Source organism: Candidatus Dedyshia acidiphila (assembly GCF_051025295.1).
In the GTDB taxonomy this organism is placed as follows: Bacteria; Acidobacteriota; Terriglobia; order Terriglobales; family Acidobacteriaceae; genus KBS-83.
This window is the reverse complement of record NZ_JBMGJV010000017.1, coordinates 1-57,671: the sequence shown is the minus strand read 5'-3', so window position 1 is coordinate 57,671 and position 57,671 is coordinate 1. Positions and strand designations below refer to the sequence as shown.

General features: G+C 64.7%; 48 protein-coding genes, 1 tRNA gene and 1 pseudogene (1 of these 50 running past the window's edge). 23 read left to right on the top strand and 27 right to left on the bottom strand.

The window, feature by feature from the left end; all coding sequences use genetic code 11:
- Nucleotides 1–1,398, top strand: the end of a protein-coding gene (locus AC5IJH_RS09165) for a diguanylate cyclase (protein WP_491902510.1). Its footprint begins 1,473 nt before the window's first position; only the last 1,398 of its 2,871 coding nucleotides appear in the window; its start codon lies off the left edge, out of view; it ends in the stop codon at nt 1,396–1,398.
- A gap of 116 nt (nt 1,399–1,514) precedes the next feature.
- Here AC5IJH_RS09165 and AC5IJH_RS09160 read toward each other — a convergent pair.
- Nucleotides 1,515–1,591 (bottom strand) — tRNA-Val (locus AC5IJH_RS09160).
- 153 nt (nt 1,592–1,744) lie between these two features.
- On the opposite strand from AC5IJH_RS09160, the gene AC5IJH_RS09155 reads away from it, so the two are divergent.
- Entirely contained in the window at nt 1,745–2,314 is a 570-nt protein-coding gene (locus tag AC5IJH_RS09155; RefSeq protein WP_491902509.1) for a CDP-alcohol phosphatidyltransferase family protein, read from the top strand.
- Between the two features lie 6 nt (nt 2,315–2,320).
- Here the strand turns inward: AC5IJH_RS09155 and AC5IJH_RS09150 are convergent, their stop codons facing one another.
- Nucleotides 2,321–2,497: a hypothetical protein gene (locus AC5IJH_RS09150; protein ID WP_491902508.1), complete on the bottom strand. Its 177-nt coding sequence runs from the start codon at nt 2,495–2,497 to the stop codon at nt 2,321–2,323.
- Nucleotides 2,498–2,670: 173 nt separating this feature from the next.
- Between AC5IJH_RS09150 and AC5IJH_RS09145 the strand changes: the two genes are divergently transcribed.
- From AC5IJH_RS09145 to AC5IJH_RS09135, 3 genes and pseudogenes are all read left to right on the top strand, one after another.
- Entirely contained in the window at nt 2,671–4,509 is a 1,839-nt protein-coding gene (locus AC5IJH_RS09145; protein ID WP_491902507.1) for a mechanosensitive ion channel family protein, read from the top strand.
- A gap of 351 nt (nt 4,510–4,860) precedes the next feature.
- Nucleotides 4,861–5,673 (top strand): annotated as a pseudogene (locus AC5IJH_RS09140) (glycosyltransferase family 87 protein); the annotation flags it as partial.
- 77 nt (nt 5,674–5,750) lie between these two features.
- Nucleotides 5,751–6,224: a hypothetical protein gene (locus AC5IJH_RS09135; protein ID WP_491902529.1), complete on the top strand. Its 474-nt coding sequence runs from the start codon at nt 5,751–5,753 to the stop codon at nt 6,222–6,224.
- A 117-nt stretch (nt 6,225–6,341) separates the two neighbouring features.
- On the opposite strand, the gene AC5IJH_RS09130 is transcribed toward AC5IJH_RS09135, so the two are convergent.
- Complete coding sequence (locus tag AC5IJH_RS09130) at nt 6,342–8,435, bottom strand: radical SAM protein (protein WP_491902506.1); 2,094 nt, start codon at nt 8,433–8,435, stop codon at nt 6,342–6,344.
- 403 nt (nt 8,436–8,838) lie between these two features.
- On the opposite strand from AC5IJH_RS09130, the gene AC5IJH_RS09125 reads away from it, so the two are divergent.
- The 3 genes from AC5IJH_RS09125 (at nt 8,839) to AC5IJH_RS09115 (ending at nt 10,597) form a co-directional block, all read left to right on the top strand.
- A complete protein-coding gene (locus AC5IJH_RS09125; RefSeq protein ID WP_491902505.1) occupies nt 8,839–9,183 on the top strand; it encodes a TetR/AcrR family transcriptional regulator in 345 nt (114 codons plus the stop codon).
- Nucleotides 9,184–9,425: 242 nt separating this feature from the next.
- Entirely contained in the window at nt 9,426–9,764 is a 339-nt protein-coding gene (locus AC5IJH_RS09120; protein WP_491902504.1) for a hypothetical protein, read from the top strand.
- Nucleotides 9,765–9,934: 170 nt separating this feature from the next.
- A complete protein-coding gene (locus AC5IJH_RS09115) occupies nt 9,935–10,597 on the top strand; it encodes a hypothetical protein (protein WP_491902503.1) in 663 nt (220 codons plus the stop codon).
- A 25-nt stretch (nt 10,598–10,622) separates the two neighbouring features.
- On the opposite strand, the gene frr is transcribed toward AC5IJH_RS09115, so the two are convergent.
- From frr to dacB, 7 genes are all read right to left on the bottom strand, one after another.
- Nucleotides 10,623–11,210 carry a ribosome recycling factor gene (gene frr / locus AC5IJH_RS09110; protein ID WP_491902502.1) on the bottom strand — a complete coding sequence of 196 codons (588 nt, stop codon included), beginning with the start codon at nt 11,208–11,210 and terminating at the stop codon, nt 10,623–10,625.
- Between the two features lie 117 nt (nt 11,211–11,327).
- Nucleotides 11,328–13,919 (bottom strand): beta-glucosidase, encoded by a 2,592-nt coding sequence (locus AC5IJH_RS09105; protein WP_491902501.1) that lies wholly within the window; start codon nt 13,917–13,919, stop codon nt 11,328–11,330.
- A gap of 76 nt (nt 13,920–13,995) precedes the next feature.
- Nucleotides 13,996–14,904, bottom strand: coding sequence for a lipoyl synthase (gene lipA / locus AC5IJH_RS09100; RefSeq protein ID WP_491902527.1), 909 nt, complete (start codon nt 14,902–14,904; stop codon nt 13,996–13,998).
- A 197-nt stretch (nt 14,905–15,101) separates the two neighbouring features.
- Nucleotides 15,102–17,549 (bottom strand): ABC transporter permease, encoded by a 2,448-nt coding sequence (locus tag AC5IJH_RS09095; RefSeq protein ID WP_491902500.1) that lies wholly within the window; start codon nt 17,547–17,549, stop codon nt 15,102–15,104.
- A gap of 208 nt (nt 17,550–17,757) precedes the next feature.
- The gene (locus tag AC5IJH_RS09090; RefSeq protein WP_491902499.1) at nt 17,758–18,165 is read right to left on the bottom strand and encodes a hypothetical protein; all 408 of its coding nucleotides are present in this window, start codon (nt 18,163–18,165) and stop codon (nt 17,758–17,760) included.
- Nucleotides 18,162–18,518 (bottom strand): c-type cytochrome, encoded by a 357-nt coding sequence (locus AC5IJH_RS09085; protein ID WP_491902498.1) that lies wholly within the window; start codon nt 18,516–18,518, stop codon nt 18,162–18,164. The genes AC5IJH_RS09090 and AC5IJH_RS09085 overlap by 4 nt, the downstream gene beginning before the upstream one ends.
- A gap of 30 nt (nt 18,519–18,548) precedes the next feature.
- Nucleotides 18,549–20,114, bottom strand: coding sequence for a D-alanyl-D-alanine carboxypeptidase/D-alanyl-D-alanine endopeptidase (gene dacB / locus AC5IJH_RS09080; RefSeq protein ID WP_491902497.1), 1,566 nt, complete (start codon nt 20,112–20,114; stop codon nt 18,549–18,551).
- 92 nt (nt 20,115–20,206) lie between these two features.
- Here dacB and folP point away from each other — a divergent pair, with 92 nt between their 5' ends.
- Together folP and AC5IJH_RS09070 are read left to right on the top strand one after the other, a co-directional pair.
- On the top strand, nt 20,207–21,094 hold the full coding sequence (gene folP / locus AC5IJH_RS09075; RefSeq protein ID WP_491902496.1) for a dihydropteroate synthase: 888 nt from the start codon (nt 20,207–20,209) through the stop codon (nt 21,092–21,094).
- 78 nt (nt 21,095–21,172) lie between these two features.
- Complete coding sequence (locus AC5IJH_RS09070; protein ID WP_491902495.1) at nt 21,173–22,252, top strand: glycosyltransferase 61 family protein; 1,080 nt, start codon at nt 21,173–21,175, stop codon at nt 22,250–22,252.
- Between the two features lie 10 nt (nt 22,253–22,262).
- On the opposite strand, the gene AC5IJH_RS09065 is transcribed toward AC5IJH_RS09070, so the two are convergent.
- From AC5IJH_RS09065 to AC5IJH_RS09050, 4 genes are all read right to left on the bottom strand, one after another.
- On the bottom strand, nt 22,263–22,727 hold the full coding sequence (locus AC5IJH_RS09065; protein WP_491902494.1) for a nuclear transport factor 2 family protein: 465 nt from the start codon (nt 22,725–22,727) through the stop codon (nt 22,263–22,265).
- A 231-nt stretch (nt 22,728–22,958) separates the two neighbouring features.
- Nucleotides 22,959–23,246: a putative quinol monooxygenase gene (locus tag AC5IJH_RS09060; protein ID WP_491902493.1), complete on the bottom strand. Its 288-nt coding sequence runs from the start codon at nt 23,244–23,246 to the stop codon at nt 22,959–22,961.
- Nucleotides 23,247–23,278: 32 nt separating this feature from the next.
- Complete coding sequence (locus AC5IJH_RS09055) at nt 23,279–24,595, bottom strand: adenylosuccinate synthase (protein ID WP_491902492.1); 1,317 nt, start codon at nt 24,593–24,595, stop codon at nt 23,279–23,281.
- A 53-nt stretch (nt 24,596–24,648) separates the two neighbouring features.
- The gene (locus AC5IJH_RS09050; protein ID WP_491902491.1) at nt 24,649–25,848 is read right to left on the bottom strand and encodes a DUF8462 domain-containing protein; all 1,200 of its coding nucleotides are present in this window, start codon (nt 25,846–25,848) and stop codon (nt 24,649–24,651) included.
- Nucleotides 25,849–25,963: 115 nt separating this feature from the next.
- Here AC5IJH_RS09050 and mutM point away from each other — a divergent pair, with 115 nt between their 5' ends.
- Together mutM and AC5IJH_RS09040 are read left to right on the top strand one after the other, a co-directional pair.
- A complete protein-coding gene (gene mutM / locus AC5IJH_RS09045; RefSeq protein WP_491902490.1) occupies nt 25,964–26,872 on the top strand; it encodes a bifunctional DNA-formamidopyrimidine glycosylase/DNA-(apurinic or apyrimidinic site) lyase in 909 nt (302 codons plus the stop codon).
- Between the two features lie 969 nt (nt 26,873–27,841).
- Nucleotides 27,842–28,915, top strand: a complete 1,074-nt coding sequence (locus tag AC5IJH_RS09040) for a response regulator (protein WP_491902489.1) — start codon at nt 27,842–27,844, stop codon at nt 28,913–28,915.
- A gap of 69 nt (nt 28,916–28,984) precedes the next feature.
- On the opposite strand, the gene AC5IJH_RS09035 is transcribed toward AC5IJH_RS09040, so the two are convergent.
- The 5 genes from AC5IJH_RS09035 to AC5IJH_RS09015 form a co-directional block, all read right to left on the bottom strand.
- A complete protein-coding gene (locus AC5IJH_RS09035; protein WP_491902488.1) occupies nt 28,985–29,320 on the bottom strand; it encodes a histidine triad nucleotide-binding protein in 336 nt (111 codons plus the stop codon).
- A gap of 22 nt (nt 29,321–29,342) precedes the next feature.
- A complete protein-coding gene (locus AC5IJH_RS09030; protein ID WP_491902487.1) occupies nt 29,343–30,671 on the bottom strand; it encodes a M48 family metalloprotease in 1,329 nt (442 codons plus the stop codon).
- 126 nt (nt 30,672–30,797) lie between these two features.
- Nucleotides 30,798–31,088: a hypothetical protein gene (locus tag AC5IJH_RS09025; protein WP_491902486.1), complete on the bottom strand. Its 291-nt coding sequence runs from the start codon at nt 31,086–31,088 to the stop codon at nt 30,798–30,800.
- Between the two features lie 157 nt (nt 31,089–31,245).
- Nucleotides 31,246–32,022: a septal ring lytic transglycosylase RlpA family protein gene (locus tag AC5IJH_RS09020; protein WP_491902485.1), complete on the bottom strand. Its 777-nt coding sequence runs from the start codon at nt 32,020–32,022 to the stop codon at nt 31,246–31,248.
- Entirely contained in the window at nt 32,015–32,290 is a 276-nt protein-coding gene (locus AC5IJH_RS09015) for a hypothetical protein (protein WP_491902484.1), read from the bottom strand. Before AC5IJH_RS09015 ends, AC5IJH_RS09020 begins: the two co-directional genes overlap by 8 nt.
- A gap of 448 nt (nt 32,291–32,738) precedes the next feature.
- On the opposite strand from AC5IJH_RS09015, the gene AC5IJH_RS09010 reads away from it, so the two are divergent.
- Complete coding sequence (locus AC5IJH_RS09010; protein ID WP_491902483.1) at nt 32,739–33,767, top strand: hypothetical protein; 1,029 nt, start codon at nt 32,739–32,741, stop codon at nt 33,765–33,767.
- Between the two features lie 60 nt (nt 33,768–33,827).
- Nucleotides 33,828–35,036, top strand: coding sequence for a hypothetical protein (locus tag AC5IJH_RS09005; RefSeq protein ID WP_491902482.1), 1,209 nt, complete (start codon nt 33,828–33,830; stop codon nt 35,034–35,036).
- Nucleotides 35,037–35,054: 18 nt separating this feature from the next.
- Here the strand turns inward: AC5IJH_RS09005 and AC5IJH_RS09000 are convergent, their stop codons facing one another.
- Nucleotides 35,055–35,762: an SDR family oxidoreductase gene (locus AC5IJH_RS09000; RefSeq protein ID WP_491902481.1), complete on the bottom strand. Its 708-nt coding sequence runs from the start codon at nt 35,760–35,762 to the stop codon at nt 35,055–35,057.
- Nucleotides 35,762–36,904, bottom strand: coding sequence for an LLM class flavin-dependent oxidoreductase (locus AC5IJH_RS08995; RefSeq protein ID WP_491902480.1), 1,143 nt, complete (start codon nt 36,902–36,904; stop codon nt 35,762–35,764). Before AC5IJH_RS08995 ends, AC5IJH_RS09000 begins: the two co-directional genes overlap by 1 nt.
- 74 nt (nt 36,905–36,978) lie before the next feature.
- Here AC5IJH_RS08995 and AC5IJH_RS08990 point away from each other — a divergent pair, with 74 nt between their 5' ends.
- The gene (locus AC5IJH_RS08990; protein WP_491902479.1) at nt 36,979–38,412 is read left to right on the top strand and encodes a nicotinate phosphoribosyltransferase; all 1,434 of its coding nucleotides are present in this window, start codon (nt 36,979–36,981) and stop codon (nt 38,410–38,412) included.
- Between the two features lie 16 nt (nt 38,413–38,428).
- On the opposite strand, the gene thiL is transcribed toward AC5IJH_RS08990, so the two are convergent.
- Together thiL and AC5IJH_RS08980 are read right to left on the bottom strand one after the other, a co-directional pair.
- Nucleotides 38,429–39,406, bottom strand: a complete 978-nt coding sequence (thiL, locus tag AC5IJH_RS08985) for a thiamine-phosphate kinase (RefSeq protein WP_491902478.1) — start codon at nt 39,404–39,406, stop codon at nt 38,429–38,431.
- Nucleotides 39,407–39,548: 142 nt separating this feature from the next.
- Complete coding sequence (locus AC5IJH_RS08980; protein WP_491902526.1) at nt 39,549–41,054, bottom strand: catalase; 1,506 nt, start codon at nt 41,052–41,054, stop codon at nt 39,549–39,551.
- Between the two features lie 379 nt (nt 41,055–41,433).
- Here AC5IJH_RS08980 and AC5IJH_RS08975 point away from each other — a divergent pair, with 379 nt between their 5' ends.
- A complete protein-coding gene (locus AC5IJH_RS08975; protein WP_491902477.1) occupies nt 41,434–42,396 on the top strand; it encodes a M23 family metallopeptidase in 963 nt (320 codons plus the stop codon).
- Between the two features lie 263 nt (nt 42,397–42,659).
- Nucleotides 42,660–43,100 (top strand): hypothetical protein, encoded by a 441-nt coding sequence (locus AC5IJH_RS08970; protein ID WP_491902476.1) that lies wholly within the window; start codon nt 42,660–42,662, stop codon nt 43,098–43,100.
- 67 nt (nt 43,101–43,167) lie between these two features.
- Here the strand turns inward: AC5IJH_RS08970 and AC5IJH_RS08965 are convergent, their stop codons facing one another.
- The 3 genes from AC5IJH_RS08965 to gatB all read right to left on the bottom strand — a co-directional run bounded on the left by AC5IJH_RS08965 (nt 43,168) and on the right by gatB (nt 49,098).
- Nucleotides 43,168–46,368: an outer membrane beta-barrel protein gene (locus AC5IJH_RS08965; RefSeq protein ID WP_491902475.1), complete on the bottom strand. Its 3,201-nt coding sequence runs from the start codon at nt 46,366–46,368 to the stop codon at nt 43,168–43,170.
- 315 nt (nt 46,369–46,683) lie between these two features.
- The gene (locus AC5IJH_RS08960) at nt 46,684–47,604 is read right to left on the bottom strand and encodes a D-hexose-6-phosphate mutarotase (RefSeq protein ID WP_491902474.1); all 921 of its coding nucleotides are present in this window, start codon (nt 47,602–47,604) and stop codon (nt 46,684–46,686) included.
- A gap of 3 nt (nt 47,605–47,607) precedes the next feature.
- Nucleotides 47,608–49,098: an Asp-tRNA(Asn)/Glu-tRNA(Gln) amidotransferase subunit GatB gene (gene gatB / locus AC5IJH_RS08955; protein ID WP_491902473.1), complete on the bottom strand. Its 1,491-nt coding sequence runs from the start codon at nt 49,096–49,098 to the stop codon at nt 47,608–47,610.
- Nucleotides 49,099–49,355: 257 nt separating this feature from the next.
- Here gatB and AC5IJH_RS08950 point away from each other — a divergent pair, with 257 nt between their 5' ends.
- Nucleotides 49,356–50,453, top strand: a complete 1,098-nt coding sequence (locus tag AC5IJH_RS08950) for a GNAT family N-acetyltransferase (protein ID WP_491902472.1) — start codon at nt 49,356–49,358, stop codon at nt 50,451–50,453.
- A 187-nt stretch (nt 50,454–50,640) separates the two neighbouring features.
- Nucleotides 50,641–51,108 (top strand): MarR family winged helix-turn-helix transcriptional regulator, encoded by a 468-nt coding sequence (locus AC5IJH_RS08945; protein WP_491902471.1) that lies wholly within the window; start codon nt 50,641–50,643, stop codon nt 51,106–51,108.
- Here the strand turns inward: AC5IJH_RS08945 and AC5IJH_RS08940 are convergent.
- Nucleotides 51,044–51,310 (bottom strand): hypothetical protein, encoded by a 267-nt coding sequence (locus AC5IJH_RS08940; RefSeq protein WP_491902470.1) that lies wholly within the window; start codon nt 51,308–51,310, stop codon nt 51,044–51,046. The two genes, AC5IJH_RS08945 and AC5IJH_RS08940, sit on opposite strands and share 65 nt — an antisense overlap.
- A 239-nt stretch (nt 51,311–51,549) precedes the next feature.
- Between AC5IJH_RS08940 and mfd the strand changes: the two genes are divergently transcribed.
- The 4 genes from mfd to AC5IJH_RS08920 all read left to right on the top strand — a co-directional run.
- Nucleotides 51,550–55,122, top strand: a complete 3,573-nt coding sequence (gene mfd / locus AC5IJH_RS08935; protein WP_491902469.1) for a transcription-repair coupling factor — start codon at nt 51,550–51,552, stop codon at nt 55,120–55,122.
- Nucleotides 55,123–55,193: 71 nt separating this feature from the next.
- Nucleotides 55,194–55,823: a DUF885 family protein gene (locus AC5IJH_RS08930; RefSeq protein ID WP_491902468.1), complete on the top strand. Its 630-nt coding sequence runs from the start codon at nt 55,194–55,196 to the stop codon at nt 55,821–55,823.
- Entirely contained in the window at nt 55,759–56,922 is a 1,164-nt protein-coding gene (locus AC5IJH_RS08925) for a DUF885 domain-containing protein (protein ID WP_491902467.1), read from the top strand. Before AC5IJH_RS08930 ends, AC5IJH_RS08925 begins: the two co-directional genes overlap by 65 nt.
- 135 nt (nt 56,923–57,057) lie before the next feature.
- A partial coding sequence (locus AC5IJH_RS08920; RefSeq protein WP_491902466.1) for a UTP--glucose-1-phosphate uridylyltransferase occupies nt 57,058–57,671 on the top strand: 614 nt, incomplete at its 3' end.

Genomic DNA, 57,671 nt, shown 5'->3' with positions numbered 1-57,671 from the left:
CACCAGGGCGTCTGGACGCAAGTGCAGGCAAACGAGCATGAGCTCTTCAGCCGCACCATGGAGCTTGTCTTCGATGGCGGCGGTGATCTGTGGATCAACGGCGTATTTAAGGGACTCGCCCACCTGAAGCTGCAGGGTGATCAGGTTGTCGCGGTCCAGCATGTCGAACGCTCACCGCTGGCGTCGAACTCGGTCACCCTGCTTGCCTCCGACAGCCGCGGCTGGATCTGGGCAGGCAGCGATCACGGCATCGACGTCTTCAACGGGCGGCACTGGTCGCGCTTCACGCAGGAGGACGGGCTCATCTGGAACGACCTCGACCAGTACAGCTTCCTATCCGCGCAGGACGGCAGCGTCTACATCGGCACAAGTAACGGCTTGACGCACATTAACGATCCCGAGAGAGTGCTTCTCCATCCCGCGCCGGGATTGCGTGTCACCTCAATGGCGCTCGGCAGAGAGAACCTCCCCGTTGATCAGGCGCTCTCGTACCCATGGACGCGTGCCCCGCTGACCTTGCACTTCGCCACCAATTCGTATCTGCATGAAGGCGCGATCTGCTATCGCTACCGCCTCAGCGGGCAGGACCAGGACTGGGTCTACACCACCTCCGGTCAGGCGCGCTACCCGCAACTGCCCGCGGGCGCGTACACGTTCCAGGTCGTCGCCCACGATCGGTACACCCACAAGGATTCAAGCCCGATTACGCTCCAATTCACCATGACGCCACCGTGGTGGCAGACCTGGTGGTTCTATAGCGCCGGCACTTTCGCTCTCGCCGGCATGGCGGGATCCTTGTGGAGGTGGCGGCATCAATCGCTGCTCAAACGACAGCGCGAACTCGAAGCTCTGGTCGCGGAGCGCACCAGGGAGCTGCATGACCGTGCCACGCACGACGGCCTCACCGGGCTGTGGAACCGCTCCTCGCTCGTCGAGACGCTGGGCCGCGAACTCGAGCGAGCCCGGCGTGCGCAGTCACCGCTCTCGCTCATCCTGCTCGACTTCGACCACTTCAAGGCAATCAACGACACACACGGCCACCTGGCCGGCGACCAGGTGCTCCGCGAGGCGGCGCAGCGGCTAGCCCAGGAACTGCGCCCCTATGACACGATCGGCCGCTACGGCGGCGAAGAGTTCGTCATCGTGCTGCCAAACTGCGAAGCAATGGACGCCCGCGCCCGTGCCGAGCAACTGCGCCGTGTCATTCGCAGTGAGACGTTCCTCGTGGGCACCACCGAGTTGCGCGTTACCTGCAGCTTTGGACTGGTGAACTACAGCTCACCTGCTGAGACGATCGAGACGCTCCTGAGCAAGGCCGACGCGGCCCTCTACGAAGCCAAGCATGCCGGCCGCGACCGCGTGCAGACCGCCTTTGCCATGACTCCGCTCCCCGCCTAACGCCGGAGCGCCTCATTTCCGAATGGAGACGCGAGTACGCGCCCGCGCGCAAGGCAACAGATGACACAGCCACGTCACCGTCATGTGAAGGAAAGAGGTGCTATTGCAGAAAGAAATGGTAGGCACGAGGAGACTCGAACTCCTGACCTCTACCGTGTCAAGGTAGCGCTCTAACCAACTGAGCTACGCGCCTGCACCTGATGTTGCAGCGCTTCCAGTATAGCAAGGCGGCCCGCCTCCGGCAGGCGCATCCGTTGGTCCCGGGGCGCGCCATACGGTAGATTGATTCACAGCAGGTTGCGCGTTGCCGCCGCACCCCGCCCCGCATGCCCGTGACCACCGACCCGTGCTGAAAGACCTTCGCGCCGCGCCCAACCAGCTGACCTTCCTGCGGCTCTGCATCATTCCGTTTCTGGTCACCGCGGTGCTGGATGCACGCTACCGCACGGCCTTCGCCCTGTTCATCCTGGCCGGCATCAGTGACGGGCTGGACGGCCTGCTCGCCCGGCTGCTGCAGCAGCGCACGCGTCTCGGCGAATACCTGGACCCGGTCGCCGACAAGCTGCTGCTGAGCACGCTATTCCTCGTCCTCATGCACCAGGGACTGATTCCGCGCCGCGTGACCATCCTGGTGTTCAGCCGCGATGTCGGCATCCTGGTCGTGGCGGCGCTGCTCTACGCCAGCACAGGGCTGCGTGAGTTCCGTCCCAGCCTCTGGGGCAAGGCAAACACGATCGCGCAGATCCTCGCTGTGGCCATGACTCTCTGGGTAGCGTGCTACCCAGCCCCGCTGCTGCAGGAGGCGCGGCGGTTCGCGCTCATCGCTACCTTTGTGCTGACCTTGGTTTCGTGGTTCCACTACACATGGCGGGAGGCGAGCCGGCTCGGTTCAGACGAGTCGACCCACGCGCTTTGATCCGGCTCAGGCCTCTTCGTCGGTGACTTGGTCGACGATGAGCTCGTCCTCGTTCGCGTCTTGTGTCATTTCCTTGTATTCGTCGGCGTCAAATACCTCGCCGCACTCTTCGCACTCGACATATTCCACGTCGTCCTCGCGGGCGACAACGCGAACCTTGGGATGCTTGCAGATCTCTGGCATGTTCTTGGAAGTTGGCTGAATGTGCCGACGGCCACAGCTCTGCGGGTGCGGCCCGGTATGCGCTGATTGTACCCGCGGTTCCTAAAGAGTCAATGCACCTCGCGCGGAGTGGCACCGGCTGCCAGATTCCGTACACTCGAGCGGAGCGTGCTGCGCCCGATCCCGGAACTGCTATGAATCGACTCCCCCTGATCCGCCGACCCTTGAGCCGGATGCGTCGCTTCGGTGCGCTCGGCACCCTGCTCCTGCTGTTCCTCGCCCTGTTCGTCAGCGAACAGTTGATCTCGAGCGGAGACCCTTCGCTTGAGTCGCACGTCGCCTTCTCGCCAGCCACCCCCGGCATGGTCGACCAGTCGCCCCTGCGAACAGCGCGGGACCTGGCCACCCAGGCAGCGGTCGAGCAGGAGCACCGGTTCGCCGACCAGGCACTGCGCCTGGCCGACAATGAGGTGGACCAGGCCTTTGCCACGGCGCTGCGCAACGCCACCGTCCAGCCCCTCCCGCTCAAAGGTGAGGCTCTTCCCGTGGCGCAGCGCGTCCGCGCACTCGAGGAGCGCATCCGTGGCGAGCAGGCCAATGTCGCCACCCTGAAGCAGAAATCCGCCCCGGACGACGCCACCCTGCAGCTCGCGGAGGCACAACTCGCGCTCGATATCGACGAGGCGGACGAGCTCCATCAGACCCTGATCCGGCTCGGCGCAGATCGTCATGCGCTGATCCAGCAGGCGCTCGATGAGCACGAGTCCGCGCACAAGGAGGAGACGGCCGCCTCCGCGTCCGAAACCGAAGCGCTCGAAACGCCGCAGGCCCTGCGTTCGCTCGTCGGCAAGCTGCGCGCCCTGTCGTCCCTGCGCAGCCGTCATCGCCAGCTGGTCACCGCCCAGACGGCTGCTCAGCACATGGCACAGTCTCTGTTGCAACAGAGGAATCAGATCGCCGCCCAGGTCGATACGGCAGCACCGCCGGTGGTCACCGGCCAACCCGTCACCACCGGTTCCGATGTGAGCCAGCTGCACGCTATGGCCGCCAGCCGCCAGGCCATCACCGAATCCGAGCGCCGCATCCGCGACCTGAATGCGCTCGGCGATACCTACGCGAAGTGGGACGCGCTGGTGCTCGCGCAGCAGCGCACGGTTGTCCACCGCATCCTGCGCGCGTGCCTGTTTCTTGTCGGCATCATCGTCGTCACCATGCTCACCGGCCGGCTGCTGCGCCGCTTCCTCACCAGCCGCACGTTGCTCGACCACCGCCGCCAGCAGACGCTGCAGTTTGTGCTCTCGTTTAGCGTGCAGCTCGTCGGCATCGCCCTCATTCTCATCCTGCTGTTCGGCACGCCCACGCAGACGCCCACCATCATCGGCCTCGCCACGGCCGGCCTCACCGTTGTGCTCAAGGACTTCATCGTCGCCTTCTGCGGCTGGTTCATCCTGATGGGCCGCAATGGCGTCCGCGTCGGCGACTGGGTCGAGATCAATGGCGTCGGCGGCGAGGTGGTCGAGGTCGGCCTGCTGCGCACCACGCTACTCGAAACCGGCAACTGGACAGAGAGTGGCCGGCCCACCGGACGGCGCGTCGCCTTCATGAACAGCTACGCCATCGAAGGCCACTACTTCAACTTCTCCACCGCCGGACAGTGGCTGTGGGAGGAGCTGCACTTCCCATTGCCTGCCGGCGAAGACATCTATGCGGTGACCGATGCGATCCGCGAGGCAGTCGACGAGATCACGCGCGAAGATCGCGAACTCGCCACGCGGGAATGGCGTCGGCTGCGGCAGGCCAGCGGCAACCTGGGCACACTCAGCGCCGACCCCATCGTCGAGCTGCGGCCCAGCGGCAGCCTCGAGGTCGTGATCCGCTACATCACACGCGCGCAGGACCGCCACGCGATGCGCTCCCGCTTGTATCAGCGGCTGCTCGCGATCCTTCATGCGCCACCTGCCTTCACGGACGCGAGTCTCGCCGCCCTCCAAACCCACGTAGACACACAGATCGAGCAGGAGGCTTCACGCTAGCCGACCGCGATACGGTCTCTGCACAGCCGGGACCGCGTCATCGCTGACGGCGTTGTATTCTCATCCCAAGTCACACATCTGGATAGCAACAGTCCTGCGCAGCCTCAGAAGCAATCATGCTGAAGACCCGAGTGCTCACCATCCTGCTGATTGCGACTTCGCTCCTCTGTGCGGAGGAGTATCTCCACTTCTTTCGCAGTCACCCCAACGAGGTTGACTGGCAGCGAACGTCGCTGCATCACCCAGGGTGCACAGACGTGCGTCCCAATGGACTCCTGATCCAGTGCCCAGTCAAGGGATACGGCAGTGCTCTATTCGTTTGCATGCAGCAGGGCTGCACTGTCCAGGACGATGCAAATGGCACTTACATATCGCCCGCTCAGTTGGAGATCCTCTCGCGGGCACGATGAAGCAAACACCATGACCGACACATCGATGATGGCCACGTCTCTGCCAGGCCACAAAGAGCGGTCCCGTACCCCTGAACGCGAACTACCGCTGCCCATGAGCCTGCGCGTGTTCGTTCTGGCCTCCACCCTCTTCACGTTCCTGTCGTTTCTTGGGTCCGCCATCGCCCGCATGGCTGGGCGCTCGCTTCCGTACACATTCCCCTACATCTTTTATCCCGGGGGGTTTTACGGGGATTACCGCAATCTGCTTGCCACTATCAGCCATTACGGGAGCCCCGAGTTCCTGCACATGAAGACCTACTTTATGTATCCCCCTGCCATGCTGCTGGTCTTCGTTGGCCTCTTCAAGTCACACACGAGTGGCAGAACGTTCAGCCTGCTCATTCTGCTGGCAGGCGTCGGGTTGGCCTTGGCCTTCTACCGGGTCCTGCGGAATCGTTCAGTGGCGCGAGCCCACGCACTGCTTCTTGTCTTAGCGACAACGATTACGTCCTACCCCTTCATGTTTCTGTTGCAGCGCTCGAACATTGAGGTGCTGCCCTGGATTCTGATCACAGGCGGACTATGGGCCTTCTCTCGCCGGAGTTACAAAGTCGCCGCCGTCTGCTTCGGCATTGCAACAGCCCTCAAGCTTTATCCGTTTGTCTTGTTCGGTCTCTTCCTGCCGCGCCGCAGATATATCGATATGGTCGTCGGTGCAGCAACAGCGCTCGCGCTCACATTGTGCGGCTTGCGAGCGATCAGTTCGGATCTCGTATTCGCATTTCGATGGAGCAGTGCGCAGCTTCAGGCATTCGGAAAACTCTACGCCGGAGACAGGTGGGGCTTACCGTGGACCACTCGATCTTCGCCCTGGTCAAATTCGCGACCATCGCCTCTCACCCGGATCTGTCGCCATTCGTGCCTATCTACATGCGCTCGATGGCCGTCCTCTGCCTTCTGGTCTACTTTCTCCGCATCTGGCGTCTGCCAACCCTCAACCAGATCGTGATCCTGTCGACCCTCAGCATCGTGATCCCTCCGGTGTCTTTCGAGTACACGCTGCTGTCACTCTATGGATCGTTCGCCATCCTTTGCGTCGCCTCACTCAGAGCGCCGGCAGCAGAGCAGCGAACACTCTTGCCCTACTTCCTGCTATACGCAATGATCTTCACGCCCGAAAGTTACATATACCTGCACGGGATTCGCTGGGCCGGCCCATTCCACGGTCTGTGCCTGCTCGCCCTTGTCTTCCTTGCACTTGCTAAGCCTCTACCGGCATCGCTAGGACAGGACGCGGAGTTGGCGATTGCGGCGCGGCCCTGAACCCAAACCTCTGACGCAGCGGTTCCATGCTGGACGGTGCAAACCGAACATGAGGGGCAGACGCAGAAAGGCCGCCATTGCTGGCGGCCTCTTTACTGTCTCGTTCAGTCTTCCGACTTAGTCGCCCATGACCGGCTCTTCACGATCGACTGCCGCCGGCGGCGCCGGCTTGATCGCATCGAGAGAAACCAGGCCTTCGACCGGCTTCTGTCCCAGCACGTGCTCCTTGTAGAGGCGTGCCATCTTTGCGGCCTCCGCATCGGTCTTGATCTTGGCATCGCGTGCCCGGATCTTTTCCTCGCGGCTGTTCTTCGCAATGCCCAGCTTGTCCAGAGTGTCGTTGGCTGCCGCGTCCACGTGCTCGCGGTTCAACACCAGCGTGTGCTCCGCCTCGCCGAGGCCGACCTTCTTGCCGCCCGCGAAGATCTCATGCCGGCCGTGCTCGTCGTACCACTTCGTGAGCGTTGCCGTCATGTGCATCTTCTCGATGATGTTCCGCCAGCCCACGCCCGTGTTGTACGCGCAGAAGCTGATCTCGCCTTCCTGCGTCGCGTACGGAATGATGCACTGCTCGGTGCGCCGGAAGTCGTAGTTGAACAGGTCCTGGAACCACATGCCTGCGATGAACAGGAAGTTCCAGCGATCCGCGCGGCGCTTTTCGATGTCCGCCATCGTGCGATCGCTCGTCACCTTGCCGTAGTTGCGGCCAGTGGCGCCAAAGCACTTATCGAACTTCGCCAGCAGGTCCATGATGCGGAAGTGCGTCGGCGACATCGTCGGGTCGTAGTTGCGCAGCAGCGCAAGCGAGACGCCCACGATCGAGAGGAACTTGCCGCGCGCGGCGTCGTTCACCTTGGCCACGTCCTTCGCGAGGCGATCGGCGTTGAGGAATGCGGTCACCGGAACGGCTTCCTTCGTTTCCTTGTCGATCATCAGCGCCATGCCGATACCGCAGTTCGGGTGGCATCCGCAGGAGAGCTGACCCCAATCCGCGTTCGGCCCGTGCACCAGGTCGGCCCAGTCGGAGAAGGTGCTCATGAAGCTGATCGGGAACCAGTCGCGCTCGGGGATCCCCATGCCGGTCTGGTTCTTGACATCATGCGCGAGGTGGCTCAGCGTGTAGCGCTGCGCGGCGCGGCGCTCGTCGCTGACCTCTTCGTCGCGGCCCGTAAAGCTGACCGGCTGGAACGAGAGGAAGTTGATGCGCTTCGGATTATCCAGCGCGAACTGGATGATGCGGCCCACCTGCTCGTTGTTGATGCCGTTCACGATCGTGGTCACTGGCACGATGTCCACGCCTGCTTCGTGCAGGTTGTGGATGGCCTGGAGCTTCACGTCGAATGCATTGCCGACCTTGCGGTGCGAGTTGGCAGCGTTGCCGATGCCATCGAACTGCAGGTACGCATAGCGCAGACCCGCTTCAGCAGCAGCGCGGCAGAACTCCTTGGACTTCGCGAACTCGATGCCGTTGGTCGCAGCCTGTACCGAGTTGTAGCCCACCTTGCGCGAGTAAGCGACAGCGTCCAGGAAGTACGGCGACAGCGTCGGCTCGCCACCCGAGAACTGGACCGACATCTGACGACGCGGCTTGATCTCGATCGCGTTGTCCAGCATGGTCTTGATCTCGTTCCACGTCAGCTCGTGGACGAAGCCCACCTGGTTCGCGTCCATGAAGCACGGATCGCACATCATATTGCAGCGGTTGGTCAGATCGATCGTCAGCACCGAGCCGCGGCCATGTGTCACCGTCGAGGTGCCGTGATTATGCAGTTTCTCGTCGTTGTGCGCGCGGATGTCGCGGCCGGGGAACACGTCTTCGAGGTGCTTGAAGAACTTGGTGTCCATCGACATCAAGTCTTCAAAGTGGCCGTGCTTCGGGCAGTCCTTCACCATCAGGATCTGGCCGTCACGCTCGATGATCTGCGCCTTGATCTCGCCGACCTTCTCGTTGAGCAGGATCTCGTGCGGCAGCTTGCCGTCGATGATCTGCTGGCGGATCTCCGGCACGCACTTCGGGCAGAGCGAATCCGTCGTGCGCGGCCAGCCCAGCGGAGGCTTTTCCTTCTGGTAGCTCTTCAGCAGTGGCTTTTCTGACCACTTGGGCGTAAACGACGCATTTGGACGGATGCTGTTCAGCTTTTCAAAGACCGTCCACGCGCCCTTGGCTGCGAAGGTAACGGCCCGCTCCGCGTACTTGACTGCTTTCGACATTCAGATCTCCTGGTATGAGCCGTTGAGGCTCCGTTAAGACCGCACTCCCGTTCGCAACAGGAGATGTCAGTCTATGCAACGAGATGCAACTACGGCAGTACGACGCCAGAGTCTCCCGGGAATTACCGAGGGGTACTCATTCATCATCAGGCTACGTGGTTCAGCAGGCGGGGCGAACCCAAGTGGGTCGAATGGTCGTAAAAGCCCCCCGAATGGCGGATGAGGCTCCCCAACGGAACCGCTTGTGCCACTCAAGTCCATGACTCTCAACCGGTTATCAGGGAGATACCCAGGCGCTTTCTCTCCCTTCCCTGGCAGGCTCTCACTCGCGGGACAGACACTCGCCTTCCGTCTCGCCCGACTTGAGACCGTCGGCCCGCTCGCGCGTGGAACAATGGCACTCGTGCCAGCACCGCCCAGAGCCGCGAAGAGCATTAAGCCTGGCAAACGCGACGCCATCCTCAACGCCATGCTGGACGTGGTCGTCGAGCGTGGCTTCCATCACGCGCCCATGTCCCTCATCGCAGAACGGGCCAGCGCCAGCCCCGGCGTCATCTACCACCACTTCGCGAGCAAAGAAGAGATCATCCAGGCGCTCTATCAACGGCTCAGCGAGTTGAAGCACCGAGGCATTCTTGAGGGCTACACCCCAGGCATGGAGGCGCGCGAGGCCTTTATCCATGTCGCGCTCAACGTACCGGTTCTACCGTCAGCACCAGCGCGAGCTTCGCTTCCTGGAGCAGTTTGAGCTAGCCGGCTTCCCCTGTCCCCCTGGGACTGCAGAAGAAGAGGCCCGGCTCACCGACTTCCTGAGCCGCTTCAGGAGCCAGTCGAGGGGCGGGCTGCTCAACGAACTTCCCCAGGAGGTCCACCAGGAACTCACCATAGGTGTCCTCACCCGCCTGGCCAAGCTTCCAGCAGCGCTGCCGGAGGCCACCCTGCGCGATCTGGCAGAGCGGATGTGGCAGATGGTGAAGGCCGAACAAACGAATGACCAGTCCCTCTGCGGCCGGCCAGCGCTTCCTTGCCGTCGCCGGCGAGTTCCTCAGCTTCCAGCAGATCTCCCGCGTGCTCCGCGCAAGGCTGGGCGAGGCCGCCCGTCGCGCGCCCACCCGCGTGCTGCCGGATTGGGTGCTCCGCGTAATGTCACTATTCGATAAGGAGGTCGCGCAGATCGTTCCGGAGCTTGGTAAGCAAAACCAGGCCAGCAATCAAAAAGCCCGGAACCTGCTCGGCTGGACCCCGCGCTCCAACGAGGACGCCCTCCTCGCCACCGCCAGCAGTCTCATCGAGCTCGGCCTCGTGAAGAGCGCAAAGCAAACCGCCTGAGCGGAGCACGCGACTGAGGTGCGGTCCTGCTGAACGCAGCGCCGCAATGGCTTCTCTGAACAGGCAACGCAATTGGCTGGTGCCATCGCGATGATCTCCCCGATCGCGGGAATGGCGGGTGATACGCTCAAGCGTCTTCCGGGCCACGCAGGTATTCCAGGAGAGACGTCATGAAGCTGAATCGTTGCTGGCCCGTTCTCTGCGCTGTTCCGTTGCTGAGCTTCAGCCTCGCTGCTCACAATCTCGCTGCTCAGGACATGGCGGTCACCTGCAAGCCCGTCGCCCAGCGTACTGGCGAGACCGGGTGCTGGGTTCTGGCGAGTCAGGCGTGGAAGAAAGACTCCAGCGGACCGGTGTACTGGTCGCTTGATCGCTTCGAGGACCGCGCAGCCGCGGATGGGGCACGAGGAGCGCATGGGCAGGTATTCGAAGCGCTCGGCAAGGTGTGGGTCTTCACCATCGGCGCCAAGGACGACCGGCCCGCCGCGGGAGAGCACGTGACCCAGATCGGGCCGCTGCCGGTAGACGCGCACAGCACGTACATGGCGATGTTTGCCGAGGCGGTGTTTACGCCGGGAATGCAGAGCGTGGTGCATCGCCACCCGGGCGCGGAGGCCTTCTACACCGAGGAGGGCGAATCCTGTCTGGAGACGCCTGCAGGCAAGCAGGTGGGCCACAAAGGGGTGGACGTCCTGATCCCCGAGGGACCACCCATGGTCGTCAGAGCTACCGGCACAGAGAACCGAAGGGGATTAGTGCTGGTGCTACACGATTCGACCCAGCCCTGGTCGTCGCTCGCACCGGACTGGAAGCCTGCGGGCCTTTGCAAGTAGCGAACCGGGCGCAGAGAGACCGCCCTCAGACCTGCATTACTTCCTTTTCTTTGTTCCTCGAGAGCTCTTCCATCCGCTTGATCTCTTCATCGGTCAGCTTCTGGATCTCTTCGAGCGCCCGCTTCTCTTCGTCTTCGGAGATCTGCTTGTCCTTCGTCGCCTTCTTGATGGCGTCGTTGCCGTCGCGGCGGATGTTGCGGATGCCGGTGCGATGCTCTTCGAGCACCTTATTCAACTGCTTTACCACTTCCTTGCGCCGCTCTTCGGTCATCGCGGGCACCTTCACGCGGACGACCTTGCCGTCGTTCTGCGGGTTGAAGCTCGAGTCGGCCGTGCGGATGCCCTTCTCGATCTCCCCGATGGCGGACGGATCGAACGGCGTGATCAGGATCGTCTGCGCATCCGGGATCGAGAGCTGGGCGACCTGATTCAGTGGCATCTCGGTGCCGTAGTACGACACGCGCACGCGGTCCAGCATCTGCGGATTGGCGCGGCCCGTGCGGGTGGCGGTCAGGTTCTGCTGGAAGTCGGTCACCGCCTTCTCCATGCGCGCCTTCAACTGCTGATGCACTGTCTTCAGCGCGGGAACCGTGGCCATAGTCGAGACTGCCATGTCGGTCTTTCCTCCTCGGGACAAAACAAGATTCTAGCGGACAAAGCGCCGCCGCCCCAGCCGGAGAACCCTCCAGCAAAACAGCCTTGGGGCTGAGGTCAGTGGCGGCGGCTTTCGTCAGAAGCTTGAGTTCGCGGCAGCGCTGGTCAGCTCCACCGATGCTTCGAGCGGCGTTGCGTTCACCGCATCGCCGACGTGGACCGTGAACTTGCCGGGATCGATCGTCCACTTCTGCGTCTGTACGTTCCAGTAGGCGAAGGAGCGTGCATTCAGGTCGACCGAGAGGTGCTTTGTCTCGCCGGGCGCGAGCATGACGCGTTCGAAGCCCTTCAGTTCGCGCTCCGGCCGCTCGATCTTCGCGTGGCCATCGGAGACGTACACCTGCGCTACATCCGCGCCCGCGCGCTGGCCGGTATTGGTGACATCGAAGGTGACGGTCACCTTCGGATCGGCGCCTGCGGACTGCGGGCTAAGTGCAAGATTCGCAAAGCGAAACGTGGTGTACGACAGGCCATAGCCGAACGGGAACAGCGGCTCTACGTGGTTGTGCTCGTAGCCGCGATAGCCGACGAATATGCCCTCTTTGTAGAGGACGCGCTTCGTCCCTGGCTCCGGGTAGTAGTTGTTGTAGGTCGGATTGTCCTCGGCGCGGCGCTCAAATGTAGCCGGCAGGTGCCCCGACGGGTTCACATCGCCGAAGACAATTTCGGCCAATGCGCGCCCGCCGGACTGCCCTGCATACCAGGTTTCGAGCACCGCCGGGACACGTTCGAGCCACGTTGTGGAGTCGACATTTCCGCCCGAGGTAATCGCTACGATTACCTTCCTGTTCGTCCCCGCCATTACCTGGATCAGCTCGTCCTGCCCAAAGGGGAGGGCAAAGGTTCGGTCACCACCCTCGCTCTCGCTGTTGTTCTGAAAGCCGGCCGCGACCACCACGACGTCCGCCTTGGCCGCGAGCTGTCTTGCGCGTTCGGTGACGACGTGATCCACGGAGGCAATTGCGAACCGAAGCCTGCCGCCGATGGGACTGTTCTGTTTGTCCTCGACGACGATTTTGTGGGGGGAGGCGGAGAGCTCGACCGTGATGTGCGGCTGGAAGGCGCGCACCAGGTCCCAGTCGTCGATCACCAGCTTGTCGTCGATGTACACGCGATGGCCGGTGCCCTCGCCACCGCCCTCGGCAGCCACGATGTAGCGGCCGGCCGACTCCGGCGTGAAGTAGCCGGTGAAGCGGCGCGACACCTCCTTGACGCCCGACTGAAAGAGCTCCATCAGGGCTGCCGGATCGTCGCTGAGCGAGTCCCAGCTCACGCCACGCGTGTTCACGGCCGAGACCACGGTTGTGGCCGGCGTTCCTGTCAGCTCCGCGTTCTTGAACTGTTCGAGCGTGAGGCCCGGCTTGCCGCCGGTCGCGGCGGTGGTGAAGTGCGTCTGCAGGGCCAGCTCGGCCAATGTGGGCACGCCGCTGTCGTAGTAGACCGTCGCGTTGCTGCCGAGATACTCCGTCATGCCTTCGAGCGGGCTGATGCTGCGGAAGGGCTGCACTGCCGCGCTGCCGCCGCCCACGGGCACGCCGGGGTAGGCGTCCGGGCCGACCACGAGCACGGATTTCACCTGCTGCTTGTCGAGCGGCAGCAGATGGCCTTCGTTCTTCAGCAGCACGGCAGATTCGCGCGCGCCATCGAGCGCCGTGTCGGCATTGCGCTGGTCCACATAGGAGATCGATGTATCGAGCTGAGGGCGATCGAGCCAGCCGAACATCATGGCGGTCGTCAGGATGTGGCGAATCTTGTCGTCGATCGTCGCCTCGGTGACCTTGCCTGCCTTGATCGCCGGCTCGAGGTTGGCGCGATTCATGAACTTGCCGGTCGGCATCTCGAGATCGAGTCCGCCATTCGCCGCGCCCACGGCATCGTAGGTGGCGACCCAGTCCGACATGATGGTGCCTTCAAAGCCGAACTGTTTGCGCATGAAGTCGAGATTGGTCTGCTTGTTCTCGGTCGCATGCGCGCCGTCGATGAGGTTGTAGGAGTCCATCACGGCGCCGACGTGAGCCTGCTTCACGGCTGCCTCGAAGCTCGGCAGATAGATCTCGTGCATGGCGCGCGGGTCAACGATCGAATCGGAGTCGTGCCGCAGATACTCGGAGTTGTTCGCGATGTAGTGCTTGATGGTCGAGCTGACGCCCTGCTTCTGCATGCCGGTGATGTACGCGACGGCGATGTTCGAGGTGAGGAACGGATCTTCGCCGAAGTACTCGAAGTTGCGGCCATTGCGCGGCGAGCGATAGATGTTGACGCCCGGGCCGAGCATGAAGTGCACACCACGCGCACGTGCATCGCGGCCGATGCCTGCGCCCACGCGCTCGGCGAGCTCGCGATCCCAGCTTGCCGCCATCCCGATACCGCCGGCGTAGGTGGTGGATTTGAAGCCACTGTTGGAGCGCACGCCGACCGGGCCGTCCGACATTTCGAGCGCGGGCAGATGCAGTGCCGGCATGGCGCGCACCGCGAAGCCCGTGCCGCCGATGTAGTCCAGCTTTTCGGCGAGCGTCATTTTGTGCACGATCTCGTCGATGTGCTGCTTGTCGGCAGAGGTGAGGGCGTGTGGCGCCTGCGCGACGGCGCTTGCGGCGAGCACAGCGGTGGCGGCGACGAGCAGCGAAAGCTTCTGAAGACGAGGAGTGGCGGAGACGTACATGCGCATCAGGGCCTCTGAAATGGAACGCCGCTGATACTAAAAGCCCTGCTGCACCGCTGGCAAAGACGCGTGCGGGAATGCCCTAGGTGAGCATGCTGAGGCCGGTGGACGCGGCCTGCTCGTGCGCGTGATAACTCGAGCGCACCAGCGGTCCTGACTCGACGTGGCGGAAGCCCATCTGCATGGCGGCTTCTTTCATCGTGGCGAACTCGTCCGGCGTGTAGTAGCGCGCCATCGGCAGGTGATCCTTCGATGGCCGGAGGTACTGACCGACGGTGAGGATGTCGACGCCGACGTTGGCGAGATCGCGAAAGACGGCGATCAGCTCATCCATCTCTTCACCGAGGCCGGCCATGACGCCGCTCTTGGTGATGATGGAGGGATCGAGCCGCTTGGCCGTCTCGAGCAGTTGCAGCGAGCGCTCGTAGCGCGAGCCCGAGCGGACGACGCGATAGAGCCGCGGCACTGTTTCGGTGTTGTGATTCAGCACTTCCGGCCGCGCATCGACGACTAAGCGGATCGCGTCTTCGCGCCCCTGGAAGTCGGGCACCAGCACTTCGATCTGGCAGCCGGGCGCCTGCCGGCGCACCTCTTCGATGAGCACGGCGAAGGCGCGCGCGCCGCCAACGATATCGTCATCGCGATTCACGCTGGTGACGACGGCGTGCTTGAGCCCGAGGGTGGCGATGGCTTCCGCAACACGGCGCGGCTCGTCGAGATCGATCGCTTCGGGCCGGCCCTTGGGCACGGCGCAGAAGCCGCAGCGCCGCGTGCACAGGTTGCCGAGCATCATGAAGGTCGCGGTCTTGTGCTCCCAGCACTCGCCGATGTTGGGGCAGTGCGCGCTCTCACACACGGTGTGCAGGTTGAGCGAGCGGGCCAGCTTTTTGAGGGAGTGGTAGTTCTCACCGACCGGGGCCTTGGCCTTGAGCCAGGCCGGCTTCGGCGCAGGGCGGCGCGGGGCTGTGTCGATCTGCACTAAGTCGGTCAGAGATGCGGAGAGCGAGGATGCCGAGACCGAGGAGGCAGAGACGAGCGGGGCCGAGAGCAGCGCGGGCAGAGCGGCGAGAACGGGAGAGTCAGCCACAGCTTGATTGTACTGAAGCCACTCCACGGCCGCAGGGCGGCGTTGACCGGCTCGAAAATCATGGTGCGGGGTCGATTTTTGTGGCGTCACTTCGGGTGGCGTCACTCGTACCGGAGCGCCTCCAGGGGCTCGATCCTTGTTGCACGCGCGGCGGGGATTGCGCAGGCGATCAGCGCCACGGCGCCGAGGATCGCCACGGCGACCAGCAGGGAGGAGTTGCCGCTGTTCGTACCCGGCTGGACGAGACCGATGAGCAGCCGGCGGAGCGCGAAGGACAGCGCCATGCCGATGGCCACGCCGGCCGCGACGCTGAAGGCGGCCGAGCGAATGACGAGGCGCAGCACGTGCCTGGGCATGGCGCCGAGGGCCATCCGGATGCCGAACTCGTTGGTGCGCTGCGCGACCGTGTACGTGACCACGCTGTAGAGGCCGACGGAGGCGAGGACCAGCGCAAGCGCTGCGAATCCGCCGAACAGCCAGGCCATGAGCTGGCCCTGCGCATACTCGGGCTGAGCGGCGATCCAGCCCTCGAGGTCACGCTCATGGCCGCCCATCTGCTGGGTGTGATCGACGGAGGCGATCTGAACGCCGATGTCATGCAGGAGCGCGAGTGGCGGGCCATCGGTGCGCACCGTGAGCCCGACGCCTGGGCCCATGACCAGGGTCCAGGGGATGAAGACCTCGGGCTCGGGCGGGCGATTGAGGCCGCGGTTGGCCTTGTCCGCGACGATGCCGATGATCAGCAGGGGGGCGTCGGCGCCCGGTGCGACGACCACCTGCGGCGGGTGACCCAGTTGGAAGAGTGAGGGGACGCGGATGGTATGACCGAGCGCATCCTGATGCGGGAAGTAGCGGCGCGCAAATGCCTGGCTGACGAGCGCGAGCCGGACGTGGTGATCGTCCTCGGCGTCCGTCCACACCCGGCCTTCACGGATCGCGCTGTGGAGCACGCTGAAGTATTCCGGGCTGACCAGGTTGACGGCGACAGACTGCTTGTCCGCGGCGGTGCTGCCGGCGACCTCGACCGAGCTTGAGAAGCCGCCGTACGGAGGCGGACCACTGCTGGTCACTCCGACGCCGAGGACACCGTGCACGAGCGCGAGCTTGTCACGCAGCGCGCGCACAAAGGCCGTGCGCTTCTCGAGCGTGGGGTAGTTTGCACTCTGCAGAGGCAGCTCCACGAACAGCACGTGATGCGGATCGTAGCCGAGCGGCTTGTGGGTCAGGGTCAGGAAGGCCCGGATTGCCATGGTCGAGGTGGTGAGCAGGAGCAGGGTGAGCGCGATCTGCCCGCCGATGAGCAGATGGTGAGCCATGCGGCTGCGGACGCTGCCCGCGAGGCGACGCGTCCCGGCCTGCATGGCCTCCCTGATATCCGGGCGGGAGAGTTGGAGCGCGGGGGAGAGGCCAAAGGCGACCCCGGTGACGAACGCGACGGCCACGCAGAAGAAGAGAGCTGGCAGGTTGATGGCGATCGCGGCCTCATGCGGGAAGGCGTCCTCGGGGAGCAGGGCGACGATCGCCGCGAGCAGCCTGTAGCTGAGCGCCACGCCGAGCGCGGCCCCGGCCAAGGCAAGCAGGAGAGACTCCGTGAGCAACTGGCGCACGATGCGCGATCGCGAAGCGCCGATGGCAGAGCGGATGGCGAACTCATGCTGCCGAGCCGTACCCCGCGCCAGCAGCAGGATGGAGACATTGCCGCAGCCGATGGCGAGGAGCAGCGCGACCGCGCCGAAGAGCATAGCGAGGGTGGGGCCGATGGTGGCGACGAACTGCTCGTTGAGCCCGATCACGCGGAGTGGGCCCGGGGTCTTCGGGTAGTAGTTCGGGGTCTGGCGCTCGAACTGCTGGATGAGCGGCTTGAGTTGCTGGGCGGCCGCAGCGCGCGACACACCCGGGCGGAGCCGGACCTCGGCGGTCTTCGCCTCCCCGCCCGCGGTCAGCTTCATGGGCAGGTAGGCGTCGGCATCGTTCCAGGTGAAGCGCCGGCCCGCGACGCCCACGACGACGTAGGGTTTGCCGCTCAGGTCGATGGTCTTGCCGAGCACCTGCGGGTCGCCGTGGAAGCGCCGCTGCCAGAACGCGTAGCCGAGCACCGCGACGGGGTCCGGGTCGCGGTAGCCAACCGCGTCTGTGGGCAGGAGGCCGCGCCCGAGCGCAGGGGGGACGCCGAAGAAGTGAAATCCGTTGGCGGTCATCAGGCAGGCCCGCACGTTCTCGGGCAGCTCCTGACCGGTGATGGTCAGGTTCATCCGATCGGTCAGGACCGAGTCCTCGATGGCGGGGACGGTGCGCAGTTGTTCCCACTGGGGAACCGTGATGCCGAAGCCCTGGTACTGGCCGGACTGGAAATCACCGAGCGCGAGGTGTGCCATGCGGTCCGGGTGCGCGTAGGGGTAGGGCTCGACCAGGACGGCCCAGACGACGCTGAACACGGCGGTGGTCGCGGCGATGCCGCAGGCCAGCGACAGCAGGCAGGTGAGCGTGAAGCCCAGGCTTTTCACGAGCTGACGAATGGCGTACCGCAGATCCTGCAGAACGGAGCGCATGGCGATCTCCCACGTAATCGAAGGCCGACGGGCTGGAGCGCATATGCAAAGAGCACGTCGCGAGCCGTATCGGGCACGTGCGGTCAGATCGTGCATCGTCGCAGTACGGGAAGAGTTACGATTCGCAGCGCGATGATGTGCCCGCGCCGATCACGAACGAGCCTGTCCGGAAGTGAGACGGTGGCGTGCGAATCCGGACAGTGCGGGTTTAGCGGAGGCGGTCGCGCACTTCGGGTCGGACGAGGTAGAGGAAGAACATCAGGTTGAGCAGCGACATGACGAGCGCGGGGCCCTGATAGGTGCGCAGGAAGGCCCAGACCTGATAGCTCATGAGCAGGAAGACGGCGGCGCTGGCGAGCGCCCATCCCCATCGATAGAGCCGCGCCAGTCCGACGGCAGCGATGACGAACAGCAGGCTGACGAGGACGAAGAGGCGCGGAAAGCGGCCCGTGGCCGCGCCGAAGCCGACGACGCCGGCGAGCACGAACATGTAGAGCGCGATGCCGGCCATGCCGGGCAGCAGGCCGCGGTAGGTGTCGCGCTTGGCCACGGGATCGTTTGAGGGATCGATCGGGGGATCGTTGGCGGGAGCCGTGGGTTTGGCGGGTGCGGTCATAGGGTATGCAGGTAGCGCAGCAGGGCTTCGGCGTCCTGCTCGGTGAGCGAGATGGCGGGCATCATGCCGCGACCGCGGTGGATGACGGCGAGCACACGATCGTCCCGGGCGGGCGCGCCGCTGGGCAGCGCTGGCTTGCGGAAGACGCCGTAGAGGCTGGGCCCATGCAGCGCGGTGGTGTCATACGCATTGTGACAGCGGGCGCACGCGGAGACGAAGACGGCTCGGCCGGCTGCTTCGTCCGGTGTGAGTTCGGACAGCGGCTTGCCGGGCGGCAGCGAACGGCAGCCGGCCGCGAAGAGCGCGAGCCCTGCCGATAGCCCCAACCAGACTGTGCGCGTGCGAGTCCTCAAACCACGATTCTATGCGAGCGCGGTGCTCGCTCACTCGGCGCGCCAGATCATCTCGACGAGTTGATCCATCGCCTTGCCCTCGGCCTTCGAGTCGGGCTCGTGATCGTTGATGAGGATCGAGATGGCGACGGTCCTCCCGGATGCCGCGGTGAGATAGCCCGAGAGTCCGCGCACCTCGGCGAGCGTGCCGGTCTTTGCGTCGAGCTTGCCCTTGACGGGCGAGTTGGTGAATCGCGCGTTGAGTGAGCCGTCGACCCCGGCCACGGGCAGTGTGGAACGCCATGCCGCGCCCCAGGGCTGGCGCGAGGCGTAGGCCAGCAGCTTTGTCGCGGCGCGCGGGGTGATGAGGTCCTGGTTGGACAGGCCGCAGCCATCGAAGAAGAAGAAGTCGCGCGGGTCAACACCGACGCCGATCAGGAACTGCCGCACGACGCGCGTGCCCTGGCCGAGCGAGCCGTCGCGCGCCAGCAGTTTGCCGAGCGTGCGCAGCGTGAGCTCTGCGTGCAGGTTCTGGCTCACCTTGTTGACGACTGTGAGGTCATCGAGCAACGGGGGCGACACGTGCGAGGCGAGCACGCGGTTGCCCGCGGGGGCGGTGGCAACGGTTGGCAGCGTGACCGGTGTGAGCGTGAGCGGCTCTTCCTGCTCCTTGCGCAGATCGGTGGTGTCGACGGAGGGGCGGTGGCGCGCGCGCGCCGCACCGGTGACAGCGATGCCGCGCTGGCGCAGCATCGCCACAAACGCACGCGCCGTGAACTCGGCTGGGTCCTCGAGCGCGAGGCCGGCGTGCAGGCCGGGGCCGCCGATGGCGATGGTGCCGAAGAGGCGCACCGTGAGCGAGCCGGGAACGCGATCGATGCCGACTGCGTTCTCCGCGCCCTTGGCGGTGGTCGAGAGGCCATTTTGTAACTGGTAGTAGTCCACCGCGGGATCCCATCGCGGCGTCACCAGATCGCCGGGCTGCGCGCCGGGGTTGGCGTTGAGGAACACTGCATTGTCATTGACGCTGAGCGCGCTGACGGGAGCGCCGTAGAGCCAGAGAAGATCGTCCCAGCTCCAGCCGGGTCCGTAGCGCTCCGCGGTGAACCACGTGTCATCGCCGATTACGTCACCCGCGATTGTCTTTATTCCGTTGGCGGCGACCTGGTCGGCCATCGCTTCGAGTGCGGCAAGGGGCGGGTTGGGGCGATCCGTCTTCAAGGTGTAAGGAAAGGCGCGGCCCGAGATATTCGGATCGCCGACGCCGAGGATCGCGAGCGAGCCATGCAGCGCGCCGGCGCTGTCCACTTCGCCTTCGGCAACGACGTTGGTCGTGTAGGTAAGTTGCAGAGGCAGCAGCGCCGCGGCAGCCGCGGTGGTGAATAACTTCGCGTTCGACGCCGGCTCGAATAACTCGCCATCGTTGAGCGCGAAGATCTGCCTGCCGTCAAGCGTTGTGACAGAGACGCCCCAGTGCGAGCGCGCCAGCTCCGGGTCGGCGAGCAGACGGTTGATCTGAATCGCGAGCGCGGGGACATGAGCAGGCGCGCGCTGCGCACAAAGCTCCGGCGCGAGAGGGAGCAGTGCGAGCAGAGCGGTGGCGAAGAAACGGTGCATGCGGCGGAGTGTATCAGCGCCTCTGCAAGAACCGCCGGGCGTCGTGCGCGAGCACAGGTGATTCAGAGAAGTACAGTTGATACTCTGCGGACATGATGGTACCGGCGCAATCCGAGTGGCAACTTCGCACACGGTCGCTGATGCTGGGCGGCCGGGCTCATGTGATGGGAATCCTCAACGTCACACCGGACTCGTTCTCTGACGGTGCGCGGCTGCACTCGGTGGATGAGGCGGTGGAGGTGGCGCTCGGCATGTTTGCCGATGGCGCGACGATCGTCGATATCGGTGGAGAATCAACACGGCCGGGAGCGACGGGCGAGCTGAGCACGCAGGAGGAGATGGATCGCGTGCTGCCGGTGATCGAAGCGGTCTGCCGCGTTGCTCCTGATTCTGTCATCTCCGTAGATACATATCGCGCAGCGACGGCGCGCGCTGCTGTCGAGGCGGGCGCGCAGATCGTCAACGACGTGAGCGGCATGTTGTGGGATGACGCGATGGCAGCGACGTGCGCTGAGCTTGGCTGCGGTGTCGTGCTGATGCACACACGCGGACGCCCCAGCGAATGGCGGACGCTGCCGCCGCTTGCGCCGACCGAGGTGGTGCCGCTGGTCCGGCGCGAGCTCGATGAGCGGCTGGAGGCGGCGCGCAGTGCAGGGATAGACGGGCAGCGCATCGTGCTCGATCCGGGCTTTGGCTTCGGCAAGGCGTATGAGGCGAACTATCCACTGCTGCGCGGGCTGCCGGATCTGGTCTCGCTGGGACGCCCAATTCTTGCGGGGCTGTCGCGCAAGGGATTTCTCGGACGGACGCTCTCTCCACTGCACAGCGGCATCGATGCACCGGTCACCGCGCGCGAAGCAGCCACACTGGCCGCGACGACCATCGCGATGACGCTTGGCGCGTCACTGGTGCGCGTGCATGACGTGCGCCCGGCCGTGCAGGCGGCGCTGATTGTGGCCGCGACCTGCAACGAGCCGTAAACGCAGCGGCTGCATCTGCATCTATCCCTTCTGAAGGCCGTTGTCTCCCCGCTCGGCCTGCTGTCAGGATGGGTCCGCTTGCTTTCGAGTCTCCCCCGCAGAGTTCGTCACCGGCTGCTGTCGTGGCGCGCACGCGGCGCGCCGTCGCTGAGCGAGATGGCAGAAGAGCGAGCAGTGCTGTGCCCGGAAGAGGTCGCGGAGACACCACCGACGATCTATGACGAAGCAGCGCTGGCGCGGGTGACGGCGTGCGAGAAGACCACCAATTTCGAAGAAGAGATGACGCGGCTGCGTGGCGGCACGCGCCGGCATGGGGCGACGGTTCTCTACCGGCTGCGTGGCGTGGAGCTGCGGGATGGCTGGTTCTTCGCGGGCGGGCGCCCACTGCAGCGGGTGACGGTACGCGACGTGTCCGGATCACGCGCGATGGTCGAGGTGGCGCGTGCCGCGTACGCGTCCACCTATGTGGGCTCGCTCTACTTCGGGCACTGGCTATCGGACGATCTGCCGCTGCTGCTCGAAGCGGGCGGTCACGCGCCGGCAGTGATGGCCGCGCACACGCCGTACACGCATGAGCCGGGGTATCTCGACCTGCTGGGGCTGGCGGCGGAGCCTTTGGCGCGGGCGCGATTCGAGACGCTGCTCTGGATCGACAACGAAGCGCAGAACAGCCGGCGTGCGGCGCAGTATCGGGAGCTGCGACGGCGCATTGCGCGCCACACGAAACCTGTGGGAGGGCGGCGTGTGATGCTGCATCGCGGACGGAGTGGCGCGAGCCGCGTGCTGGTGAACGAGGGGGAGCTCGAAGAGCTGCTCGCGGCGCGCGGGTACGAGATCGTCGATCCGGGCCGGCTCAGCGCGCGTGAGGTCGCGCAGGCCTGCGCCGGCGCGCGCATCGCGTTGTGTGTCGAAGGCAGCCAGCTGACGCATGCGTTTCTGGCGATGGCAGAGCATTCCGCGATCGTGGCCATGATCCCGCCGTACCGCTACATCAATCACTACAAGGACCTGACGGACTGCATCGGGACCATGCGGTACGCATCGATGCTGGGCACCGCTGCGCCGGATGGCTTTCATGTTGCACCGGATGAGTTGCTGCGGCTGCTGGATCGCGTGGAGACGGCGCTGGATCAGGAGAGATACGCCTTGCAGGCGTGAGGCGCGGTGCTTAGCGGCGGCGGTCGCCGTTCAGGCGGCTGGCTTCGAAGCTGACGATCTTCCACTCACCCGACTTGTGGCTGTAGACGCGGGTGTAGTGGTAGTGGCCGCTGATGTCCCGCTCGCCCTCGTGGCCCTGGACGCTGACCTGCGAGGTGACGACGGCGGTGTCGCCGTAGACATGCACCTTGACGTTTTCGGGATCGATGCTGGTGATCCGGATGGCGCCGGAGCGGCGCAGCGCGATGGCATCGGCCTTGGTCTCGAGCGTGCCGTCCGGATTGATGCCGAGGTAGTCATCCGCGAGCAGGCGGCCGACGGTGGCGACATCGTTGTGCAGCAGTCCGTCACGCCACTGCGACTCCAGCCCTTCGATTTCGCGATGGAGCCGGTCCTCGCGATGCATGAGCGGCATGGAGGCCTGGGCCGGCAGCGACGTCAGCATCCACCCGCAGAGCAGGAGCACCAACGCCATGTGCACAGCAGAGGCACCGTGGGAGCGGCCCGGCCAGGGCGCGAGCCTGCCCCGGCGGTTCGCTGCGCTCTGCCATCGGGCCAAGCCGTTGGAATGCATAAGCCTATGGATGGTAGTCCGGGCAAAACCCTGCGTCAAAAGAATGCACCAGACGGCACCACGGCACGGTTAAAGTGCTGCGGACTGCGGCTCACTGCTGACGCCGCAGTCCGTTATGCGGGCCGTACTGTGTCAGATGATCGCGCTCAGGTCTTCGACCGCACGCTCACGCATGAGCTGGTAAAGCCCCTCGATCGCGTAGCGGCGGAAGTGATCGCTCGCGCGATGCGCCTCGACGGCTGCGTAGTCGGCGTACTGCTCGTAGATGAGCACGGTGTCGGGCTCGCCTTCGACGCGATGCGGAATATAGACGTGACAGCCGGGCTCCTGCCGCGAGGCGCGAGCCAGGTCGCGCAGGATGCCGTCGATCTTTTCACGATGCTCTGCGGCAAATTTCATGCGGACAGTGAAGCTGATCATGGCGTTCGTCTCTCCTCGGGATGGCATGCTCATCAGCCCTGCATGCCCTGCAGCGCGGCGGTGAACTCGGGGAGTTCCATGGTCTGCGAGCGGTCCGGTCCGGTGGAGACCATGCCGATGCGCGCGCCGGACTCGCGCTCGAGGAAGCGGAGGTACTCCTGCGCGAGCTTTGGCAGATCGTCAAAGCTGCGCACGCCCTCGGTCGAGGTCTGCCAGCCCTTCATCTTTGTGTAGACCGGCTCGATGCGCTCGAGGCCGCTGACATCGGCAGGGATGGTGTCGGTCTCCTTGCCGTCGATGCGATAGCCGGTGCAGACCGGGATCTCGGCGAGCGTGTCGAGCACATCCATCTTGGTGACGACCAGCCACTCCGTGCCGTTGATCTGGTTCGAGTAGCGCAGCAGCGGCAGATCGAGCCAGCCGCAGCGCCGGGGGCGGCCGGTCACGGCGCCGAACTCCTGGCCACGCGCGCGCAGCTCCTCGCCCATCGCGTCATGAATCTCGGTTGGGAACGGTCCTTCGCCGACGCGCGTGACGTAGGCCTTGGTGACGCCGATCACGGTGCCGATGCGGGTGGGGCCGACGCCGGTGCCGGTGACCGCGCCGCCGGCGGTTGCGGACGATGAGGTGACAAACGGATACGTGCCGTGGTCGATGTCGAGCAGCGTGCCCTGCGCGCCCTCGAACATCACGCTCTTGCCGTCATCGATGGCGCGGTTCAGCAGGGCAGCGGTGTCGCGGACGTAGGGGCGCACCTGCTCGGCGGCGGCGGCGTATTCGTCGTAGATCTGTGCCGGGTCGAGCGGGTCGGTGCCGAACAGTGCGTGCGCGATCGCGTTCTTCTCGCGGCAGGCGTTCTCGATGTGCTTCTGCAGGATGTTGGTGTTGAGCAGGTCGACGACGCGCAGGCCGTTGCGGTGCATCTTGTCTTCGTAGGCGGGGCCGATGCCGCGACTGGTGGTGCCAATGCGGGTGCGGCCAGGGGCGCTCTCGCTCGCCAGCTCGATCATGCGGTGGTAGGGCAGGATGACCTGGGCGCGGTTGGAGACGAAGAGCTGCCCCTGAGTGTTGACGCCGAGGGAGTCGAGCTTCTCGACCTCCTTGAGGAAGGCCATCGGGTCGAGCACGACGCCGTTGCCGATCACGGCCTGGCAGTCGGGCCGCAGAACGCCGCAGGGCACCAGTTGCAGGATGAACTTCTTGCCATGAATGATCACGGTGTGGCCGGCGTTGTGGCCGCCAGCATAGCGGGCCACGACGGCGAAGCGCTCCGAGAGCACATCGACGATCTTGCCCTTGCCCTCATCTCCCCACTGCGCACCTAATACGACCGCGGTCTTTGCTCGCATCCTGATCTCAAACCTTCTTAAAGTAAATTTCTGCGTGCGACGTGTGACAGCTTTCAGACCCGGCTGGCTCGCCAGTCGTCCCCCGGCATCACGCGGCGCATGAACTGATCGAACAGCGGAACGGTGAAACTAGTATCGCCGTGGGTAGGGCTCCAGATCATCCCTTTCGCGATCAGGCTGGCTCGGGTGGGACCTAAAGAACTAACCACGCGGCCAAGCTGCTCGGCGATATCCCCGGAGCGATGCGGCCCTGGTCCGAGCTCGGCCATGGCGCGCAGGTATCGCTTCTCTGCTGGCGTCAGGCGGTCGAAGCGGACCAGGAAAAAGCTCTCATCGAGCGCGGCGACGGCCTCGTCGGAGGCGTTCACCACATCTTCGCGCCGGATGGGGCTGCTGCGCGCCAGATCCCAGGTGTGCTTCCCCCACTCCTGGAGGAAGTAAGGATAGCCGCGCGTCTTTTCGAGGATCAGTGCCACGGCTGCGCCGTCGATCTCGATGCCCTCATTGCGCGCAGGGAGGACGATAGCTGCCGCCGCGTCGTCGTCGTTGAGCGGGCCGATCTCCGGGAAGTCGAAGAGCCGCTCCGCGTAGGACTTGGCCTCGCCCATCCGGCCGCGCAGTTGCGGCAGGCCGGCGCCCAGCACCGTCAGGGGCAGGCTCTCCTGCGAGCAGCGGTGCAAAGCAGCGATGAGTGCGGCAAGCTGCGACTCTTCCACATACTGCAGTTCGTCGATGAAGATCGCGAGAGCCGTGCCCGCGGCTCTTGCCGCCGTGCCGACCTGCTGCAAGAGTGCCGTCAGATCGCCTTCGAGCTCTCCGTTGTCGGCCAGCCCCGGCTCTGGAGCGTAGTCCATGCCGACTTCGATGTCGCGGTAGGTCACCTTCAACTTTGTGGCGAAGCCGGCCAGGGCGCGCAGGCCGCGGACGGCGACATCCTTGGCGGCCTCCTGCTTGCTGAGGTGAATGAGCGCGGAGCGGAGCGAGGGCGCGAGCAGCGCGGGCAGAGAGCGGTTCTCCGGCGCCTCGGTGCGCAGCGTCTGGATGCCGGCGCGCTCTGCGTCCCGCCGCATCTGGTCCAGCAGGACGGTCTTTCCGGCGCCGCGCAGACCCACGAGGAGAACACTTTTGGTCGGCCTGCCGGCGCGCAGCCGCTGCAGGCGCACCGCGACATCCTCACGGATGGCCCGGCGGCCAGCCAGCTCAGGCGGCGGGCTGCCGGCACCGGGAGCATACGGATTGCGGACAGGGTCCATCTGTACGGAGTTTAGCATGGTTATGAGAGGAGCATAATTTTCCTAAGATCGGTACACTTAAGCTGTTGGCTCGACAGTCTTAGATACCGGTCCTGATGCCTGCCCCACTCTCCTGATGCCTGAACTCCCTGAAGTCGAGACCGTTGCGAATGGTGTGCACGCGCGCATTGCAGGCGACACGGTTGAGAAGGCGTGGTTCTCCTCAAAGCCGGAGCCGATGAAGACGCCGCCTGCCGCCATGGCGGACGCGCTCACCGGGCGAATGATTGCGCGGGTGCGGCGGGTGGGCAAGCATATTGTCTTCGACTTCCCCCCCGACCCGGCACGCGACGCGGATGGGGCGCCGCCGCAGTGGATCGTGCACCTGGGGATGACCGGACGGCTGCTGGTGTCGCAGGCGGAGGTGCCGCGGCCGCCGCATACGCACGGAGTGCTCGTGCTGCGGTCCGGCCGGGAGCTGCGCTTTGTCGATCCGCGGCGGTTTGGCCGCATGGGGCTGCACACGGCTGCCGCCGGCTACGACGACGCTGCGGACCTGGGCAGGGGCCGCCCTGCTGCCCGGAGCCCTCGACCCGGCGCCGGGATCTCTACTGAATTCGCAGGGCCCGGGACGGATCCGCTGCACATCACGCCAGCGGACTTCCGGAGCCTGTTTCGCGGCCGCCGGACGCCGATCAAGGCGGCGCTGCTGAACCAGACGCTGCTGCATGGCGTTGGGAACATCTATGCGGACGAGAGCCTGTTTCGGGCAGGGATTCGGCCGCGGCGCATGGCTGCCCGGCTGACGGCGGCGGAGCTGGACCGGCTGCATGCCGCGCTCGGCAAGGTGCTGCGCGAGGCTATTGCGCTGGGCGGCTCGTCGGTGTCGGACTATGTGGATGCGGACGGAGTGCGGGGGTTCTTCCAGCTCGAGCACCGGGTTTACATGCGGACCGGGCAGCCCTGCCTGGTGTGCGGCGCGCCCATCCGGCGGACAGTTCTGGCTGGCCGGGGGACGCATTACTGCACGACCTGCCAGCGGTGAAGTCCGGCTGCCCTGTTTACAAGCTGGATACCTTCACGCTCTCCTTCGTAACAGTTCGCGACTACGGAAAGCAGAAGTCCGGGAGATAGGATTCCAGAAATCAGAAGACTGCGGGGCCGGCGGGCAGGGCTAAGTGCATGAAAGCACTTAGTCGCCAGGAATGGCACGGGAACTGCTTTAGTCTAGGCAGCCAGCGACGCACGCGGTCCCCGATACGGAGAAGGGCCCGGCGATCCAAGCTCCGGATGGGCAGAGCACGGCACCTACCAGGTCCTGCCGCCACCGGAGAAACACTCACCGCAGACGAGCGCGGTTCTTTGGGAGGCCAGTGACTGGCCATTCGCGCAGCGTCGCCTCCGGGCGGCGCTGTTTGCGTCCTAAGCCGACTTCTGCTGCTGCACTACCTTCTGCTCTGGTTCTTTTGTTGCTGTAGACATGGGAGACTGGGCCTCAGGAATGCGCTTCTGGGTGCGGTTCCCTGCTGTCCATTCCTGAACAGTGTCCGGACAGTACGCGCGAGCTTTTGCACTTGCCATCCACCCCCGCGATGGGTATGCTTGAACTTGCCTATCGAGCGGCTGATGCCCTCAAGTGGGCCGGGAAACGAGGTCCTTCAGGGACCGGGTCCGGACCAGACGGAGAGCTCGCCACACTTCGAATAGTCACAAGGTAAAGAGCCGCGCCGCAGCGCTTCGGGCCGTGAACCAGCCCTGGCAAGCCTGCTGGAGCAGTGAACCTGAGCATCCAACGCTGTTGAGAGCAGACGATACGCTCCATTCCGTCGAAAGCACGTCGCCACGCCAGCAGTACCGCCCCGCGGACACCGCGCGCCGTTGCGTCTGGATCTCCGTTCCGTCCCCTATCAGCAGATTCGCGGACACCTTTGCTGCCTGATTCGTCGTTGCGGCAGCCGCGAGAGGGCGCTCTTTTGAAGAGTTTCGTAGCAGCAGAATTGCAGGAAGTGCACGAATGACCACAGAGCAGAACCCGTCCCCGGCCTTTGAGCCGCAGGGAGCCATGCCGGTGCCTCCATCGAACGCACCGCAAGCCCAGAACCAGCCCGGCCAAGCGCCGGCAGGACAGGGGCATCGCCGTCGGCGGCGTCGCCGCAACAAGGGCGGCCAGGCCAGTAAAGGCCAGGGCGCTCCGGCCGCGGCCAGCGGGCAGCCCGCCCCGAATGGCCAGCCCGCCTCCAACGGTCAGCCCGTGCAGAACAGCCAGCCGCCGGCCCAGCACGCTGCCCCGCAGCACAATGGGCAGGGGCAAGGCCAGGGGCAAAATCAGGGGCAATCGAACAAGAGCAACAACAATAAAGGCGGCAAACGCTTCTTCCCGAAGAGCCCCGGCAACCAGGGCGGCTACAGTGGAGGCGGTGGCGGTGGTTTCCGTCCGCAGCCCGGCAACGGGAATGGCAGCAACGGCGGCGTTCGCCGCAAAGCCAAGGGCGGCGGTGGCCGTCGCCAGCAGGTATTCGTCGGGCCGATGGACCACAGCTATCGTGGCGGCGCCAATGGGAACGTGGCCGACTCTTCGAACCATCAGCAGCAGAACGGCGAGTTTCGCGGCATGCCGCACAGCGGCTTCTACTCCGAAGCGGACTACTACCAGCCGGTCGCGGTGCGCGAGGATGCGCCCACCCGGATTTACTGCTTCATCGAGGATCTGTTCATCCTCGCGAAGATCCAGGAGTACACGAAGAAGCTGGGCATCAAGGTCGCGATCCTGAAGCCGGAGAAGGACGTCATCACGCGGCTGACCGAGACCGCGGAGGAAGATCGTCCGGCGCTGATCCTGTTCGACCTGAACAATGTGGGCGCGAAGCCGCTGACCCTGATCCCGAAGATCAAGACCAAGCTGAAGCGGGGCACGTCGATCATTGGCTTCGTCTCGCAGATCCAGGGGGACCTGAAGGCCAAGGCGATCGAAGCTGGTTGCGATACGGTGATGCCGCGCGCCACCTTCTCGCAGAACCTGCCCAACCTGCTGCGCCGCTATGGCAGCGTGGAAGAAGAGCAGGACGAGATGCAGCCTGCCCAGGCCTAAGCAGCCAGAGCCGTTTGCAACATCGAAGGCCCGCCTTGTGCGGGCCTTCTTCTTTTTTGCCGTGCCTCGCTAGCCGGGAGGCCACTTCAACGAGCGGCCACCGAGCAGATGCAGATGCACGTGCTGCACGGTCTGGCCGCCGTCCGCGCCGGTGTTGATGACGGTGCGATAGCCATCGAGTCTGCGCTCCTCGGCCAGGCTCTTTGCGACGGCGTGCAGGTGGCCGATCAACTGCTCGTCCCCCGGCGACATGTGCGCCAGGGACACGATGTGTTTGCGTGGAATCAGCAGCACGTGCACCGGCGCCTGCGGCTCGAGATCGGCAAAGGCGACGGCATGGTCGTCCTCATACAGCCGCTTGGCTGGAATCTCGCCCGCGGCAATTTTGCAGAACACACAATCCATGCCGCTCAGAGTACCCGATCCGTCAGCGCGGAAAAAAGCGCGGGGAATGCCCAGGGCTCCACGGGTTGTAGTCGCGCGCGAATGCAGCGCGATCGGGGATCGGCGGATGGCTGTAGGTCCAGAACACGAGCGCGCGATTGGGGTCGGGCACATCGAGCGACTCCTCACCGAGTGTCTGAAAGCTGTGCATGGCGGTGGCCTGCGGGTCGGCGACGATGCCGTGCACGACCTCCTGCCCGTAGACGTCCGCGCGATGTTCGATGCGCCGGCTGATGGCGTTCGCGATCGGCTCGCTGACGAAGTTGAAGATGGCGAACACGAGCATCAGCACGACCACGGCGCTCCAATCCGTGATGCTCGTGATGTGCCACGCTGCGCTGTAGCGATGGATCAGCCATTCGACGACATAGGACGCCAGCCAGAGCGCGAGCAGCAGGCCGAGCGCGCCGTAGATGAGCCCGTGCGTGACGTCACCGAGCACGTAGTGGCCAAGCTCGTGGCCGAAGATGAACAGCACTTCATCGGGCGTGGACTTCTGCAGCGATGTATCCCAGACGACGACGCGCTTTGATCCGCCGAAGCCGGTCACATATGCATTCAGGCCGGTGACCTTCTCGCTTGCCTTCATCAGGAACATTCGGTCGGACGGGATGTGCTCACCGCTGCGCGCGACGACCTGCTCGAGGCGCGCCACCAGCTCGGGGCTGGAGCGCGAGAGCGGCTCGAAGTGATTGAACAGCGGATCGATGACGAGCGGCTCCGCGTAGATGGCGGCGAGCATGAGCGGGAGCGAGAGCAGCCAGAACCACAGCCACCAGCGGCGGCGCGCATGGCGCACGATGGCGAACAACAGCGAGAGCACCAGCGTCATGACGGCGAGGTTGAGGAGCAGACCCTTGGTCCAGTCCCACCACCAGGCGGGCCAGCGCTCGACAGAGAGCCCGTAGGCGAGGCCGAGGTGATGGCCGAAGAGCGCGAGTGGCAGGTCGAGCACGCGCAGAAGAAGAAAGAGCAGCGGGAGAAAGATGAGCCCCTGCACCCATGCGCGATGCGTGACTCGCGCTGCGAGGCGACCAAGACCTGCGGCCCAGCCGAGGCCAAGGATCAGCAGCAGCGACGCGAACTCCCACACGGTGCCACCGGCCCAGAGCCAGCGGCTCTGGCGCTCGAGTGCTTCGGCCTTCGCGAGCTTGGCGGGTGGCAGTGAGTACGCGGGCGGGCGCGACGCCTGCATGGCGGTCGAGGAGTCGGCCGTAGCAGCGAACACAGGACCAGCAACGAATGCGGGACGACCGGCGAGGACGGCGGGGAGAGCCAACGCGAGTGCCAGAGCGAGTGTCAGCCAGCGCATGCTTGTTTGTAGCAAATGCGTATTCGCAAATCCGTCTCTTACGCTCGCGTTCGGGGGGCAACGTGAAGGGCCCCGCCGCTGGGACGGGGCCTTGGTGGACGGCTTACGCCGCAGGCGGAGCGGGCGCTAGCTCTTGCCCTTGTGCTGCTCCTGGTAGGTCGTGGTGTGGTGGTGGATCTCACCGTCGGGACCGCGATACTCGCGCTCCTTCAGATCCGAGCTCTCACTGCTGCTGCCACCGCTGCGGCTGCCGGAGCTCTTTGCCTCGTGCGATGCGGAGTGGCTGTGCTCGCTGGTTGAGGACTTGCCACTGGAGGACTTGCCGCCACCGCTGGTGGTGGGGGCCTCGTTGTGCGGAAACGGCTCTTCGCTGCTCTTGTGCTTGTGCTGCCCGGTCCCTTCGTGTTGTGTCGCCATGTTTCCCTCCTTGCCAGATACGATGGAGGCCGACATGGGGTTCGTTGCCGTCAGGAAGGGTCGCGCGCAATTCGTAATTGATAGGGTGACAAGTTCGTTGCAGCATCATTCGGGCAGAGCAAAGATGTGCTGAACGAAGATCGGCGAGGCGTGGAACTCAGTCGAGGCGGACGAGGTAGGCTTCGCCTTCCTTCGGCTTGAGGTCGTGCTCGATCTCGACGGCGCGCGTTTTGTCATCGCGGAGGGGGCGGATGCGCACCCAGTGGCCGGTGGGGCCGGTGAACTCGATGACGTTGGCGGTCTCGTACTTGCGGCTGAGGTGATCGCGCAGCTTCTCGGCTTCGGAGCCGTCCTTGAATGCGCCGATCTGCACACACCAGCGGCCGCCGGTGTCGATGGGTGACGGCACAGCGAAGACTTCGATGCGCACGGTTTCCGTGCCCGGGAGGTAGACGCCGAGCGCCTTCGCGGAGGCGAGCGACAAGTCGAGCACGCGCCCGGGCACGAAGGGGCCACGGTCGGTGACGTGCAGCACTGCCTGCTGCCCGGTCTTCACGTTGGTGACACGGATCAGCGAGTTGAGCGGGAGGGTGCGATGCGCGGCGGTCATCGCGTCCTGATCGAAGATCTGGCCGTTGGCGCCGCGGCGTTTGTTGTAGGGCGGTCCGTACCAGCTCGCGAGGCCGGTCTCGCTCCACACGGGCGAGTGGCTCGCGACAAATGCTAGATCCGCGGCCGAGGTGACGCCAGGGTTGGTGGTGGTCGGCACGAGGGGAGCCGTGCCGGTGGTGGGCGGTGGTGCAGGGTAGGACGCGGAGCCGGGCGCTGGCAGCAGGATCGGCGGCGGCGGCGCACCGGCGGTCACCGGCTGATGATGGCAGCCGGCGATGGCCAGAACACCGAGAGCGAGCAGCGCCGCCGAAGTTTTATGCACTCTGTGAATCCCGGGGAGCGTCTTCGACGGTCTGCGGGTGCTGTTGTTTTTCTAGGTAGTCCGCGAGGCGGCTCAGCTGTTCGGAGGCCGCGCGCAGGGCCGAGGACGAGTTCTGCCGTGCCTGGGGCACTACCTGATCGTTGAGGTAGGCGATGACGCGCTTGACCTCGTCTTCGATCCGCGGCCCCACGTTTCCCACCCTGGCATCGACCTTGCGGCCGAAGTTCTCAAAGGTGGTTTTGCCGGATTGGGATGTCGGTTCGCTCATACTGCATCTCCTGCTTCCTAGTCTCCGCGTGGGCGAGTGCGGTGGTCAATGACTCCCGCTTGCGGATGTGCCCGCGCGGTAAATGCGCGCATGCCTTGGCGCTGTGGACGAAGCATGCATCTGAGCCAACGACTATCCGGACCCGGCGAGGCGCATTCCGGATCGGGATCGCCCGGTCCAGAACGGTGGGCTGGCGGCTCCGATTGGAAGTGAACCTGCTGATTCGGCGCTTTCGTCGAGACAATCCGCGCTACTATCGCCCACGGGACGGTGCATCGCGTGCCCGTCTCCGAAGCGGCAGCAGATGTTCCGCGCGGGGCCGAGCGCCTGGGTCACGAGTGACACGGGGCCGCCCGACGCCAAAGCCATGCTTGCGGGAATTGTGTAACGAGTGCGCGACCTGATCAGCCATTCAGACGTCCTTCACGGAAGGAAACCGCCCGCCCGCATGCCCTGCCGCCATCGACGCTCCTGGTTCGCCCTGCTGGCGCTTGCGCCGCTGTGGATGGGGCTGACGGTGCATGCGCAGTCCGCCCTGACCGCAACGATGCACAGCGCCAGCCCGGCGGCGATGGCGGCGAGTGCGGCCTCTGCGCCAGCGCATAGCGATCCCGAGGATGCGCTGCCCGATGCTCCCGAGCCGCAGCGCACTGCGCCGGAGATCGATATCACGCTCGACCCCGGGCCTGCGGGGCTGGCCGGATCGCCGCAGGTGCAGAAGCCAACCACGCCGGGATTTCCGCCGGTGAGCCCCACGCCGCGGTCGCTGCCACAGAGGCGGCTGCAGTCGCTGGGCATTCCCGCACACCCCGCCGCGTGCCTCGACAACCTGTGCAGCCTGGAACCGCGGAATCTGTGCTGCGTGACCAACGTCGACTACTTCCAGCGCTTTCTGGATGCGGTCCCGCACCCGCTCTCGGCGCGGCAGAAGGGCTACCTGGCGCTGCGCAATTTCAGCGATCCCTACAACCTGGCGACGGTCAGCTTTCTGTCGGGCATTACGGTTGCGTCGGACCCGCACTCGCCGTATGGCCCGGGGCTGGGCGGCTACTTCCGCAACTTCGGAGTGGCGTACTGCGAGACGGCGATCGGCGAATTCTTCGGCACGTTCCTGATCCCGGCGGTCACGCACCAGGACCCGCACTACCACCGCACGCCGAACGCGTCGTTCGGGCGGCGCATCGTGCACGCCACGTCGCAGGTGGTCTGGTCGCAGAGCGACACGGGCAGCGGCATGCTGAACTACTCCAACCTGATCACGACAGGGGTGCAAATCGGCCTGGGGAATGTTTACGTGCCTGGGCGCAGGGTGAGCTTCGAAGCCTCAACGACGCGGTATGTGACGGCGATCGCGACGGCGCCGATCGGGAATTATGTCTCTGAGTTCCTGCCGGACGTGGCCCGGCGCATCAACTTCCGGATCGTGCTGCTGCAGCGCATCATCGACCAGGTGCAGCGGGCAAACGGCGGCAGCTAACCCGCTGTTTTCGTGGCGCATGGTTGTTAGTGGCGGAAGCGGCGGCATCTGAGTGGAGCGATGATGCATTCTTCGCGGCTGGTCGCAGAACGAACAGGCTCGCCGGGCCCGGCGCTCCTTGTGCGGGGCGCCGCGGGCCTGCTCTCCGCAGTGCCGTTGCTGGTGTCGCTGCTCTGGCTGGGCGGCATGTTCCGGCGCACCTACGGACCGACGCATTACTTCCTCAACTATCAGCACGGGTTTGTGAAGCGGGGCTTGCTGGGTGAGCTCCTCGCACACGTTGGCTTTCTCAGCCTGCACACGATCTTCGCGATCGAGATGGCGATCTTCGCGACGGTGCTGGTCGCGACCTACGGCGCGTTCCGCCGGTTCTTCTTCGGCACGCTGGAACAGCGCGCGCTGGCAGCGCTGCTCTTCTCCGCGCCCGCGCTGCTGCCGCACTTCGCGTATCTCTCGGGCGATCTGGACAGCGTGCTGTATGTGCTGATGGTGCTTGCAGTGTGGTCGCTGGTGGAACTGCCGGCGGTGGCCGGCTTTGTGCTGTCGCTGGTGCTCAGCATCGCGGCGCTGCTGGTGCATGAGGCCAATCTGCTGCTGTTCTACCCAGCCATCGCTGTGCTGCTGCTGGACCGGGTGCGCAGCAAACGGCTCGCGCTGCCGCTTGCCGTGATGCATGTCGTGCTGGTGGGACTGGCGTTCGTGGCTATCGTGCACTTCGGCAAGTGGACTGCCCCGCACCCGGAGTACCTGGCCGCCGCGCAGCAGCGCACCGACATGCCGCTAGAGGGCACGGTGTTCCTGGTGCTCTCAAGCACGCTCACACAGCAGTTGCATTTTGTGCGTGCGCTCTACACCACGCGGCTGCTCAGCGCGATCGTGCTCACCTGCCTGCTGTCGCTGCCCTACTTTGCGATGCTGGGCTGGCTCTTGGAGCGGTCACTGCGCGACCGTGACTATGCGCCGCGGCTGCGCTGGGCGGTGATGGCCCTGCTGTGTGCGCCGTTGCTGCTGCTGCCGCTGGGGCACGATGCGATGCGCTGGATCGCGGGGATTGCCGTGAACGCAACGCTGGTCGTGCTCGCGCTTGAGAGCACGGGCGCTGCGCGGCAGAGCCGGACCTACTCCGACGAGAACGTGACGAGATGGAGTTGGACCGGGAGTCCGCTCTATCCCGCCATGCTGGGCTACGTGATCGCGCTGGGAGCGTACGGCATTGCGAGCTGCCGGCTGGCGACCAACCTGGGTAACCTGCTCAGCGGGCACCCATAGCCGCGCTCGCGCGAAGCGTTAGACCAACCGTGCTCCACAATCGACGTGAATCGTCTCACCCGTGATCGCTCCGTTCTGCATCAGCAGCAGTACGGCCTGGGCGACTTCGTCTGCGGTCGCGAGACGAGGGACGAGGTGTTTCTTTGTGACCTCAGCGAGCGCCTGTGATCCGCTATCCGGGAAGATGTCGTTCCACATCGGCGTGTCTGTATAGCCCGGGGAGATGGCGTTGAAGCGAATGGGGGCAAGCTCCAGAGCGAGGACGCGCGCCAGTTGTTCCGTCGCCATCGTCGCGACGCCCGACACCCAGGCTCCACTGACGGGGCGGTCGGACGAGAGGCCACCAGTAAAGGTGAACGAACCGCCGGGGCGCATGCGACTATGCGCTGCGCGAACGACTTCGATCGAACCCCAGAGGCGTTCGTCGAACTTCTGGCGAAAGTCCTGCAGCGGGTCGTCAAGCGGACCGCCGATCTTCGTGCTGCCAGCCGCGATGTAGACATGATCGACAGCCGGGAGTTCTGAGAAGAGCTCTTGGATCGCTGCCCTGTCGTTGATGTCCGCGACGCGGATGTCTAGACCGCTGACAGCCTGTTGCGCGGCTTCAAGCTTCGCTTTGGTTCGTGAGACGGCCAGGACTCGAGCACCGAGAGCTCTCGCTGCCTTCGCGACGGCGAGCCCAATCCCTTCGGAACCGCCAATGACTACAACCTGCTGTTCTGTCATCAAGAGAGACGTCCTTCCCTGAAATTGGGATCGGGCTGGGTAGGCGTACCTGCACCTGCGGCAGCCCATTGCTTCTGATCGACTGGTCCGTTCTGTGACACGTTGCTTCCCGTGAGCAGTTGATAGGAGCGCAGGCGCGCCTCGTGATCGTGCACGATGGTGACCGCGATCAGCTCATCGAGATCGAGCGCCTTCGCGACGGAGGCAAGCTGCTCACGCACGCGTTCCGGCGTGCCGTAGATGTAGCGCGGCCACTCGCCTTCTTCCATCGGCACCGGGCCCTGGCGCTCCAGCTCACGAATCGCGATCTCAGGCCGTGGCACGGGGCGGCGATCACCTGCGCGGATGCGCCGCATCAGCAGTTGCGGGCTGGCCATGAGGAAGCGCGCTTCTTCGTCTGTCTCGGCGCAGAGCACGCCGATGGCGATGCTGGTGTAGGGGCGCGCTGCGTGCCCGCTCTCGCGGAACGATTCGCGGTAGTGCTCCATCGCGCGCCGCGTCGCGATGGGGCTGAAGAAGTGCGCGAACGCGTAGGGCAGCCCATACTGCGCGGCAGCTTCGGCGCTCCACAGACTCGACCCGAGCAGCCAGACCTCAGGGCCGCCCGGCATGGCCGGCGAGACGGTGAGCTGCGAAAACGGATGCTCGCGGGGGAAGCCCTGGTCGAGGAACGACAGCAGCTCCGTGAGTTGCTCCGGGAAGTCGTCCGTGGGCCGCTGGGTGCGATCGCGCCGCAGGGCATGCGCTTCGAGCGGGCCACCGCCGGGCGCGCGACCGATGCCAAGATCCACCCGGCCGGGATAGAGCGCGTGCAGTGTGCGAAAAACCTCCGCCACTTTAAACGGGCTGTAGTGCGGCAGCATGATGCCCCCGGAGCCGAGGCGGATGCGCGACGTCTCTGCACCGATGCGCGCCAGCAGCACCTCCGGCGCGGTGCATGCCAGCAGGTCCATGGCGTGGTGCTCAGACATCCAGAAGCGGTGGTAGCCGAGCCGCTCGACGTGACGCGCCAGCTCAATCGAGTTCCGGATCGCGTCCGCCGGTGTGCTGCCCTCCGGGACCGGCGATTGATCCAGAACGGAGAGCCGCACCTGCCTGCTGCCCGTGTCGATCACGGCTTCCGAGGTGAAATCCGCATGCATGATTGTTCGATGATTCTCGGACGACGAAGGACTCCCGGGAGTTGCAATCGTTCCCCCGCTACACTGGTCGGTCGATGCCTGGTCCGCTCAACTCGCTGGTTCCGCATGTTCCATTTCCGCTGCGGAGCGACAGCTACAAGCTGACGCACTGGCGGCAGTACCCGCCCGGCACCAGCGAGATCTACAGCTACCTGGAGTCGCGCGGCGGCCGCTTTCCGGCGACGACGTTCTTTGGATTGCAGCCCTATCTGCGCAGCTATCTCGCTGGTGCAGTCGTGACGGCGGCAGATGTGGACGAGGCCGACCGGCTGGCCGCGGCACACTTCGGCAGTCGCGGCATCTTCAATCGCGAGGGCTGGATGCACATCGTCGAGCGCCACGGAGGCCGGCTGCCGGTCGAGATCCGCGCCGTGCCCGAAGGCATGCTGGTGCCCACGCATAATGTGCTGATGACGATCCGCAACACGGACCCGGCGTGCTGCTGGCTGACGAACTTTCTGGAGACGCTGCTGCTGAAGGTCTGGTATCCCGTGACCGTGGCGAGCCTGTCGGGTGCGATTCTGCAGGTGCTCCGGAGCGCGCTCGGGCGCAGCGGCGACGAGCCTGCGGCAGCGCACAGGATGCTGCACGACTTCGGCTATCGCGGCGTGTCGTCGGAAGAGTCGGCCGCAATCGGCGGCGCGGCACACCTGGTCCATTTCCGCACTTCGGACACGCTGATCGCGAATGTGCTGCTGCGTGCGCACTACCGAGGGGACGCGACCGAGGACTGGATGCCATCGACATCGGTGGTTGCCACCGAGCACAGCACGATGACGGCGTGGGGGCGCGCGCATGAGATTGACGCGTACCGCAATGTGCTCGAGCAGTACCCGGACGGCATTGTGTCGATCGTGGTCGATAGCTTCGACGTGTTCCGCGCGGCGGGAGAGATGTTTGGGCGCACGCTGCGCGACGTGGTGCTCGCGCGCGATGGGCTGCTGGTGCTGCGGCCGGACTCAGGCGATCCGGTGGAGGTGCTGCTGCGGTTGCTGCCGCTGCTGGCGGAGCGGTTCGGCAGCACGCAAAACCAGAGCGGTTACAAGTTGCTGCACCCCAAGGTGCGCCTGCTGTGGGGTGATGGCGTAGGGCTCGAGTCGATCGAGCGCATTCTCGATGCCCTACTCGCCGAGCACTGGTCCGCGGCAAACCTGATCTTCGGCATGGGTGGTGCGCTGCTGCAGCGTGTGCATCGGGACACGCAGCGCTTTGCCTTCAAGTGCTCTGCCGCGATTGTGGATGGAGAGTTGCGCGATGTCTTCAAGGATCCGGTGACGGACGCCGGCAAAGAGTCCAAGCGGGGCAAGCTTGCGCTGATCCGGACTGAACGTGGACTCGAGACGGTGCATTGTCCGGGGAACGGCGAGATGGCCGGCGATTTACTGCAGCCAGTGTTCCGCGATGGTGAGGTGCTGCGGCACCAGAGCCTGGCGGATGTGCGCAGGCGAGCAAGCGAGGCTGCAGGCTAGCACCTTGTTGCAGTGATCAAAAGTGCTCCCAGCCCTTCACCGCGAGTGCTGCTTGCGTTCCATCGCTCTGGACGATCGTGATGGCCGGCTTCGAGCGCGAGGTGCGCAGCATGCGTCCGATGCGATTCACGGGAACACCGGCGATGCGGCGCGGGATCACTGCCGGCTCGGGTGCGGTGAAAAGCACTTCGTAGTCATCGCCGCCGTGGAGTGCGTCGTCGAGCGTGGCGCCGGTCGCGACTGGCAGCAATGACTGTTCTACTTCGGCGCGCAATCCGGATTCGGTGCAGAGGTGTTCGAGGTCGACGGAGAGTCCGTCGCTGATGTCGATTGCCGCGGTTGCGAGCCGTCGCCGGACCAGCGCCTGCCCGACCGCGAGACGCGGCTGCGGGAAGAAGTGCGGATGCTCGAGCGGCGCGTTGGCGACGTTGCGGAAGTGGCGCGGTGACGCGGTGAGCGCGCGCAGCTCCGCGGCGGCTCCGCCCAAGGTTCCGGTGCAGTAGAGCAGATCGCCCGGGCGTGCGCCGGAGCGCAGCAGTGCGCGGCCACGCTCGACGCTGCCAAGCACCACGATGTCCGCCGAGGCTTGAAGCGGCGACTGTGCCAGGTCGCCGCCCGCGAGCGGCACGGCGCACTCATCGGCGAGCGAGAGCAGGCCGTCGTAGAAGCGGTCGACCCAGCTCTTCGCCGCACCGCGGTGCTGCGTCATGTCCTTCGGCACGGCGAGCGAGAGAAAGGCTGCGAGCGGGCGCGCGCCCATGGCGGCGACATCGCTGAGGCCGCGGGCGAGGCACTTGCGCCCGACTGCCTCGGGCGGATGCCACGCGCGACGGAAATGTACGTCTTCGAGTGACAGATCGGTGGTGACCACCAGTTCGTCATCGGGCCGAAGGGCGAGCACGGCCGCGTCGTCGCCGATGCCGACGCGCACTGCGCCGGACGCGCGGCTGCGCGTCCGGATGGCTTCGAGGATGGCCCGCTCGCGTGCTCCCATTTGGCTAACCCGTCTCCACTAGCAGCCTGTGCGGCCATTGAAACACTCGCCAGCACGATAGCCCCGAAACATAGCGCGAGATCTGGCAGACAAAAAAAGGGGCAGGCCTGAGCCCGCCCCGTCTGTTACCTCGTGGATGGATCTACTTCTCGGGCCGACGATCGCCCGCGCCCACCTCGGCGAGGTCGGGCTCGTGCTGTGCGACGGAGAGCTTCTCCCGCACGCCGTCGAGCGCCTTCTCGACGGCTGCACCGTAGTCCTTGTGCGCCTTGTAGAAGTGCGGCAACTGGCGAAGCTGGATCTCGCGGGAGGTCTGGCCCAGGCCGCCGGCGATGTTCTCGACCAGGCGCTCGCGTTCGTCCGGCTTCAGCATGTTCCAGAACGCTGTCACCTGCGCGTAGTCGTCCTGGTTCTTGTCATGGCGATGGTTGTAGCGGGCCGCCGGCTCGCCGCTCAGGCTCTCCGGCCGGTCCATGTACTGCGGGTTCTCCTTCGGGCCGCCAAAGGAGTTCGGCTCGTAGTTCGGGGCCGAGCCACCGTTGTCGTCGAAGCGCATCGCGCCATCGCGGTTGTAGGTGTGCACAGGGCAGCGCGGACGGTTGACCGGCAGCGCTTCATAGTTCACACCGATGCGGTAGCGGTGCGCATCCGGGTAGGAGACGAGGCGCGCCTGCAGCATCTTGTCGGGCGAGTAGCCCATGCCCGGCACGATGTTGACGGGGTTGTAGGCCGACTGCTCAATCTCGGCAAAGTAGTTCACGGGGTTGCGATTCAGCTCCATCACACCGACATCAATCAGCGGATAGTCCCCGTGCGGCCAGACCTTGGTCAGGTCGAACGGATTGAAGTGGAAGTTGTCCACCTCGCTCTCCGGCATGACCTGGATCTTCACATTCCACTTGGGGAAGTTGCCCTTTTCGATGGAGTGGAAGAGGTCGCGCTGCGAGTAGTCGGGATCGGAGCCGGCCAGGCGCTCCGCTTCGGCGGCGCTGAGGGTCTTGTTGCCCTGGGCGGTCTTGAAGTGCCACTTGACGAAGAAGAGTTCATTCTTCGCGTTGATCAGCGAGAAGGTGTGGCTGGAGTAGCCGTTCATGTGGCGGTAGCCATCCGGCGTGCCGCGGTCGCTGAACAGGAAGGAGACCTGGTGGAGCGACTCGGGCGAGAGCGACCAGAAGTCCCACATCATGGTGGGGGACTTGAGATTGCTCTGCGGGCAGCGCTTCTGGGTGTGGATGAAGTCGCCGAACTTGAGCGGGTCACGGATGAAGAAGATCGGCGTGTTGTTGCCGACCATGTCCCAGTTGCCCTCTTCGGTATAGAACTTGACCGCGAAGCCGCGGGGGTCGCGCGCGGTGTCGGCGGAACCCTTCTCGCCGCCGACGGTCGAGAAGCGGGCGATCAGCTCACACTGGTTGCCGACCTTCGAGAATAGCTTGGCCGAGGTGTACTTGGTGATGTCGTGCGTGACCGTGAAGGTGCCGTAGGCGCCCGAGCCCTTGGCATGGACGACGCGCTCGGGAACGCGCTCCCGGTTGAAGTGCGCCATCTTCTCGAAGAGAAGATAGTCCTGCAGGAGCAGGGGGCCGCGCGCGCCGGCGGAAACAGAGTTCTGGTTGTCCCCCACCGGACGGCCGCTGCTTGTGGTCATGGTGGGTGTGTTCAGATCGACGTCTTCATGTATGCCGCTAGGGCTGACATGGCCGTTCTGGTGCGTGCCGTTTGTGCTCTCTGCCATAAAGCTCCTCTGGTCCAACCGAACCTAACGAGAAGAATAATTATTATTCTTCTGGGTAGCAACGCACAGGACGGTGAATTTCATCCCTTTGAAGGGTGCCGCGTCGGGCGGCGTCTGCGGGTTGTGGTGGCCGTCTGGGTCACCGCAAGGGGTCGGCGGCTACACTTCGGTCTGGTTGCTGGTCCGATTCCCAGTTTGGTAGCCTTAGGAATGCGTCGGCCCGAATGGCATTTGCCTCGTCTGTATCTCTGAGGCTGACGGAACCACACAGACATCTGGAGGGATCAGGAGCTTGCGAAAGCGCTACTACATCATCTTTGTTGCCAGGGAAGAGGATGGCCAGCTCCGCAAGGTCCCGGTTCCGCTGCACTATGCCTACGTGTTCGTCGCGGCGGCGCTGGTCGGCCTGTTCACGATGACGGGCATGGCCGGCTCCTATAGCCGGATGCTGCTGAAGACCGCCCACTACAACCAGATTCGCTCCGAGAAGGAAGCCCTGCGGCACGACTACCTGAACATGCAGCAGGTGGCGAAGCAGAAGGATGTGCAGGTGGCCTCGCTCGGCTCGCTGGCGAACCAGGTGACCGCGCTGTACGGGCTGCGCCAGGGGCATGAGACCAAGCCGGCGACGGCCGCCGTTGCCTCAACCAGCGTGCTGAGCGACGCTCCGGGTCCCGGCACTTATGTCCAGACGCTCGACCAGCTCACCAGCCTGCGCCGTTCGGCTCTTTCCGGACGCATGCGTCGCGCGCTGGCGCCGAAGTTTGGCTTCGGCGATGCGTCCGACTGGGATGTTTCGGCCGACTCACCGAGCCTGTGGCCGGTGGTGGGGCAGATCACCAGCTCGTTCGGCGAGCGCCAGGACCCGTTCAACGGGGAGGGCGCGTTCCACAAGGGCATCGATATCTCGGCGCCGATGGGTGAGCCGATCCGCGCCCCCGCAGACGGCACCGTGCTGATGGCCGGGCCGGCGAGCGGCTACGGACGCGAGGTCGTGATCGACCACGGTCACGGCATCCACACGGCCTACGGTCACCTGTCCGGGTTCGCTGTGACCGCCGGGCAGGACGTTCGCCGCGGGGACATCATTGGCTACGTCGGCAGCGAGGGCCGCTCGACCGGCCCGCACCTGCACTACGAAGTGCGCCTGCACGACTCGCCGGTGAACCCGCACAAGTACATGAGCGAGACGCTGCAGGAGTTTGCCTCGAACCACACGAGCTCGGGCAGCGCCAGCACTGCCGGCATGCTCTGATCCGCCACGCTCCTGAAGTGAGTCGCTGAAGCTTCTTCGCAGCCGGTCGTGCGGTGCCCCGCAGGGGCTACCCGGCCCTGGACCGCTGGCATCCTAGCCGGCGTGCGAGGAGGTGGCGATTGCTGCGAATCCTGTTTCTCTCGTTGGCCTTGAGCGCTGTTCCGGCTGTGGCCCAGCATGGCGGACGCCCCGGTGGGCCGCCTGCACCGATGACTCCCGGAGGGCCTCCGGGCGGCGGCATGCAGCCGACTCATCAACCTCCCATGCGCGGGCCCGAACCGTACCGGGGCACGCCGCGGCCGCCCGACAATCGCGACTACCGCGACGCTCCGGGGCACCCGAACGCACCCCATGTGGACGAGCGGCGCGGTAATGACCAGGGTCGCCGGAATGATGAGCGCTGGGTGGGCCACGACTACGGCCCCGGCAATCCGCACTACCGGCTCGAGCACCCGTGGGAGCACGGGCAGTGGAATGGCGGCTTCGGCCCGGAGCATCGCTGGCGGCTGTCCGGGGGCGACCCGCGGCGCTTCTGGTTCAACGGATGGAACTGGGCGGTGGCGCCGTTTGACTATCCATACGTGAGCGACTGGCTGTGGGGCGCGGATGACATTGTCATCTACCCCGACCCGGACGATCCGGGGTACTACCTGGCTTACAACCCGCGCACGGGGACGTACGTGCACGTGATCTACATGGGGTGACTTCCTTGCTGAAAAAGGGCCGGCTCATGGAGAGCCGGCCTTTGCTATTGCAGGTGTGGATGCTGCGCTAGAACTCGAAGCGCAGCGCGAGTTGCAACTGGCGTTCGCGGTAGATGCCGTTGCCGGCCGAAGTCGCTGTGCCGAAGGTCGCCACGTTTGCGCTGCCGCTGTTGGTGGCCTGCGGTGTGAGCGTGGTGCCGCTGAGTGAGTACGCCGTGTTCTGCACGCCGGTGACCTGGAAGCGGTTGAACAGGTTGAAGGCCTCGGCGAGCGCCTCGACCCGGTACTTCTCGTGGACGGTGTAGCTGCGGGAGGCGCGCAGGTCGACGTTCGAGATGCGCGGCTGCTTGAACGTGTTGCGGCCGAGCAGCGGCAGAAACTCGTCGATGCCTGTATTGCCGCCGCTGCCGTTGATGCTGTTCTGGCCCGGTACGCCGTTGACGCCGCCGCTGATCGTCGCCGAATACGGCGCGCCGGAGGAGAGGATGACGACCGGTGCGAGCTCCCAGCCGTTGACCGCCGCCGAGACCAGCCGGTTGCTGACCGGCACGTGCGGCTGCCAGACCATGGTGCCGACGAACCGGCTGCGGATGTCGAAGCTCGAGATCCCGCGGTCGAAGCCGAGGTTGTAGGGATCCGTCGGCGTGTTCGCGCTGCTGAAGGTGGTCGACGTCTGCCCATCGTCGATCGCCTTGGACCAGGTGTAGTTCAGGTCGAACTGCAAGCCGTGCTGCAGCCGGTGCTGCGCCTCGACGACGAGCGCGTGGTAGTTGGAATTGACTTCGCTTTCGATCTGGCTGAGCTGACCGAAGTTGGGGTTGATGCGCTGCGTGTAGAGCGGCAGCGTGAAGCTCTGCCCGTCGAGGCGCGCCAGCCGCGGTGTAAGACCGGCGACGCTGCCGTTCTTAATGGTATACGTCACCGCACTGGTGGCAGGTGCGATGTTGGTGTCCACGAACGTGGGCAGACGCCGGCCCAGGCTGAGCAGGTAGTTGACGGAAAAGACCGTGTTCCATCCGATATCCCGCTGCACGGCGAGATCGGCCTGCTGTACCTGGGGCAGCTTGAAGCCGGGCTGGAAGTAGACGATGTTCGGCTTGGCGGTTGGATTGGCTGCCGCAGCGGTCAATGTCTGCGGAAAGAGCGGCGCACCCTTCGACGCATTATTGAGCGTGACCTGGATCTGGCCGCCGGCATTGCCGGTGTTGATGATGGCGTTGTAGATGGTCGAGTTCTCGAGCCGCCCGTAGTAGATGCCGTATCCGCCGCGCACTACCGTCTTGCCGTTGCCATACGGGTCATACGCGAAGCCCAAGCGCGGGCCGATGTCTGTGCGGTCGCTGGGGAACTGCCGGGTGAGCGGGAAGGCGGCGTTCGGCAGTTGCGGGTTGGGCTGGTTCTGGTACTCGTAGCGCATGCCGAGGTTGAGTGTCAGGTTCGGCAGGACCTTCCAGTCGTCCTGCAGGAAGCCGGCGACTTCATTCGTGTTGAAGTCGAATGCCGAGCGGCCAAAGCCCTGCGTGTAGCTGGTGTAGCAAGGCAGCGTGCCGGCCTTGGCATCGCGGGCTGCATCGCAGCGGGGCGAGGTCGGGTAGGCGAAGTCAGTGATCCAGTTGGCGAGGTTGGAGTAGCTGTAGACACCCTCCTCGGCAAACAGATTGTCCGAGCGATCTTCGACGTTGTTGTAGTCCGCGCCGTAGGTCAGGGTGTGGCGCCCGATCACCTGCGTGATGGTGTCGGTCGCCTGGTTGCGGTGTTCGTCGGGATACGCGCGGCGATTGAGGAAGTTCGGCTTGCCGTAGGTGAGGCCGCCGCCGCCCAGGCTGACCGATGGCGGGAAATTGTTGGGACCGGTGAGCGGCTCACCCGCCGCAGGCGCCTGCGAGAACTCGTATTCGAAGTCGCGACCGTATTGGTAACGGATCTGGTTGCTGAAGTTCGGACTGAAGGTGCTGTCGAGCCGGCCGATGATCGAATCGATCTTGGCGAAGTCATTGCCGAAGCTGGCGATGCCGCGTGACACGACAGGACTGGTCTGGATGCCGGCGGGCGAATTCCAGCGCGCGCGGTTGTACTCGATCGAAGCCGTGTGCTTGTCGCTGATGTGCCAGTCGAGCTTGGGGAAGTTGATGATCTGGTCGCCGACGCGCGGCACTACGCCGGTCAGGCTGAGCAGGTACTGCTGGGCGGCGGCGGTTTGCGCGGCTGTGACGCCGCGGCTGGCGAGCGTCGCCTGGGAGGAACTGCTGAGGCTGAGATAGGTGGGGCTCGACGTGGCCGAGACTCCGGGAAAGTTCCGGTGCTGCTGGTCGTACGCGTAGAAGAAGAACAGCTTGTCCTTGACCAGCGGGCCACCGAACGTGCCGCCCCACTGATGGCGCTTGTCCTTCGGCTTGATGTGGATGCTGCTGATGCCAGTGGGGGACGCGGAGTTCAGCACGGTCCGGAGGAAGAATGGGTTGGTCGCGCCGAATTCGTTATCGCGCCAGTACCAGAAGCCGGAGCCGTGGAACTGATTGGTGCCGCTCTTCGAGACGGTGTTGACCACCGCGCCGGCGCTGCGGCCATACTGCGCCGAGTAGTTCGAGGTGTTGACCTGGAACTCCTGCACGGCGGACTGGGTAAATGTGTAGCTGAGGCGAGTGCGTCCGCGCGCCTCCGAGAAGAAGGCCTGGTTGTCGTCGCCACCGTCGATCGTGTTGTTGTTCAGCAGGCCGGAGATGCCGCGGAACGAGATCAGGCCGAAGCCGCCGTCCGGATTGGCGCCGGGCGTCAACAGGGCGAAGTTCGACCAGCGGCGGCCGTTGATCGGCAGATTGTCGATTTGCACCTGGTTCACGTTGCTGGAGAAGTCGTTGGTCTCGGTGTTGATCAGCGGATCGCCAATGTCGACCTGCACGGTCTGCGAGTTGGCTCCGAGGGTCAACCGCTCATCGAGCGTGGTGGGCTGACCAACGTCAACCTTGACCCGTTGATTTTGCGTCTGCTCGAAGCCGGGCGCGGAGACGGTGACGGTGTACACGCCGGGCGCAAGGTTGGGAAAACGAAAATTACCGGCGCTGTCGGCCGTTGTTTGGCTGCTCGCATTGGTGCCGTTGTCGACGACGGTGACTGTCGCGCTGGGAACGCGTGCGCCGGACGGATCGCTGATACTGCCGACGATGGCGCCACTGACTGCGGTCTGCGCGAGGGCGGGAACGGCCGCCGCGACCGAGACACACGTAACCGCTACAGCACTCAATATGATCTGTTGCAAACGCTGGGACATCGGGTCTCCTCAAAGTTTCAGAACTGGGCCTGGCACTGTGTCTGCTTTGCAGGTGTGGTCTGCTCGCACGCTCTCCTCACCTGCAGCTGTTGCAGCAATGTGGGCGTGGATGTCTTGTGCTCTGGGCCGACTCTGAGTCTCAGGGCTGACTGGCCGAGGCGTCTTTAACCACGCGTGAAATTCGCTTCGCGAGATTTGACTCGGCAAATAACGTCGCCGCTCTTGTTACCTAGGCTGGATTTTCATCATCTTTACACGCAAAGCGGCGGACACATATGTGTCCGCCGCAGAGATGGATGCCGAGAGGAAGAGGAGCTAGGATTTGTCGGCGAGCGGCTCGACCGTTACGCGCATGGCGAGCGTGTGCACGGTGCCGGGCTCGATCGTGATTGCATTCTCACGCGCGTTGGCCGGCTCCACGCAGACGAAGCCGGGCCAGACATCGCCGAGATCGGCGAGCTTGGCGGCCTTCTCCTGCCAGGGATTCCAGACCACGGTGCTTGCAGAGCCCTGCTTCTCGATGACGAGACGACGGTTCCAGCCGGGATCGTGAATCGTGACCGGGGTAGTCGTGTTCAGGTGGAGTTGGTCGGTCTCGCGGGTGAAGCGGATCGACTGCCCGTCCTGGTGCTTTTTCTTCGTGTCGTCGGCGCGATCGCGATACTCCGTGTTCGCGAGTCCGGTGACTTCCACCTGATGAACATCGCTGACCGCGAAGTACGCATGCAGTGCGTCTTCGATGATGAGCGGTGTGTCGCCAAGGTTCTCGACCGAGAGCCGCAACTCGAGCGTGGGGCCGGAGACGACTTCGAGCACGACGACGAAGTGATCGAAGCCGAGGTCGCGCGTGACCTGATTGGGCAGCAGGCGAAGCGTGATGCCCGCGGCACCGCTGCCGTGGCGCTCTGCCGCGACCACATCCCACACCAGCGACCGCGCAAAGCCGTGCTGCGGACCCGGCAAGCCGCCCTGCCGTTCGCCGAACCACGGAAACACGATTGGCACGCCGCCGCGAATTGCCTTGCTGCTGACAAACAGACTGCGTGAGCTGAGGAACAGCACGGGATGCACGGCGGTGGCCGGCTGCCAGCGCGTGAGGTGCGCGCCCTGCAGGTAGAGCTCGGCCTGACCCTGCGTCGTGTCGAGCCATGCGCGAACGAGTCCGCCGGGGCCCTCTTCAAAGCGCACCGCACCATCGGCGCGGAACTGTTGATTCAGCCGTTCGATCTCGGTCATGGTCTATGCATCCAGCTTTCGGGCCACCAGCTCATTCAACAGTCCGGGGTTGGCCTGTCCTTTGGATGCGCGCATCACCTGGCCGACGAAGAATGCGGCCACGGTCTTCTTGCCGCCGCGATACTGCTCGACCTGTTTGGGGTTGGCGGCGATGACTTCATCGATCATTCGTTCGAGCGTGGAGGTGTCGGAGATCTGCTGCGGCTTCTCGCGCTCGTAGACGACGCCGAAGTCCTCACCGCGTTCGAAGGCGATGTCGAAGATGCCCTTCCACTGCTTGCTCGAGAGCTTGCCCTCTTCGGCAAGATCGGCCGCGAGCACCAGCCCATCCATCGTGACCGGCGACTGCTCGAATTCGAGCCCGGCTGCGCGCAGCCGGCCCAGCACTTCACTCTGCAGCAGGTTCGCGAGGCGGCGCGGATTCTTCGCACGGCGCGCGGCTGCCTCAAAGCGATCGGCAAACTCGCGCGTCGTCGTCAGCGACTGCGCATCCTGCTCGGAGATCTCGTAGTCGCGCACCATGCGGGCGCGGCGCGCCTCCGGCAGCTCCGGCATGTCGGCGAGAATCTCCTGTCGCCATGCATCGGAGACGAGCAGCGGCGGCAGATCCGGCTCGGGGAAGTAGCGGTAGTCGTGCGCCTCTTCCTTCGAGCGCATGGAGAAGGTGCGGCCCTCAGCGGCATTCCAGCTGCGCGTCTCCTGCACGACGCGGCCGCCGGACTCGAGCACCTCGACCTGGCGCTCGATTTCGTATTCGAGCGCGGAACGAATGAAGCGGAAGCTGTTCACGTTCTTGACCTCCGCCTTGGTGCCGAACTTCTCCTGTCCGCGCGGGCGCACGCTGACGTTCGCATCGCAGCGCAGAGAGCCTTCTTCCATGTTGCAGTCGCTGACGCCGGTGTAGAGCAGGATCTCCTTCAGCCGGGTCAGGTATTCGTAGGCTTCTTCGGGCGTGCGGATGTCCGGCTCGCTGACGATCTCGACCAGCGGAGTGCCGCAGCGGTTGAGGTCGACATAGCTCTTCGTCGCCGAATCGGCAAAGCCCTCGTGCAGGCTCTTGCCCGCGTCCTCTTCCATGTGCAGGCGCGTGATGCCGATGCGCCTGGTGCCGCCGTTCGAGGGCACCTCGATCCAGCCGTTCTCCGCGATCGGCTGGTCGTACTGCGAGATCTGGTAGCCCTTGGGCGAGTCGGGATAGAAGTAGTTTTTGCGCGAGAAGATCGAGCGCTCGCGGACCCGGCAATTGATTGCAGTGGCGGCCAGAACGGCGAACTCGACCGCGCGGCGGTTGAGCACGGGCAGCGCGCCGGGCAGTCCCAGGCAGACCGGGCAGATCTGCGTGTTCGGCGCGGAGCCGAAGCGCGTGGAGCAGCCGCAGAAGGCCTTCGTCGTGGTCAGCAGTTGCACGTGCACTTCGAGCCCGATGACAGGCTCGTAGCGGGAGAGCGCGCCGGCGAGTCCGGAAGCACCGGAGACAGGAGCCTGGGTCGTCATAAAGCCGCAATACCTTCCTAGAATCGAGTGTACCGTCCGTCGCGGCCACGGCTGACCAGCGCTGGCTGGCGTGCATCTACTTACGCGGAACCGGTGCGCAGACGACACCCGAACCGCCTGGCGTCGTTCCGCCCCATTCCCACCCCGGGACGATCGATGCCGCGAGTACCCAGCTCCCGGGGCGAGCGTAACTGAAGAGAACTGGCAATTTGTTGAGGGCTCCCGGCCGGCTCCCTAATGTGGAGGGCACATCGCTTATGGAACTCGCTTTGCTCCAGTCCGTCGATCAGCTCAGCCGCCACACGGCGGTGATCCGAGGGCTTGCCGCCGAGACCATGCGCGAGGATGACACCACCTGCCTCCCTGATTACTTTCTTCCCCGGCTCTCGCCCACGCACCGGCCGCGCGTCGTCCTCTGTTACGAGCATGCGCGGCTGGTGGGCGTGGTCTATGCCGAGGAGCGCACGCTCGTCGGCGCGCGCACCGGCTGGGTGTCCGGCGGAGATGGCTTGGGACGCGGATTGGTGCTGGCAACGCCGGAACGCGAAGCCGAAGTGCTGGCCACCGCGTGCGAGTCGCTGCTGGCGAATGGCGCCCATGCGCTGCGGCTGCGCTGGCGGTCGTCGGGCCACGAGATGTTGCCGATTGTGCGGCTGGAGCGGCCGGGCTTGCAGGTGTGGTGCCGGTCGGAGCTGCGCCCGCATGGCGATTGGCTGCACCTGGGCACGCAGTACAACGAATTTCTTGAGGGGCTGGGTCCGCGCACAAGGCGCAACCTCCGCTACTACCGCCGCAAGGCGGAGGAGCAGGGGCTGCGCTTTGTGCCGGACCTCACGCTCGCCGATTACGAATCCGCAATGATGGCGCTCGCAACGCGCGAAGACGCGCACAGCCTGCGCGAGCGGGACGCCCGCGATCGCCGCTTCTTTGCACAGTTTGGCCGGCCGCTGCTGGCCGGTCTCGCCGCGCCCGATGGCCGGCTGGTGTCAGTACTCGCGGGAGTTCGGGCGGGGGATGATCACGTCCACCTGCTCTCGCAGTTCAACGATGAGAGCCTGCCGGGGCAGAGCCTGTCCCTGGTGCTGCGCGGCTACGTCATCGAGCGGCTGATCGAGCAGGGCATCCGCCAGTTGCACTTCGTCAATGGCGCCTCCGCCGCACTGGGACGCTTCTGCGATCCGGTGCTGATGCGCACGCTTGCCATCGATAGCCGGCGCTCGGTGCTGCATCCGGTCAAGCTGATGACAGCGCACCTGGTACGCAGCCGGCAGCGGCGCGGCCAACGCGTGCCGCAGCGCCTGCGCACCCTGCTCGGCAGCTACCTGCCCAACAGTGGCCTGACCGGCGCGCTCTAGCCACGACTCCGGCGCATCGCCGGACGCATTCCGACGTTGTTACGAATCCATCTTCGGAGATTAGGACTCAGGTCAGGGAGCATTTGACTGGAGCCAACCCGGCGGAACCAGGTGTGGCGGGTTCCTCATAGACAATAGAGCGATGCGCCCGTTCGAAGACGAGACGACCCGGTTTCTGTCTGCCTGGATGCAGGTTCGCCAGATCGTCCAGGCGTCGAATTTCAATCGCTTTCAGCGTGCCGGACTTAGCGCAACGCAGTTCATGACCTTGAATGTGGTGCCGAAAGAGGGCATGACCCTATCCCAGATATCACGCAAGCTCAACCTGAGCGCCGCTACCCTGAACGAGACGGTCAACTCACTGGAAGAGCGAGGTTTCGTGAGTCGGGAGCGCGATCCTGCGGACGCTCGCAAGGTGATCATCCGCGCCACGAAGCGGGGCGAAGAGGTGCAGAATTCAGCTTCTGAGGAATTTCACGTCTTTATCGCTGGGTTGTTCGCTCGCATGAGCAAGACTCGTCGCGAAGGTCTCCTGGCCGGCCTTGAACAGATGGTGAAACTGAGCCAGGTCAGCCAGGAGGATTCCGCGATTACTCCCCGTGATGCTGCCGATCCTCAGGAGAAGCGTAGTTCTCCGCGATCTCAGCGGCGCTGATCTCGATAGCGCTGTTTTTGCGAATGATCGAAGCGATCTCATCGTCGCTCTTGCCACGTTTGCGCAACGACTCGATTTCATCGCTGATCATGCCGACAAAGGCCTGAATCGGAAACTGTTCGGGCGCCAATCCTGCGGCATCCCTCAATGATCTTTGAGCCTTGATCGCCTCTTCCACCGGATAAAGTTTGCCGTTGCTCATCCCGTATTCCTTTCGTAGTACGAACTACTTATAGCCGGATCAGGGGCGAGGCGCAAGACGCGTAGTCAAACTTCCATGACCCGTTCTATGCACCGGGAAAGATCCGGGTAGAACTGAGGAGACCGAGATCGACCGCCGCTGCTGTACCACGCTGCCGACTCGATAGTTCCCGGGCCGCGGCCACAGCAGATTTCTGCCGTTCGAGCGCGGAGCAGGCGGCTTCGTTAGAATAAAGAGGCATGATCCTTCCCTTTGTTCGCGATGCTCTCGCGAGCATTGAGCACACTGACAGCTTCGAACGTGTGCGACGGCACCTGAGCCTCGCGCGAGGTCGCCGTCGTGTCTCTGGACTGACCGCCACGGCTCGCGCTCTCTGCATTCCGCTGCTGGCGCATGCGGCGCGGTCGCCCGTGGTCGTGCTGGTTGCCGACAACAAGGCCGCCGAGTCGCTCGAGCTGACGCTCCGCGCCGCAGCCGAGTTGACGGGCGCGGTTGAGGCGAAGCGCGTGCTCCGGCTGCCGGCGCACGATGTGCTGCCGTTTGAAAGCATCTCGCCGCATCCGGACGTGCAGGAGCAGCGCGCGTCTGTGCTGTGGAAGATCGCGAGCGGCCGCGCGTCGATCGTGATCGCGCCGGTCGAGGCCGCGTGCATGCGGCTGTTCGACGCACCCTACTACGCAGCACTGGCCCAGCAACTGCGCCGCGACGAAGAGGTGGACATCGAGCTCCTGCTCGATCACCTGCGCTCCATCGGCTACACGGAGATGGACATCGTCGAGATGCCCGGGCAGTTCACGCGGCGCGGCGGCATCCTCGACGTCTATTCGCCGGAGATGGATCGCCCGGTGCGCTTCGAATTCTTTGGCGACCAGATCGAGTCGATCCGCAAATTCGAGCCGGAGTCGCAGCGCTCGTCGACGCCGCTTGACGAAGCACTGCTGCTGCCACTGACCGAGACGCCAGTGTCCGAGCGCCTGCTGGCTGCGGTGCATGCGCGACTCAGCCGGTCGCGCATGGAAGCAGCAGGGGACGATGAGTCTGCCGACCTGGTCACGCGCGCCGTTGCTGCTGGCGGTGTCACCGTCTTCCCCGGCTGGGAGTTCTTCGCGCCCGTGGCCGGCGCGGATCGCACACTGTTCGACCTCTTCCGCAACCCGTTCGTCTTTGTCGAAGAGCCGGCCATGCTGCAGAACCAGGCAGAGCGCTGGTGGAACAAGGTGGAGCAGCGGCATGAGCGCGCCGGTATCGGCGGGCTGATCACGCCTGGAGACATCTACCTGGACCCGTGGGCCCTGCAGGGCAAGGTGCAGGCGCTGCCTGGACTCGAGCTCGATCAGCTTGGCGCTGTGGACGTGCTCGATGAGGATGTGAACGCGCCGGCGGAGATCGAGTTCAGCACGCGGCCCACGCTGCGGTTTCACGGTTCCATCCCGAGCTTCATCGATCAACTGAAGCAGTTCGCCGAGCAGGAACAGCGCGTCGTGATTGCCGCGCCGAATCAGGGCGAGGTGGAACGGCTGGCCACGCTGCTGCGCGAGTACGGGCTGGCGTACCGGCTGGGCTCCCGTACGCAGCAAAGCGGCAGCGAGACCATCTACGACGAGTCGAGCTATCTTGGCGGCGACCTGCGCACGCCCATCATCGTGCGCACTGCGATTGCAAATGGCGTCAGCTTCCCCGAAGCGAAGCTGGTGATCATCGGCGCGAACGATCTGTCGGACGAAGCGGATGTGTCTGCACGCCCGGTGGCCGCGCGCGCGAAGTCGAAGACTGCTGCGTTCGTCTCGGACTTTCGCGACCTCACGGTCGGCGACTACGTCGTGCACGTGGAGCACGGCATCGCGCGCTACCTGGGCCTGAAAGAAATTCAGCAGGATGCGATCAGCATCGAGTTCATGGTGCTGGAGTTTGCGGATAGCGCGCGGCTCTACATCCCGCTCACCCGGCTTGACCTGATCCAGAAGTACCGCTCGACTGACGCCGGACCCGCACCCGTGCTGAACAAGCTGGGCGGCCAGCAGTGGGCTAAGACCAAGGCACGCGTCAAGAAGGCCATGGCCGACATGGCCGACGAGCTGCTGAAGCTGTACGCGCAGCGCCGCTCGGCGGAGGGCCACACCTATCCGGCGGACAACGAGTTCCAGCGCGAGTTCGAAGATGCGTTCGACTACAACGAGACGGACGATCAGCTCGCGGCCATCGCGGACATCAAGCGCGACATGGAGTCGACCACGCCGATGGATCGCCTGCTGTGCGGCGACGTCGGCTATGGCAAGACGGAAGTCGCCATGCGCGCTGCGTTCAAGGCTGTGCAGGATTCCAAGCAGGTCGCGGTGCTCACGCCAACCACGGTGCTCAGCTTCCAGCACTACGAGACCTTCCGCAAGCGCTTCGCGCAGTTCCCTATCAATGTCGAAATGATCTCGCGCTTCCGCACGCCGAAGGAGCAGAAGATCATCCTCGAAAAGCTCGAGGCCGGCGAGATCGACATCCTGATCGGCACGCACCGGCTGCTGTCGAAAGACCTGAAGTTCCAGGACCTGGGCCTGCTGGTCGTCGATGAGGAACAGCGCTTCGGCGTGCGCCACAAGGAGCGCCTGAAGCAGATGCGGCAGCAGATCGATGTGCTGTCGATGTCGGCGACCCCGATCCCGCGCACGCTGCATATGTCATTGGTCGGGTTGCGTGATATGAGCGTGATCGAAACGCCGCCCAAGGACCGCATGGCAATTCAGACCGTGGTGGCGAAGTTCGATGAGAAGCTGGTCCGCACTGCCGTGGAGCTCGAGCTCGAACGTGGCGGCCAGGTCTACTTCGTCCACAATCGCGTCGAGACGATCTACGAGCTCGCCGCGAAAATCCAGGAGCTGGTGCCGCAGGCGCGCGTCGTCGTCGGCCACGGGCAGATGGGCGAGGCGGAGCTCGAAAAGACGCTGCTCGCCTTCATGAACTACGAGTACGACGTCTTCGTCGCGACCACGATTATCGAGAACGGCATCGACATTCCGCTCGCGAACACGATCATCATCAATCGCGCGGACCGCCATGGCTTGTCAGAGCTCTACCAATTGCGCGGTCGCGTGGGCCGGTCGAACCGGCGGGCCTATGCGTATCTCCTGATTCCACCGGAGCAGGAGCTGACGGATGTTGCACGACGTCGGCTCGCGGCACTGAAGGAGTTCTCTGACCTCGGTGCGGGCTTCAAGATCGCGGCGCTTGATCTGGAGCTGCGCGGCGCCGGCAACATGCTGGGCGGCGAACAGAGCGGGCACATCGAGGCAGTCGGCTTCGAGCTCTACACCTCGATGCTCGAGGAGGCCGTCGCCAAGCTGAAGGGCGAGGAGAAGCCCGAGCACCTCACGACGCAGCTCAACCTCGGCATCAGCCTGCGCATCGACGAGAGCTACATCCCCGAAGAGAATCAGCGGCTGCGTATCTACAAGAAGATCGCCGGCGCGCAGAACGATGCCACACTGGCGGACATTCGCGCGGAGCTCGAAGATCGCTACGGGCCGCTGCCCGAGACGGTCGTGCACCTGCTCGATGCGGCGCTGCTGCGGCTTAGCTCGGAGCGGCTCGGCGTGCAACAGGTGGACCGCAAGCGCGATCAACTGCACATCCGCTTCAACGAGAAGGCGGAGATCGATCCAGGCCGCCTGATGAAACTGGTCTCACGCAATGTGAAGAAGGGCGCGCAGTTTACGCCGCAGGGCGTGCTGCGCTTCCCGCTCACCGGCACGTCGCCGGCGCAGGTCATCCAAGAGGTACACTCCTTGCTCGGCGAGCTCGCGTTTGTCCCAACGAGTGCCTGACGCGCCGTACAACCCTCTCCCGACACCTTCTTTGCTGGAGTCTTCCCTTGCGCCCTTCTGCACAAATTTTCATGGCCGCCTGTCTTGGCCTCATCGCCGGTAGCGGCCACGCCGCATCGACCAGCAACGCTGCGTTTCACTCGCTGGGGGATCGCTACCTGGACGACGTGTACTACCGCACCCGGCCGAGCGACGCCACCATCGCTGGTCTGCACCAGTTCGATACGATGCTCGAGCCGTACGACCGCGCGTCGATCACGCATGTCGTTGCGCTGCTGCATGAGTACGACCAGAAGGTGTCGGCATTTCCGGAGCAGGGCCTCGATCTGACGACAGCAGGTGACCGGCAGCTGGTGCTGAACAGCATCCACTCCACGTTGCTGACGCTGGAGACGATTCGTCCGTGGGAGAAGAATCCGGACCTGTACTCGAGCGGCATCACCAACGCGGCGTACACGTTGATGGAACGCGAGTATGCGCCGCCGGACGTGCGGCTGCGGTCGCTCATCGCGCGCGAACAGCAGATGCCAGCGGCGCTCGCATCTGCACGGCAGAACCTGCGCGGCTGCGCAAATATCTCGACCGAAATCGCGATTCAGCAAGTGCCCGGCGACATCGCTTTTTTTTCGAACGGATGTGCCCGCAGCGTTTGCCGGCGTCAAAGATGCGCAGTTGCTCGCGCAGTTCCACGAGGCAAATAACGCAGTGATCCAGGCGCTGACCGGCTACGGAGAGTGGCTGCGATCGGACCTGCTGCCGCGCTCGAATGGCGACTTCCGCATCGGCGCCGACACGTTCGCGAAAAAGCTCAAGTACGACGAGATGGTCAGCACGCCGCTCGATGAGCTGCTGAAGATTGCCTATGCAGACCTGCAGCGGAATCAGCAGCAGTTCGCAACGATTGCGCACGAGATCGATCCGGCGAAGACACCCCGTGAGGTGCTGACGCTGCTCGGTGACGATCATCCCACGCCTGATCATCTGCTCGCGAGCTTTCGCAACAACTTCGACGGGCTGATCGGCTTCATCCGTGAGCGGCATATCGTAACGATTCCGAGCGATGTGCGGCCGACGCTCGAGGAGACGCCACCGTTCATGCGCGCTACGACGCAGGCGTCCATGGACACGCCGGGCCCGTTCGAAACGCACTCGACGACTGCGTTCTTCAACGTGACGCTACCCGATCCCGCATGGAATGCGGAGCGCACCGCGGACTACATGCATGCCTTCAACACAGGCACGATCGTCAGCACATCGGTGCACGAGGCCTATCCCGGCCACTATGTGCAGTTCCTGGTGATCCCGCAGGTGCAGTCGCGCGTGCGGAAGGCGATCAACGCGAACAGCAACGTCGAGGGCTGGGCGCACTACTGCGAGCAGATGATGCTCGACGAGGGCTATGGCCAGCCGGGCGCCGGCGCGAAAGATGCGCGCGAGGCGAAGCTGATCCGCCTGGGGCAGTTGCAGGATGCGCTCCTGCGCGATGCACGTTTCGTCGTTGGCATCCGGATGCACACGCAGGGCATGTCGGTCGAAGATGCGGTGCGGTTCTTCGACGAGCAGGGCTACCAGTCGCACGAGATCGCCGAGGTTGAGGTCAAGCGCGGCACCTCCGACCCGACTTACCTCTACTACACGCTGGGCAAGCTTGAGATCCTCAAGCTGCGGCATGATCTGGAGCAGAAGGAGGGCAAGCGCTTTTCACTGCAGCAGTTTCACGACGAGTTTCTGCGCCAGGGCGCACCACCGATCGCCATCGTGCGCCGGGCCATGCTGGGCGACACGTCGCCGGTCCTCTAGTACGGGACAGCAGCGATCCGGATGCGGCGGGCAACTCGTACGGTGCCTGCCGCGTCCGTATAATTCGGCGAAGCAGGCTGACGTATCCGTCGCCAACAGCGGTTCAGCCACACTCACTCAAAGGCACGTCTATTCATGACACAGAAGAAGGTACGAAAGGCCGTTTTCCCGGCCGCGGGTCTCGGTACGCGCTTCCTGCCCGCCACGAAGGCGATTCCGAAAGAGATGCTGCCGCTCGTCGACAAGCCCCTGATCCAGTACGGCGTTGAAGAGGCGCTCGCCGCGGGCATTGAAGAAATCATCATCGTGACCAGCCGCGGCAAGGCGGCAATCGAAGATCATTTCGACATCAGCTTCGAACTCGAGCACAACCTGGAGTCGCGCGGCAAGCAGGAGCTGCTCGCGCTGGCGCGTGGCGTCTCGCAGATGGCAGAGATCTCCTACGTGCGGCAGAAGCAGGCGCTGGGCCTGGGCCACGCGGTGCTGCAGGCGCGCGACCTGGTTGGCGATGAACCCTTTGCCGTCATTCTTCCCGACGACGTCATCGACGCCGATCCCCCCTGCCTGAAGCAGATGACCGACGTCTATGACCAGGTGCAGGCCAGCGTACTGGCGACGCAGATCGTCGAGGGACCGGCGATCTCGGCGTACGGCGTGCTCGATTGCGACGACGTGCCGGGCAATCCACGGCTGCACGCGGTGAAGGGGATGGTCGAGAAGCCGAAGCAGGCCGACGCACCGTCAAAAAA

Coding starts and splice junctions, on each gene's coding strand:
- AC5IJH_RS09150 (WP_491902508.1), bottom strand. CDS start 2,497: ATGCCAGAGATCTGCAAGCATCCCAAGGTTCGCGTTGTCGCCCGCGAG.
- AC5IJH_RS09050 (WP_491902491.1), bottom strand. CDS start 25,848: ATGGACCCTGTCCGCAATCCGTATGCTCCCGGTGCCGGCAGCCCGCCG.
- mutM (WP_491902490.1), top strand. CDS start 25,964: ATGCCTGAACTCCCTGAAGTCGAGACCGTTGCGAATGGTGTGCACGCG.
- AC5IJH_RS09005 (WP_491902482.1), top strand. CDS start 33,828: ATGATGCATTCTTCGCGGCTGGTCGCAGAACGAACAGGCTCGCCGGGC.
- thiL (WP_491902478.1), bottom strand. CDS start 39,406: ATGGGAGCACGCGAGCGGGCCATCCTCGAAGCCATCCGGACGCGCAGC.
- frr (WP_491902502.1), bottom strand. CDS start 11,210: ATGGCAGTCTCGACTATGGCCACGGTTCCCGCGCTGAAGACAGTGCAT.
- AC5IJH_RS09000 (WP_491902481.1), bottom strand. CDS start 35,762: ATGACAGAACAGCAGGTTGTAGTCATTGGCGGTTCCGAAGGGATTGGG.
- AC5IJH_RS09040 (WP_491902489.1), top strand. CDS start 27,842: ATGACCACAGAGCAGAACCCGTCCCCGGCCTTTGAGCCGCAGGGAGCC.
- gatB (WP_491902473.1), bottom strand. CDS start 49,098: ATGACGACCCAGGCTCCTGTCTCCGGTGCTTCCGGACTCGCCGGCGCG.
- AC5IJH_RS09010 (WP_491902483.1), top strand. CDS start 32,739: ATGCCCTGCCGCCATCGACGCTCCTGGTTCGCCCTGCTGGCGCTTGCG.
- AC5IJH_RS08950 (WP_491902472.1), top strand. CDS start 49,356: ATGGAACTCGCTTTGCTCCAGTCCGTCGATCAGCTCAGCCGCCACACG.
- AC5IJH_RS08965 (WP_491902475.1), bottom strand. CDS start 46,368: ATGTCCCAGCGTTTGCAACAGATCATATTGAGTGCTGTAGCGGTTACG.
- AC5IJH_RS09095 (WP_491902500.1), bottom strand. CDS start 17,549: ATGCGCTCCGTTCTGCAGGATCTGCGGTACGCCATTCGTCAGCTCGTG.
- AC5IJH_RS09055 (WP_491902492.1), bottom strand. CDS start 24,595: ATGCGAGCAAAGACCGCGGTCGTATTAGGTGCGCAGTGGGGAGATGAG.
- AC5IJH_RS09145 (WP_491902507.1), top strand. CDS start 2,671: ATGAATCGACTCCCCCTGATCCGCCGACCCTTGAGCCGGATGCGTCGC.
- AC5IJH_RS08945 (WP_491902471.1), top strand. CDS start 50,641: ATGCAGGTTCGCCAGATCGTCCAGGCGTCGAATTTCAATCGCTTTCAG.
- AC5IJH_RS08995 (WP_491902480.1), bottom strand. CDS start 36,904: ATGCATGCGGATTTCACCTCGGAAGCCGTGATCGACACGGGCAGCAGG.
- AC5IJH_RS09035 (WP_491902488.1), bottom strand. CDS start 29,320: ATGGATTGTGTGTTCTGCAAAATTGCCGCGGGCGAGATTCCAGCCAAG.
- AC5IJH_RS09060 (WP_491902493.1), bottom strand. CDS start 23,246: ATGATCAGCTTCACTGTCCGCATGAAATTTGCCGCAGAGCATCGTGAA.
- AC5IJH_RS08930 (WP_491902468.1), top strand. CDS start 55,194: ATGGCCGCCTGTCTTGGCCTCATCGCCGGTAGCGGCCACGCCGCATCG.
- AC5IJH_RS08990 (WP_491902479.1), top strand. CDS start 36,979: ATGCCTGGTCCGCTCAACTCGCTGGTTCCGCATGTTCCATTTCCGCTG.
- AC5IJH_RS09025 (WP_491902486.1), bottom strand. CDS start 31,088: ATGGCGACACAACACGAAGGGACCGGGCAGCACAAGCACAAGAGCAGC.
- AC5IJH_RS09015 (WP_491902484.1), bottom strand. CDS start 32,290: ATGAGCGAACCGACATCCCAATCCGGCAAAACCACCTTTGAGAACTTC.
- AC5IJH_RS09120 (WP_491902504.1), top strand. CDS start 9,426: ATGACCAGTCCCTCTGCGGCCGGCCAGCGCTTCCTTGCCGTCGCCGGC.
- AC5IJH_RS09105 (WP_491902501.1), bottom strand. CDS start 13,919: ATGCGCATGTACGTCTCCGCCACTCCTCGTCTTCAGAAGCTTTCGCTG.
- AC5IJH_RS09115 (WP_491902503.1), top strand. CDS start 9,935: ATGAAGCTGAATCGTTGCTGGCCCGTTCTCTGCGCTGTTCCGTTGCTG.
- AC5IJH_RS09090 (WP_491902499.1), bottom strand. CDS start 18,165: ATGACCGCACCCGCCAAACCCACGGCTCCCGCCAACGATCCCCCGATC.
- mfd (WP_491902469.1), top strand. CDS start 51,550: ATGATCCTTCCCTTTGTTCGCGATGCTCTCGCGAGCATTGAGCACACT.
- folP (WP_491902496.1), top strand. CDS start 20,207: ATGATGGTACCGGCGCAATCCGAGTGGCAACTTCGCACACGGTCGCTG.
- AC5IJH_RS08960 (WP_491902474.1), bottom strand. CDS start 47,604: ATGACCGAGATCGAACGGCTGAATCAACAGTTCCGCGCCGATGGTGCG.
- dacB (WP_491902497.1), bottom strand. CDS start 20,114: ATGCACCGTTTCTTCGCCACCGCTCTGCTCGCACTGCTCCCTCTCGCG.
- AC5IJH_RS09065 (WP_491902494.1), bottom strand. CDS start 22,727: ATGGCGTTGGTGCTCCTGCTCTGCGGGTGGATGCTGACGTCGCTGCCG.
- AC5IJH_RS08980 (WP_491902526.1), bottom strand. CDS start 41,054: ATGACCACAAGCAGCGGCCGTCCGGTGGGGGACAACCAGAACTCTGTT.
- AC5IJH_RS09030 (WP_491902487.1), bottom strand. CDS start 30,671: ATGCGCTGGCTGACACTCGCTCTGGCACTCGCGTTGGCTCTCCCCGCC.
- AC5IJH_RS08940 (WP_491902470.1), bottom strand. CDS start 51,310: ATGAGCAACGGCAAACTTTATCCGGTGGAAGAGGCGATCAAGGCTCAA.
- AC5IJH_RS09130 (WP_491902506.1), bottom strand. CDS start 8,435: ATGTCGAAAGCAGTCAAGTACGCGGAGCGGGCCGTTACCTTCGCAGCC.
- AC5IJH_RS08970 (WP_491902476.1), top strand. CDS start 42,660: ATGCGCGGGCCCGAACCGTACCGGGGCACGCCGCGGCCGCCCGACAAT.